We start from the raw sequence: 56,956 nt of genomic DNA on the forward strand, positions 1-56,956 counted from the left end.
GCGGGAACGCCTCAGCATGAGCGATCGGGAAGCGGTAGCCCTTGAGTGCCATGTCAATCTCCTTGGGTCATCGAGTGTCGTAGTGAGGGCTTACCCTCATGTCCTCCGGTCCTCTTTGGACTGATCTGAGTATGGCCACGGTCGCATGCGCTCGTCAAGTCCCCATGGGGACTGATTTAGACTCGATGTGCGACCAGACAAGGAGGCGGCGATGGTGGCGAAGTATGAGCGGGTGGCCGAGAGCATCCGTCACAAGATCAGAACCAAGCAGCTACCAGCGGGTGAACGGCTCCCCGCCGAGACTGCCCTAAGCGAGGAATACAAGGTCAGCGTGCCCACCATCCGCCAGGCGATGGGCGTACTCCGAGCGGAAGGGTTGATTGAGTCCCGGCAGGGAATCGGCACATATGTTCGTGCACCCCGTCAAAAGGTCCGCCGCGACTCGGCCCGTCACCAATGGGAAAAGGACCGTGCACGTTCGGCTGAGACGGAGCGGCGAGCCACGGGAGCAACGGAACGCGACACCGGCCTTGCGATTGATGACCTCCAGTTCACGGCCTGGTATGACAGGGTGGAGGCTGACGAACGACTCGCGGCCGTGTTTGAAATTCCTGTTGGCACAACGCTTCTGCAACGCAATTACCGAACCAAGTTGCGGAATGAGCCAGCACCGTTGAACCTCAGTACCTCGTACATGGTGTACGACGTAGCTGCCGCGAATCCGGAGCTCGTTGACGACACTAACGAGCCGTGGCCGGGCGGCACTCACCACCAGCTCTACACCCTCGGCATCGAGGTCGACCGAGTTGTGGAGACGGTATCGACCCGCCCGCCGACCACAGCGGAAGTGGAGGAGCTCGATATCACGCCCACCGTCTCGGTATTTGTTGTTCGTAAGAGGATGATTGACACGTCCGGCCACACCGTCGAGTACTCCGACGTAATCTTGCCCGGCGACCGAACCGAGATGACTTTCGAAACCAAGCTCACGAGGTGGGACCGCCGATGAACAACAAACTGATCTCCGTCATTACGCCGGTATACCGTCCTGTCCCTGAATTCCTCAGTGCAGCTTACGAATCGCTGACCGCGCAGGAGCTTCCCGAGGGTTGGGAATGGGAATGGCTGGTGCAAGAGGACGGCCTAACGGGTGATGTTGCTCGCCTGTTGCCCCAGGACCCGCGAATCAGCTTCGGGATGGGTCGGCACGGGGGGCCGGGAGTGTGCCGATCGCTCGCCCTGGCGCGAGCAGAGGGCAGCCTTGTCAAAGTGCTCGACGCGGACGACCAGTTGACTCCCGGAACCCTGCTGCGCGATATCACGGCCCTGAGTCAGCCCGGGATCGGCTGGGCGACATCCAAGGTTCTCGACCTGCTTGAGGACGGCACGACGGTCGGGTTCGAATACGATCCTGACGGCGGTCGGCTTCAATCGCAACAAGTCGTTCAGCACTGGCGCACCCACAATTACCGGGCTCCGGTGCACCCGGCGACCCTGTGCATCCGCCGCGATCTGCTGTTGGCGCTGGGTGGTTGGATGGCTCTGCCAGCGTCCGAAGATACCGGGCTACTACTCGCGGCCGATGCTGTCGCGGACGGCTGGTTTTCGTCGGAGCCGGGCTTGCTCTACCGGAAGTGGCACGGCCAGGTGACCGCGCACCCTGCACACACCGAAGCTGACGAGATCGCCGCCCGGATGGCACTAATCGCAGCTCGGGCCGAAGTCTTGCACGAAACCACCCGATTCAAACCCAGCAACACGGTGACCGCCTAGTTAGATTCCGTGCGTCGAAGGCCGATCGCTGCGCAGCGGTCGGCCTTCTTCGTGCCCACACCTAGACAACTTGTTGCCGAATTTCGCCATACAGGATCAAGAGCGCCCGCGGCGGCGCATACGCGCCGCCGCCGCGCTACGACGCGCGGCGCTGGCTGATAAGGCGTCGCCCGCGGCGCGTCGGCGCGTCGGCGGCACGTTTGCGCCGTGGCAGGACGGTCCGTGTTCCTGTCTGGCCGCCTTCTCCAACAACCGGGCGGTGCTGGGCACGACGAGTGCCCTACCGGACTTGCCTCCCGCAGCCGAGCACGAATCGGCCGGCATGCGCCCGGTCGACTGGCTGTGGTCGCCTCCCACGCATCACCAGAGCACAGAGCACCTGGCACACAGAGCACCTGGCAGTAGCCCCCGGACCATCAGCAACCCGACAGCAGTTCCAGGACAATTGCCGGACAAGCCCGCGTCCTTGCGCGTCCTCCGGCCGCGTGGCCCTGATGGTGGTCGGCCTGCATTGTGATCCCGCGCCCCTCACGCCTCAAGGGCGCCTTCGGCGTCACTGCGTGATGGCTATCGCCACCCTTGACCCGTGAGCCTCCGCGCGTGACGGGCAGGCCGTAGGGGCAGGCGGTGAGCCAGCCCCCGAGGTGTGCAGGCCGACCACCATCAGGGCCAAGCCCGTGCACTCTACGTGCAACATCTCACAGTCTTCGGCGGTCAGCCACGGACAACGCCGAGTGAGAACCCCACCGGGGTACTGACATGAAAAATCCCCCCGACCTGGTGATATGCCGGGGGGATGTGGTGGCCAGGGCCGGGATCGAACCGGCGACCTTCCGCTTTTCAGGCGGACGCTCGTACCAACTGAGCTACCTGGCCGCAGGCACCCGTTCCGGGCTACTGCGCGAAACGCTGCCATACGCGAAGCGCCGGATTGCTCCGGCGCTTACTTGCGACCCTGACGGGACTCGAACCCGCGACCTCCGCCGTGACAGGGCGGCGCGCTAACCAACTGCGCCACAGGGCCATGCTCTGCTACCAACGATCCGTGGACCGTACCCCCTACGGGATTCGAACCCGCGCTACCGCCTTGAAAGGGCGGCGTCCTAGGCCGCTAGACGAAGGGGGCTCGTCCCGGATTTCTCCGGACCGGCTTTCAACGGCTGTCCGTTGGGAGCTCGCATAGCTTATGACAGCTTCGCCGAGATTCCCAAATCGGCTGGTCAGAGGCCCAGTCCGAGCTCTTCCAGCCGTGCCGAGGCACCCCACCCGTCCACCGCGAACTTCTCGCACCACTCGGGCGTCGCCATCGACGCCACGACGACCTCGAGCGCCTCCTGGAACCGGCTGCGCAGATCGGACGCGCCGCCGAGCAGGTCCACCAGGTAGCGCTGGCCGGCCAGCGCCGCGGTGAGCGTGCGGGTGAACCGGTCCGGGTCGGCGTCCTCGCGCAGCTGACCGTGGTCGATCGCGCGGACCGCCAGCGAGCGGGTGGCGCGGGTGAGGATGCGCCCACCACCGACCTGCACGTCGCGATAGAAGTCGGGCTCGATGATGAGCCGGTACTCCGCCTGCACGATGATGTCGTGCTCGAGCCGCAGCGCGAGCTCGTCGATCATGCCGTGCAGTACGTCGAGTGGACCGAGATCCGTTCTGGCCAGCCATCTCTCGGCCGAGGAACGGTAGCGTTCGACCGCGGTCTCCAGCACCGCCCTTGCCAGGTCCTCCTTGGAGTCGAAGTGGAAGTACATCGCACCCTTGGTCGCGCGCGATCCTTCCAGGATCCGGTTCAGCGATGCCGCGGCATAGCCGCTCTTCCCGAATTCGACGGCGGCGGACCTGATAATCGCCGCCCGTGTCCGGCGGGCCCGCTCTTGCTGCCGTGCCATGCTCGAAACGCCTCCGAAGCTACTCACCGCCAATCGAAGCCCCCCGTAGGACTGGACCCCTGGCGCACAGTTAATAAAGGTAAATACTTGAAGCCCGGTTTCTCGCGGAAATTCGGACCTGAGGTACGAAAACTCGAGAATTCCGTTAAACACACCAGCTGGTATAATTTCTCTGCCCGGGTGCGCCGCAGGGGGTGCGCACCCGGGCGTACCTACGTCTCGGACCTGTCTCGGATCAGCCTCCTGCGGCATAGACTCCTTGATTGCCACAACCGGACCGGCCGGTCGCAACACCTGCGGGCACCACGATGACGAGTCGAATTCCGACCGCCCCGGGTGGCACGGCGATTCTTCCGGAATTCACCAGAGCGTCACCGTACCCGCAATCGCGTTCCGACACGCGGCAAACCGGCGAGTCAGATAGCCGACCGCGCGGATAACTGTGACAGCTAACATTGCGCAATCGAAAATGATTGTCCGGGGCGGATTTCCAATTCACCACGGATGCCGACATCCCGGCACCACGCGACCGCGCCCGGCGCCGCCGCCGATCGTCCGCGCCGACCCGCATCCGCCGGCCCTCGCCGCAGCGGCGCCGGATGACCTACCGACTGCGAAACCAAACTGATTGGTAGGCAACACGATTCGATAGTATCCGCGCCCGGCCGAAATGAACAAAGCTCGGCCCCAACCGGATACCGCGACCAGCACCCCCGGCCCCCACGCCCAGCCCACCGCTGCCGTCACCACGGCCGCGCCGTTACCATGCCGCCCCGCGGCTCCGCTCCCCCGGTTTCCCCAACCCCGCCCGAGCCCATTACACTTGCCCCTCGCGCCCCTATAGCTCAGTTGGTAGAGCTACGGACTTTTAATCCGCAGGTCCCAGGTTCGAGCCCTGGTGGGGGCACCAGGCGGCAGGCGCCCGGGGTCGCCCGGGCGCCTGTGTCGTTCCCAGGGGTCGTTCCCAGGGGATCCACCGCCGGCACACAGGGCGGTCCCAGCGGCCACAGCAACCATGAATGTCGGCATCACGACCGGGGTTTCCTTTACTGTGAGGCCGTCCCCGGCACATCGGGGGCATCCTTCGAGACAGGCGGAGCCGATGACTTCCTTCGACGAATTGCTCTCCAACGTTCCGATCAGCCAGATCGCCGAGAAGCTCGGCGTGGACGAGTCCACCGCGCGCACCGCCGTGCAGGCCGCGCTGCCGACGCTGCTCGGCGGGTTGCAGGCCAACGCCGCCGAGCCCGCGGGCGCGACCGCGCTGGTCGGCGCGCTGGACAAGCACGATCCCGGCCTGGTCGAGGGCCAGGGCGCGGTCGACATCGCCCAGGTGGACGTGGCGGACGGCGCCAAGATCGTCGACAAGGTGTTCGGCGCGGAGAAGAACACGGTCATCAGCGCGCTCGGCTCGACCGCGGGAACCGGCGGCAACGACTTGGTGGCCCAGCTGCTGCCGATCCTGGCCCCGATCGTGCTCGCCTACCTGGCCAAGCAGCTCACCGGTGGTGCCGCGGCACCCCAGGCGCCCGCACCCGCGCCCACGCCCACGCCTTCCGCCGGCGGCGCGATCGGCGACATCCTCGGTGGCCTGCTCGGTGGCGGCAAGGGCGGCATCGGTGGCGCCATCGGCGAAGCCATCGCCAAGAACGCGGGTGGCGCCCTCGGCAACGTGCTCGGCGGCCTGCTCGGCGGGAAGCGCTGAATCCGGCGATCCGGCGTAACGGCGGCGCGGGCGCGGCGATAGATCGGTGATTGTCGGGGACCGAACGAGCGAGCAAGGAGCCCACTCGGCGACCGCCTGCGCCTACACTCGGGGGAGGTCGGGCCGGGTTTCGCCGCTGAAACCGGGACCTTCGTCCCAACCGACGGGGCCTTCGGTCGTGACTTCCCCCTGTCACCGCCCGATGCGTTTCGCCTCACACCTACGGTGCCGTAAGGTATGGCCGCATCGGGCACGGTCTACTCCGGAAATACGACCTGCAAGCGTGCACGCAGACAATGAAGGGCTGATACATGGCAAGGGATCTGACTCAACTCGAACTGCTCACGGAGTTGGAGCCGGTTGCCGAGGAAAACGTCAACCGTCACCTCTCCCTGGCTAAGGAATGGCATCCGCACGACTACGTCCCGTGGGACGAGGGCCGCAACTTCGCGGCACTCGGCGGCGTGGACTGGGATCCGGAACAGTCCAAGTTGAGCGAGGTCGCCAAGGCGGCCATGATCACCAACCTGCTCACCGAGGACAACCTGCCCTCCTACCACCGCGAGATCGCGGAGAACTTCTCCCAGGACGGGGCCTGGGGCACCTGGGTCGGTCGCTGGACCGCCGAGGAGAACCGGCACGGCATCGTGATGCGCGACTACCTGGTGGTCACCCGCGGTGTGGATCCGGTCGCGCTCGAGCAGGCCCGCATGATCCACATGACCAACGGCTTCGCCTCGCCCGCCGAAGCCGACGCGGGCTTCCTGCACTCGGTCGCCTACGTCACCTTCCAGGAACTCGCCACCCGCGTGAGCCACCGCAACACCGGCAAGGTCTGCGACGACCCGATCGCCGACCGCATGCTGCAGCGCGTAGCCGCGGACGAGAACCTGCACATGATCTTCTACCGCAACATGTGCGGTGCGGCCCTGGACCTGGTGCCCGACCAGGCCATCGAGGCGATCACGCTGATCCTGGAGCACTTCCAGATGCCGGGCGCGGGCATGCCCAACTTCCGCCGCAACGGCGTGCTGATGGCCAAGCACGGCATCTACGACCTGCGCCAGCACCTGGAAGAGGTCGTCCAGCCGGTGCTGAAGAAGTGGAACGTCTTCGACCGCACCGACTTCACCGCGCGCGGTGAGCAGACCCGCGAGCGGCTGGCCGCCTTCCTGGACAAGCTGTCCAAGGACGTGGTGAAGTTCGAGGAGCAGCGCGACCGCATGCTGGCTCGCGAGGCCAAGAAGCGCGAGATGGCGGACGCCGCCGCGAGCTGACGCCACAGCTCGACCCGGACAGCGCCCCATTCCCGAACAGCGCGTCGTTCCCGAACAGCGCGTCGTTCCCGAACAGCGCGTCGTTCCTGAACAGCACAGCGCCGCCGCCGAATCGCTCGGCGGCGGCGCTGTCGTGTCGGGTCACTTGATCGGCAGCGCGCCGTCCACCCCGCCGACGTCGGTGATCTTCCAGTCGGCGTTCTTGTCGAGTGTCACGGTGTAGGTGACGGTGGTCTGCGCGCCCTCGGGGCTCTGCGCGTTGGTGGAGGTGACGTTGACGAAGACGTTCACCTTGTAGGTGCCGTCGGCCTCGGAGGCGACCTCGGCGGCGATCGGCGACGCGGTGGAGGTCCACTTGAGCGGCACCAGGATCTGCTCGAGCTTGGGCGCGGTGGCGTCGAACTTGGTCGCCAGCTGCGGGGTGGTGTTGGCCTTCAGCTTGCCGACCCAGGCGGTGACGTCCTGGTAGTTCACCGTGGCCGCGCCGACGGCGTAATCGGTGGCGACCTGCTCGGCGCGGCGCTCGTCGGCCGCGCGGGCGTCGCGCTCGTCCAGGTCGCCCCGGGCCGACCACCACAGTGCGCCGAACACCACGGCGAGCACGGTGGCCACGGCGAGCGCCACCGACCATCCGATCGTCGACAGCGGGATCGACACGGTGGCGCCCTTCGGACGGGCGGGCGCGGACTCGGCCGCCTCGCGCGGCTGGCCCGGTTCGATGTCCTCGGCTGGCATGGGGAACTCCGATGTCGTCGTGCAGGCGTCCAGATGAATGCGTTACGCCCGGTATCGCTAATTGTGGGTGGTCACAGACTAGGGGGTCGCGCTCGGGCGCTTACCAGCCGGTAGTGCCCTGATGAGACACTGGAGGGCGTGACGATGACTACCGAGGCGACCTCGACGCTGCGGATCGGCCCGTATCCGGTCGATCCGCCGGTCGTGCTCGCGCCGATGGCGGGCATCACCAATCTCGCGTTCCGCAAGCTGTGCCGGGAGTTCGGCAGCGCCACCTCGATCTACGTGTGCGAGATGATCACCGCCCGCGCGGTCGTGGAGCGCAACGAGAAGACCCTGCACATGATGTCCTTCGACGCCGACGAGCATCCGCGGTCGATGCAGCTCTACGGCGTGGACCCGCAGACGCTCGGCGAGGCCGTGCGCATCATCGTCGGCGAGGGCTGGGCCGACCACATCGACATGAACCTCGGCTGCCCGGTGCCCAAGGTCACCCGGCTCGGCGGCGGTGCCGCGCTGCCCTACAAGCGCGCGCTGTTCGCGCGGATCGTGCGCGCGATGGTCGCCGCCGCGGAACCGGCGGGCGTGCCGGTGACGGTGAAGTTCCGTATCGGCATCGACGACGATCACCACACCTACCTCGACACCGGCCGCATCGCCGAGGCCGAGGGCGCCCGCGCGGTGTCGCTGCATGCCCGCACGGCCGCGCAGCGCTACTCCGGCCAGGCCGACTGGTCGGCGATCGCCCGGCTCAAGGAGGCCGTCACCACCATCCCCGTGCTCGGCAACGGTGACATCTTCGCCGCCGAGGACGCGGTGCGGATGATGGCCGAGACCGGCTGCGACGGCGTGGTGGTCGGCCGCGGCTGCCTGGGGCGGCCCTGGCTGTTCGCCGAGTTGCAGGCGGCGTTGCGCGGTCAGCCGCTGCCGGAGCCGCCCAACCTGGGCCGGGTGGGCGAAGTGCTGTACCGGCACGGTGCGCTGCTGTCCGAACACCTCGGCGAGGACAAGGCCATGCGCGATCTGCGCAAGCACATGGCCTGGTACCTGATGGGCTTCCCGGTCGGCGCGGACCTGCGCCGGTCCTTCGCGACGGTGTCGAGCCTGGCCCAGTTGCGTGACCTGATCGGCCGGCTCGATCCGACCGCGCCGTTCCCCAAGGACGCCGAGGGCCCGCGCGGGCGCCAGGGCTCCCCGGGCAAGGTGGCGCTGCCGCACGGCTGGCTCGACGACCCGGACGATCCCGCCGTGCCCACCGCGGCCGACGTCATGCACAGCGGGGGCTGATCTGCGGAAACGGTGTGACGGCACAGCCGGATTCGCACCAGAGTGGCTCACCGTGGCGGAATCGTTATCATTGGCGCAATCGTGTCATGCCGGTCGAGCTCGGCCCGGGCGACAGCAAAGAAGTAAAGCGAGGTTCGTTGGTGGGTGACGATCGGCACGGGCATGCCCAGCGGCCCGGAGGTCGCGCCCCGTGGGAGCGCTATCCCGCGGCGGAGACGCCCGATCGTGAGGGCTCGCGCACGTCGCGGCGGTCCCGGCACCTCGACGCCCCCGACGAGGGCACCCCGCTGACCGTTCAGGACCTCGTCGAGAAGGTCGACAGCGAGCGGGTCGCCCGGCGCCGCCGCGCCGCCGATCCGCGCGCCACGTCAGCGGCCACCCCACCCCGCTCGGCCGACCCCCGCGCCGCTTCACCCGCGACCCCTCCGCGGTCAGCCGACCCCCGCGCCGCATCACCCACCACCCCACCGCGGTCAGCCGACCCCCGCGCCGCATCACCCACCACCCCACCGCGGTCAGCCGACCCCCGCATCGCACCGCCGGCCACGGCACCGGGCGCGACCGACCCGCGCACGGCCGCACCTGCCACACCATCGCGCGCGACCGACCCGCGCGCCGCGTCGCCCGCCGCTCCGCGCCAGGAAGCCCCGTCCGCGCGCCGCCCAGCCCAGCCCCCCACGGCCCGGCCCGAGCCGGGCCGCCGGTCGAAGTCCTCCCCGATCGTCGACGACATCACCGGCGGCCAGGCCGCCGCACCCAAGCCGACGAGCGGCCGTAGGCACGCCGAGCCCGTGGCGCCGCCGGAGGACGCCGAAGAGGTCACCGACATCATCCCGCCGGTCGCCGAGCGGGAGCCCGCCCGCAACGCGATGGGCTGGCCCACCACCGACGACGTGGCGGACGAGCCGGACAAGCCCGCCGAGCCGAAGGCCGTGCCGAGCCCGCCGCTGTCGCGGCTGGCCGCGAGCAGGCAGCGCCGCACCCGGCGCGCCAAGGCCTTCGGCCGCTCGGCCGCGGCGCTGTCCGCCGTGCTTGCCCTGCTGATCACCGGCGGTGGCTGGAGCTACCTGCGCTCCACCGGCAACGACTTCACCCAGGTGTCGGCGCTGGACGAGAACTCCGAGGACATCGTCGATTCCGACGCACAACTCGGTGACGAGAACTACCTGCTCGTGGGCACCGACACCCGTGCGGGCGCCAACGGGCAACTGGGCGCAGGCACCCTGGACGACGCCGAGGGTTCTCGCGCCGACACCACCATGCTCGTGCACATTCCGAAGGCGCGGAACCGGGTCGTCATCGTGTCCTTCCCGCGTGATCTCGACGTGACCAGGCCGAAGTGCAACGGCTGGGATGGCGACAAGACCTACACCAAGGAGACCTTCCCGCCCGCCATCGGCGACAAGCTCAACGCTGTCTATGCCCTCGGTGGCCCGCAGTGCCTGGTTTCCACGATCCAGCGCCTCACCGGCGCCTCGATCAATCACTTCATCGCCATCGACTTCGCCGGCTTCGAAGCGATGGTCGACAAGATCGACGGGGTCGAGGTCTGCGCGACCAAGCCACTCGTCGACGATGTGCTCGGCACCATCCTGGAGAAACCGGGCAAGCAACGCATCAACGGCGAGACAGCTCTGAAGTACGTGCGCGCCAGGCACGTCTACGGCGAGGAGCGCAGCGACTACGACCGGATCAACCGCCAGCAACGGTTCCTCGCCTCGTTGCTGCGCGGCGCCCTGTCGAGCAATGTGTTCCTCGATCTGGGCAAGCTGAACGGTTTCATCAAGGAATTCACCGCTCATACGATGGTCGACGAAACGACCAAGCCCGAGGATCTGCTGACGCTCGGCCGCTCGTTGCAAAAACTCGACGCCGGTACGGTGACCTTCCTCACCGTGCCGACCGCAGGCACCACCGCCTACGGCAACGAGATCCCTCGCGAATCGGACATCAAGGCGATTTTCAAGGCGATCCGAGACGACCAGCCACTGCCCGGCGAGAAGCCGACGACCCCGGCCGACGCGCCGGCCCCGGCCCCGGCCGCGCCGACCCCGTCGACGTATACGGCGGTGGACCCCTCCACGGTCTCGCTGCTGGTCTCGAACGGCTCCGGCTACGACGGCCTGGCCCGCACCGCGGCCACCAAGCTCGACAACCACGGCTTCACGATCTACAACGTCAGCAACTACGCCAACGGCACATCGGCAACAACCAAGGTTCGCTACGGCGCGGGGCTCGAAGCCGAGGCCGCCACGGTGGCCTCGGCGGTCCCCGGCGCGACCATCGAGGCCGCCGACGACCTCGGCGGCATCGTCGAGGTGGTCGTCGGAACCGACTCCGCCAACGGCGTTACCGTGCAGGCTCCGACCCCGGTCGGTGATGTGATCAGCAACGTCGCGACGAGCACGTCGGTCGAGTCGGCTCCGGCCGTCCTCCCCGCGGATCTGGAACACGTCAACGCGGCCGACGAGATCTGCAAGTAGACGGTCCGTCAGCTGTGCCTTGCATTCCGAAAATATGCTCGGCAGCAGGCGAAATCGCGGGACTCCCACCTCGCCCGCAGTACTCGACGGTGTTCGACTTCGAGAAGGGGGTTTTAGTGGTACGAAAGCTGATCTTCGTGGCAGGTGTGGCGGTTCTACGTCTACAGCTGATCGAACCCGGTGGGCGCGGCCGTGACCTGCGAGTGACCTCGGCGGACGCGCCCACCTCCGGTTAACCCGGTGTTGGTGACTTGGTCGCCGCATCGCACTAATGTCAGCGTTCATGCGTGTCATCTACAACGAGCAAATGACCGATCTCGCCCGCCTGCTGGGCGAGATGGCCGACCTGGCCGGCTCGGCGATGGATCGGGCCACCCAGTCGCTGCTCCAGGCCGACCTGGCCCTGGCCGAGCAGGTGATCAGCGAGGGCGACCGGATCGCCGAGATGATCTCCGATGCCGAGGAGCGGGCGTTTGCTCTGCTGGCGCTGCAGGCGCCCGTCGCGGGCGACCTGCGCCAGGTGGTGAGCGCCATCCAGATCGTCAACGACGTCAACCGGATGGGCGCGTTGGCACTGCACGTGGCCAAGGTCACCCGCAGACGCCACCCCAACCACGCCTTACCGGAGGCGGTGAACGGCTACTTCGCCGAGATGGGCCGGATCGCGGTGAGCATGGGCCAGGGCGCCAAGGAGGTGCTCGAGACCCGCGACCCGCAGCGCGCCGCGCAGCTCAACGAGGACGACGAGGCGATGGACGACCTCCACCGCCATCTGTTCACGCTGCTGATGGACCGGGAGTGGAAGTACGGCGTCGCCGCCGCGGTCGATGTCACGCTGCTGGGGCGCTACTACGAGCGCTTCGCCGACCACGCGGTGGAGATCGGCCGCCGGGTCATCTTCCTGGTCACCGGCACCCTGCCGCCCGACCCCGACGTCGAGAACTGAGACCGGACGCTCGGCCCGGGTCACGCCCGGGCAGAGCGTCGAAAGACGGGAAAGGCCCGCGCGATTCGCGCGGGCCTTTCCGGTATCCGGGGTCGATCAGCCGAAGCGGCCCGAGATGTAGTCCTCGGTCGCCTTCTGGCCGGGGTTGGAGAAGATCTTCTCGGTGTCGTCGATCTCGATCAGCTTGCCGGGCTTGCCCTGGGCCTCCAGGTTGAAGAAGCCGGTCTGATCGCTCACGCGCGCCGCCTGCTGCATGTTGTGCGTGACGATGACGATCGTGTAGTCCTTCTTCAGTTCGGTGATCAGGTCCTCGATCGCCAGGGTGGAGATCGGGTCCAGCGCCGAACAGGGCTCGTCCATCAGCAGCACGTCGGGCGAGACCGCGATCGCGCGGGCGATGCACAGGCGCTGCTGCTGACCGCCGGACAGGCCGCCGCCCGGCTTGTCGAGGCGGTCCTTCACCTCGTTCCACAGGTTCGCTCCGCGCAGCGAGCGCTCGGCGACCTCGTCGAGCTCGCTCTTGTTGCGCACGCCCTGCAAGCGCAGGCCGGCCACCACGTTGTCGCGAATCGACATGGTGGGGAACGGGTTCGGGCGCTGGAACACCATGCCGATGGTGCGGCGCACGCCGACCGGGTCGACGTTCTCGCCGTAGATGTCCTCGCCGTCGAGGGCGACAACGCCCTCGACGCGGGCGTTGGGGGTCACCTCGTGCATGCGGTTGAGCGAACGCAGCACGGTGGACTTACCGCAGCCGGAGGGACCGATGAAGGCGGTCACACTGCGCGGCAGCACGGTCAGCGAGACATCGGCCACGGCGTGGAACTTGCCGTAGTAGATGTTGAGGTCTTTGACGTCGATCCGCTTGGCCATGTGAGTTTCCGTTCGCTTCTATCGGTTCCGCGTGAGCAGCTTGTTGACGACCGCGGCCGCCGCGTACAGCAGGGCGATGAGCAGGATCAGCGTCAGCGCCGCACCCCACACCCGCTCCCGGCCCGCGGCCTCGGGGTTGGCCAGCTCCTGGTAGATCAGCAGCGGCAGCGAGGCCATGTTGCCGTCGAAGAGGTTGGTGTTGATGGATTTGGCGTAGCCGACCAGCACCAGCACCGGCGCGGTCTCGCCCATCACTCGGGCCAGCGACAGCAGGATGCCGCTGATCATGCCGGGCAGCGCCGTCGGGACGACGATGCGCACGATGGTCTTCCACTTGGGGATGCCGAGCGCGTAGGAAGCCTCGCGCAGCTCGTCGGGCACGAGCTTGAGCATCTCCTCGGTGCTGCGCACCACGACCGGCAGCATCAGCAGCACCAGGGCCAGCGACACCGCGAAGGCGCTCTGCGGGAACCCGAGGGTCGCGATCCACAGCGCGAAGATGAACAGCGCGGCGACGATCGAGGGCACACCGGCGAGGATGTCGACCATGAAGGTGGTCACCTTGGCCAGCCGGCCGCGGCCGTATTCGACCAGGTAGACCGCCGCCATGATGCCCAGCGGCACCGCGATGATCGCGGCCACCGCCGACTGGATGATGGTGCCGTAGATCGCGTGGTACACACCGCCGCCGGACTGGTCCGGCAGGATGCCCTTCTGGGAGTTCATCCACCAGGTGGAGGAGAGCACCGCGCCGATGCCCTCGCTGACCACCATCCACAGCACCCAGCCCAGCGGGATCAGCGCGACGGCGAAGCAGATGCTCACCACGGCGGTGGCGATGTGGTTCTTGACCTTGCGGGAGGTGCTGATGTCCCGGAAGGTCGGTGCCTTGACCGGCTGGTCGAACTTGGTCAGCGTCGTCATCAGCCGTTCACCTTTCCGCCTGCCGCGAGCCGGGCCAGCGCGTTGACCACGAAGGTCAGCGCGAAGAGCACGAAGCCCGCCGCGATGTAGGCACCGGTCGGCAGCGGCGAGCTGAACTCCGATGCCGCCGAAGCGATCTTGGAGGCGAAGGTGTAGCCGCCGTCGAACAGCGACCAGCTCCCCGCCTGTGCCGAGGTCCGCAGCACGACGAGCACGGCGATGGTCTCACCGAGCGCGCGGCCGAGACCGAGCATGGAGCCGGCGATGACACCGCTGCGCCCGTAGGGCAGCACGGTCATCCGGACGACCTCCCACTTGGTCGCGCCGAGGGCCTGGGCGGCCTCGATGTGCGCGACCGGGGTCAGGTTGAACACCTCGCGCGAGACCGAGGTGATGATCGGCAGGATCATCACCGCGAGCACGATGCCCGCGGTGAAGATGGTGCCGCCGCCGGAGATCGAGACGTTGCCGTCGGAGAACAGGAAGAACCAGCCCAGGTTCTCGTTCAGGAAACGCTGCACCGGCTCGATCTTCGGCGCGAGCACGAGGAAGCCCCACAGACCGAACACGATCGAGGGCACCGCCGCCAGCAGGTCGACCAGGGTCGCGAACGGCCTGGCCAGCGCCTTGGGCGCGTAGTGGGTGAGGAACAGGGCGATGCCGACACCGATCGGCACCGCGATCACCAGCGCGAACACCGAGCTCAACACGGTGACCATGAACAGGTCGCGGATGCCGAACCGCAGGTTGTCCGGGTCGCTGGTGCTGAACTCGGTGCTGGTGAAGAAGTTCACCGTGTCGGCCCTGAGCGAAGGCACCGCGCGGATCAGCAGGAACAGCGCGATCAGCGCGATGGCGGCGACGATGACGGCGCCGGCGGCGGTGGCCAGCGACCGGAAGATCGTCTCCGCGCGCCCGCTGTGCGGCGTCCTGGTCTTCGTGGGGGCCGATTCGGTGTTCGGTTCACTCGGCATGTGCGCAGTATCTCCAGCCGCGGAGGGGCCCGTCGAATCCGACGAGCCCGTCGCGGCCACCTCAGGGTGCACGGTCATGGCTGGCTCAGGAGATGGCGTTGATCGCCGTGGTCAGCCGGGTCTTGAACTGCTCGGGGATCGGGATGTACCCGTTGTCCTCCAGGCCGTTCTGCCCGTTGGTCACCGCCGAGGTCAGGAACGCCTTGACGGCCTGGCCGGTGGCGGCATCGGCGTACTTCGAGCACACGATCTCGTAGGTCGCCATCATGATCGGGTAGGAGCCCGCCACGGTCGGCTGGTAGAACGAGCTGGTGTCGAGGACCAGGTCGTTGCCCTCGCCCTTGATCTTCACGCCGTCGATGGCCTTGCCCGCGGTCTCGACCGAGAGCTTCACCGGCTCCGGCCCGGCCGAGGTGACGATCTGGGCGACCGAGAGGTTCTGCGACTTGGCGAAGGACCACTCGTTGTAGGTGATCGAGTTCTTGGTGTTCTTGATCGCGGCCGAGGTGCCCTCGTTGCCCTTGGCGCCCTCACCGACACCGCCGTTGAAGGTCTTGCCGCCGCCCTTGCCCCAGGCGCCGCCCGAGGCCGCGTCCAGGTAGAGCTGGAAGTTGTCGGTGGTACCCGACTCGTCGGAGCGGAAGATCACCGCGATCGGCGCGGCGGGCAGCTGCGCGTTCGGGTTCAGCGCCTTGATCTCGGGGGCGTCCCAGGTCTTGATGGTGCCGTTGAAGATCTTCGCCGCGGTCGGGCCGTCCAGCACGAGGTCGGTCACGCCGTCGATGTTGTAGGTGATGGCGATGGGGCCGAACACGGTCGGCAGGTTCCAGGCCGGGGCGCCGCAGCGTTCCTGGGCCTTGGCAGGCTCGCCCTTGGACTGGCTGAGCGGGGAGTCCGAGCCACCGAAGTCGGTCTGGCCGCCGAGGAACTCGTTGACGCCCGCGCCGGAGCCGCTGGAGGTGTAGTTGAGGGTGTAGCCGTCGCAGTTGGCTTCGTAGGCGGCGATGAAGCGCTCCATCGCGTTCTTCTGGGAGGAGGCGCCGCTGGCCTTCAGCGACTCCTTGCCGCCGCAGGCGACGCTGCTGTTGGCCGCGTTGCTGGTGTCACCGCTGGTGTTGTCGTCACTGCCACAGGCGGCGAGAGGCATGGCGACGACGGCCAGAGCACCCACCAGGGCGCTGCTGCGCTTGAAATTCACTATTCCTCCGGGAATCGCGTCCGACACGCCCGGTCCCTCACCGGCCCGGGCGGGTGGTTGTGGTGGCCGTTCACGGGGAACTTGCGCACCGGGCAACGGCCTGCTGCCCACAAATAACGTAGAGTCGCCCGGTTGACAGTTGGACGAGCCGGAGTGAACGCGAGGTGAACAGGGCCGTCCGATTGCGTCCGAATTGCGTGATATTTGCCGCATTTTTACCTGCGGACACTCCCGCGCCACCTCGCGTTCCGTGATCGACCCCCGGTCAGGCCCCGTTCGCGGCGTACGCCACGTCCACGTGCGCGGGCGCGAACCCGAGCTTGGTGTAGGTGTTCACCGCGGCGGTGTTGTCGGCCTCGGTATACAGCAGCACCCCGCCCAGCCCGCGCTCGCGCAGGTGGTGCAGACCCGCCAGGGTGAGCAGTCGGCCCAGGCCACGCCCCTGCGCCGCCGGATCGATCCCCACGACGTAGACCTCGCCCACCGGCGGCTGCTCGTCGGCGTGCACCTTCGTCCAGTGGAAGCCGAGGACGCGGTCGGGCGCGGCGGTGTCGGTGGCCAGGAACAGGCCGGCCGGATCGAACCAGGACTCGGCCCGGCGCACCGCGATGTCGCGCTCGGTCCAGCCGCCCTGTTCGGGATGCCAGTCGAACGCCGCATTGTTGACGCGGAGCAGTTCGGCGTCGTCGGCCGGACCCGCGTAGGTACGGAGGACGATCCCGTCCGGAACCACCAACTCCGGTAACTGCGGCGTTGCCAGGCTGCGGCGCATCTGCCACAACTCGCGGGCGGTGCGCAGCCCGAGCCGGGCGGCGACCGCCTTGGCCGCGGGCCGGTCACCGTGCGCCCACACCCGCGCGTCCGCACCGCCCGCCGCCAGCGCCTCGCGTACCAACGCGGTGCCGATGCCACGGCCGCGCCGCGCCGGCGCCACGGCGGCCTCCGCCATGGCGGGGTGATCTCCATGTGCCGGAACGAGATTCGCGTAGCCGGCCAGTTCGCCGTCGTGTTCGGCCAGCAGGTGCCTGGCCGCACCGGGCTCGCCCAGGGAGAGCACCGCCTGTTCGGAGACGGGCGCGACGCCGTCGGCCGCGCTCGCGGCGGCGAGGAGTTCGCGCACCGCGTCGGCGGTCTCGCCGTCCAGCCGCTGCGCCCAGCGCACGGTGATGTCGCCCATGGATTACTGCGCCGATCCGTTGACGGGGGCGAACGAATCGTCGCCTTCGCTGTCGTCCTCGGGGAAGGACACCGCCTCACCCTTGGCCGGGGTGCGCGCCGGGCGCACCGCCTTGTATCCGACGTTGCGCACGGTGCCGATCAGCGATTCGTACTCGCTGCCGAGCTTGGCGCGCAGGCGCCGCACGTGCACGTCGACGGTGCGGGTGCCGCCGAAGAAGTCGTAGCCCCAGACCTCCTGCAGCAGCTGGGCGCGGGTGAACACCCGGCCCGCGTGCTGGGCGAGGTACTTCAGCAGCTCGAACTCCTTGTAGGTGAGATCGAGCGGGCGGCCGCGCAGCCGGGCGGTGTAGGTGCCCTCGTCGATCACCAGCTCACCCAGGGTGATCTTGCCGGTGTTCTCGGGGCTGGCCACCCCGCCGTTGCGGCCGACGAGCAGGCGCAGACGCGCGTCCAGTTCGGCCGGGCCGGTGCCGGGCAGCAGGATGTCGTCCAGGCCCCAGTCGGCGTTGACCGCGACCAGGCCGCCTTCGGTGAGTACCGCGACGACGGGAACCGACGAACCGGTGCTGCCGAGCAGTCGGCACAGGCCGCGAGCCGCGGCCAGGTCGGTGCGGGCATCGACCAGGGCGACATCCGCGGTCCCCGCCTCGAGCAGCGAGGCCACCTCGGTGGGCGCCGGTCGCACGGTGTGCGCGAGCAGCGCGAGCGAGGGCAACACCGACTCGGGGTTGGGGTCGGAGGTCAGCAGGAGCAGCTCCACAAGCCCTCCTCCCATCTCATAGCACGGGCAACAGCAGCACCGCCGAAAGCCACATTGCTGATACAGGTGATCGGAGCAAGATTAGCGCGTAGAGCCCGATGACCTCGCACTCCGGCCACCATCGGGCACCGTCGCCGCCACCGTGCCCTTCCCGCATTAGTGTGCAGGGCATGCGCAAGCTGATCATCGGCCTGCTGTGCCTGGCGGGCGTGGCCGTGCTCGTGGACTTCGCCGCGGCCGCCTACTCGGAGTACCGCGTCTCGCGGACGCTGCGCGAGGGAGCCGATCTCAGCGCCGACCCCGAGGTCACCATCCACGGGTTCCCCTTCCTCGCCCAGGCGCTGGACGGCCGGTACCAGAGTGTGGTCATCCGCGCGGCGGTCAAGCGGCCGGACATCCCCGGCGAGATCTCCGTCGACGCCACCCTCACCGGCGTGCAACTGAGCCTGAGCGAGCTCAACGACGGCGGCGGCAGGCGGGTGCCGGTCGAGCGGGTCGAGGCGGCGATGCGCATCGAGCCCACCGAGCTGGGCAGGTTGTTCAACATCCCGGATCTGCAAGTGCATTCGCGTCCGGCGGACAAATCGGACGGCACCGGCGGATCGGGCGGTTCCGGCATGACCACCGAGGGCGCGCTGGTGCTCACCGGCACCCTGCCCGGCACCGGCACGCAGCCGGGCAAGGCGGCGGGCCAGGGCGGGGAGAAGGTCGCGGTCGACGCCGAACTCGTGCTCGACGGCGACCAGATCCGGATCACCGCCACCGAGTTGCACCGCAGCAGCGACAGCGACCTGAGCACCACCGCGGTGGTGCCCGAGGCCGAGCAGCCCGCCGTGCTGGCCCGCTTCACGCGCACCATCGATACGAAGGATCTGCCGTTCGGCGTGCACCCCACCAAGGTGATCGCGCTCGGCGGCCAGATCGTGGTCGACGGCAGAGGAGACAACGTGACCATCGATCTCGACCAGTTGCAGCGGCCATGACCGAAATCACAATTCTGATCGTCGTGCTGGTGCTGGCGGTGTTGATCGGGCTGCTGATCCGGCGCCGCGAGGGCCGCGCGCGCCCGGCGGCGCCCGCGAGCACCAACCCCGAGCGGGCCGGGCTGCTCGCCGCCGCGGGCGTCACCGGTACCGGCCCGGCGGTACTGCACTTCTCCGCGGAATGGTGTGGCCCGTGCGCGGCCGTGCGCCGCGTCGTCGCCGGTGTCACAGCGGATTTGGCGGCCGAGCCGCACCCGCCGCAGGACATCGAGATCGACATCGACGCCGAGCCCGCGCTGGCCCGCGAACTCAATGTGCTGTCGCTGCCGACGACCTTCGTCTTCGATGCCGCGGGCCGCGAGCGGTTCCGGATCTCCGGCGTGCCCAAGGCCGGCGATCTGCGTTCCGCGCTGGCCCCCTTGACGGCCGCGGACCAGGGCTGAGAACACCGGCCGCGCACCCCCGGTCCAATTTCCCGCGCCGATTGGGTAAACTGCCTCACGTGCAAGCCAACCACGAGCTGATGCTCACCCGACGCCGCACAGTGGATCTGTGTCGGCTCGGTGGTTGTTGCTGCCTGTGCCGCTGATCGGTCGGCCGTCCTCTCGTCTCTCCGACGCCGACCGCTGCCCGCCGTGCGAGTGATCTCACGATCCCCCGGCGATCTGGCAATCCCGCCATCGAAGCAATCAGCGCAGGAGTACGCACCATGTCCACCACCTCCACCACCACCGAAGCCGACGGCGCCCTCGACCGGGTCGACGTGCGCGGGCCGCGGTTCGTCGCCTGGATCACCACCGCCGTGCTGGTGCTGGTCCTGCTGGCCGCCGCCGTCTCCCCCGGGCTCGCCGCCGTCCTGATCGCCGTGCAGGCGGTCGTGTTCGCGATCGGCGCGCTGGCCGGGCCGCGCAAGCACCCCTACGGACTGGTCTTCGCCGCCCTGGTCGCACCGCGACTCGGGCCGGTGCGCGAGACCGAGCCGACCCCGCCGCTGCGCTTCGCCCAACTGCTCGGCTTCGTCTTCGCGGCCGTGTCACTGCTGGGCTTCGTGCTCGGCTCCACCGTCGTCGGCGCCGTGTTCGCCGGCTTCGCGCTGTTCGCGGCGTTCCTGAACGCCGCGTTCGGCCTCTGCCTGGGCTGCCGGATCTATCCGCTGGTCGCCCGCTTCCGCCCCGCCGGGTCCCCGGCATCGAACTGACCCTGCTCGTCATCGCTGAAAGGAACACAATGGCTCGCTCCGATGTCCTGGTCTCCGTGGACTGGGCCGAAGAGAACCTCAACACCCCCGGCGTGGTTTTCGTCGAGGTCGACGAGGACACCTCCGCCTACGACAACGGCCACATCGAGGGTGCCGTCCGCCTCGACTGGAAGAACGACCTGCAGGATCCGGTTCGCCGGGACTTCGTCAACCAGCAGCAGTTCTCCGACCTGCTCTCGGCGCGCGGCATCTCCAACGACGACGAGGTGATCCTCTACGGCGGCAACAACAACTGGTTCGCCGCCTACGCCTACTGGTACTTCAAGCTCTACGGCCACAACAACGTCAAGCTGCTCGACGGCGGCCGCAAGAAGTGGGAACTGGACGGCCGCCCGCTGTCCACCGAGCCGGTCAACCGCCCGGCCACCCAGTACAAGGCCTCCGCGCCGGATCTGTCGATCCGCGCCTTCCGTGACGAGGTCATCGCGGCCATCGGCACCAAGAACCTCGTCGACGTGCGTTCGCCCGACGAGTTCTCCGGCAAGATCCTCGCCCCCGCGCACCTGCCGCAGGAGCAGAGCCAGCGTCCCGGCCACATCCCCGGCGCGATCAACGTGCCGTGGAGCAAGGCGGCCAACGAGGACGGCACCTTCAAGTCCGACGAGGAACTCACCGAGATCTACAAGGAAGCGGGCCTGGATCCGGAGAAGGAGACCATCGCCTACTGCCGCATCGGTGAGCGGTCCTCGCACACCTGGTTCGTCCTGCAGGAGCTGCTGGGCCACCAGAACGTCAAGAACTACGACGGGAGCTGGACGGAGTACGGCTCCCTCGTCGGTGCACCGATCGAGTTGGGAGCGTAATCAGCATGTGTGCAGCACCTACCCAGGGACAGGCCATTCCGGCAGGCGTCGACGTGGAGAAGGAGACGGTCATCACCGGCCGCGTCCTTGCCTCCGACGGGCAGCCGGTGGGCGGCGCGTTCGTCCGCCTGCTCGACGGCAACGGTGACTTCACCGCCGAGGTCGTCGCCTCCGGCACCGGTGACTTCCGCTTCTTCGCGGCGCCGGGCACGTGGACCGTGCGCGCGCTGTCCTCGGCGGGCAACGGCTCGGCCGAGGTGCGCCCCGAGGGCGCGGGCATCCACACCGTGGACGTCGCGGTCGCCAAGTAAGAACAGCAGGGCACGACGGCCCCGCGGCTCCCGCCGGTTCTACCGGTGGGTTGCCGCGGGGCCGTTTCGTTGCCGGGGACCGAGGTGGATAGACTCGGTTGCGTGGTCCTCTTCTTCGAGATTCTGCTGGTCCTGGTGTCGCTGCTGATCGGCTGGTTCGGCCTGTACGTCTTCTACCGGCTGTTCACCGAGTCATGAGCGATCTCGCGAGCGAAGGTTCCGATCCGGCCGAGCGCGCGAGTGAACACAGCAACGGCAACGCGCCGGCCGACCGGCCCGCGCGGCGCAGCGGCGACCAGGCCGTAGCCGACGCCGCCGAGCGCGCCAAGGCCACCGGCAGCCGGAACATTCCGGTGCTGCCGGATCTTCCGCTGCCCGAGGACACCGCGAATCTGCGCCTCGGCCCCGATCTCAGCCCCGCCATGCTGGCGCTGCTGCCGATGGTCGGCGTGTGGCGCGGCGAGGGCGAGGGCAACGATCCCGCCCGCGGTGACTACCGCTTCGGCCAGCAGATCATCGTCTCCCACGACGGCGGCGACTACCTGTCCTGGGAGTCGCGCAGCTGGTTCATCGAAGCCGACGGCAGCTACGGCGGCCCCGACCTGCGCGAGACCGGGTTCTGGCGGGTCGGTGTGGACGGCGACGACGAGGTCATCGAACTGCTGCTCACGCACAGCTCCGGCATCGTCGAACTCTTCTACGGCACCGCGCTCACCCAGTCGTCCTGGGAGCTGGCCACCGACGTGGTGATCCGCAGCCAGTCCGGCGTCGTCGTGGGCGGCGCCAAGCGCCTGTACGGCATCGTCGAGGGCGGCGACCTCGCCTACGTCGAAGAACGCGTCGTCGCCGACGGCCCCCTGGAACCGCGCCTCTCGGCCCGCCTCCAGCGCTACATCGGCTGAACCACCCGCAGCACCGGTTCAGCCGCGACGACCGAGGGCCTCGAGGTCGATGTCGACAGGGAAGGGGACCGGCAGCTTCAGCCGGTCGTGGAAGATGCCGATCGGCACGTACCGGGCGGAGACGCGGTCGAGCTCGTAGGCGTAGACCACCACTCGATCGTCGCTGCCCCGCTCGACCCGCCAGAAATGCGGGATCCCGGCGTTGGCGTATTTCAGCGGCTTGGTTTCCCGGTCACGTTCCTCGGAGTCCGGGGACACCGCTTCGACGGCGAGGACCAGGTCCCGAAGACCAGACCCCCGTCGATCAGTTCGGTGTGTTTCGGAAGACCACGCAGCTTCAGGAACGCGTCGACGGTGTAGCCGCCCGCAGGAGGGATCACCCAGTCGGGTAGCGGCTCGACGGTCATTGCCCCAGCGTAGCGCCCGTGGGGCGGACCTGGTCGGGAAAGGGAACGGCCCCCGAGCCGTACCGGTGCGGCGGGTGCCTGCACGGGTCCCGGTCGGACAGACCGGGGGCTCGGGGGCCGGGTGACTGCCTGGTATTCGCTCAGCGCTCGCGCGGGCGGATACCACCTGCAGCGGTGGCGCTAGCGGACAGCCACCTCACGTGTCCTAGAACTATCCATTCTTCGAACCACCTCCTTCCTCGTGTACGCCCGAAGGTAGTCGGCCGTCAGGAGGTCGGCAACGTATTTTCGCGGGGGGCGGAATCCGGGGCCGACCGGGGCGAACGCTCGACGGCGACCTGCCAGGACGAGTCCACCCGCACGACGACGTCGGCGCGGTGGTCGGCGGGCAGCTGGTGGGTGACCACGACCACCACGCGGTCCGGTTCGACCAGTCCGGAGTCGGCGTCGAGCAGCGCGCGCAGCAGGTCGGCGCCCGCCCCGGCCTCCAGGTGTTCGGTGGGTTCGTCGAGCAGCAGCACCCGGGCCGGGGAGACCAGCGCGCGGGCGAGCAGGATGCGGCGGCGTTGCCCGCCGGAGACGGCCGCGGCGCCGCCCACCAGATCGGTGGACAGCCCGTCGGGAAGGGCGTCGAGCCAGTCGCCCAGACCGACCGAACGCAACGCGCGCTCGGCCTCCGCCTCGGTGACGTCGCCCCGCGCGACCCGCAGGTTCTCCAGCACGCTCGTGCCGAACAGGTGGGCGTCCTCGGCGAAGAACGTGACGTCGGGCCGGGGCGTGTCGAACAAGCCCGCCCAGAACATGAGCAGCGTCGTCTTGCCGGCACCGCTGGGACCGACGACGGCGATGCGGCGGCCCGGTGGCAGATCGGGCCGGACCGGCGCCGCGTCGCCGTCCGTCGCGACTGCGGCGCGGGTGGCGCCCTCGATGCGGTGCAGTGCGGCACGGGCGGTGGTGAGCGACTGGGCGGCGGCGGGCAGGGCCGCGGTGGCTTCGAAGGCCGACAGCGGCAGCAGCACCAGGATGGTCAGGGCCATCGGGGTCATGCCGCCGGGCAGTCCGCCGCCGGGTCCGTAGGCGACGACGCCGATGAGCAGCGCACCGAGGACGCTGGCACCCAGCGCCAGCGGCGTGGCGGCCGCGGACCAGGCGGTGCGGGCGGCGGCGCTGTCCTCCGCGGCGACCGAGCGACGGCCCGCGTCACGCGCCGCGGTGACGGTACCGGCCAAGCGGCCCGCCACCCGCAGTTCGGCGGCGTGGTCGAGGACGGTCAGCGCCCGTGCGGTGAACTCGGCGCGGTCGGCGCGCACCGCGACTTCCGCCGACCGGGCGGCGCGGGCCGACAGCCACGGCGCGAGCACGCCCGCCACCGCCAGCGAGGCGGCCAGGATCATCGCGGCGGGCACCGAAATGGTGGCGATCAATCCCACCGCGGCCAGCGCGAGCACCGCGGCCACCGCGATCGGCACGAGGGCGCGCACGATCACCGCGCCGAGGTCGTCGATGTCGCTGCCGATCCGCACGAGCAGATCGCCGCGGCGGAGCCGGGCGGCGCTGTCGGCGGCCGCGCCGGAGCCGGAGCGCCGGTCGCGGCGCAACCAGACGTCCGAGCGGGCCAGCCTCCGGTACACCGCGGCCCGCGCGTTCGTCATCGAGCGCAGTGCGACGTCGTGGGTGGCGAGCCGCTCGAGGTAGCGGGCGAGCCCGCGCGAGATGCCCAGCGCCCGCACCGACACCACCGCGACGCTGAGGTCGAGCACCGGCGGCATCTGCCACGCCCGGGCGATCAGCCAGGCGGCCAGCGCCGCCAGCCCGAGCGCACTACCGAGCGCGACCACACCCCACGTCACGGCCACCGCGACGCGGCCACGCGCGGGCTCCAGCAGTTCCCCCATCCGCCGCAGGTCCGTCCGGACGGCCCTAACCCGCTCCGCCGGTGTCGAATTCACGACGCACCGCCGGATTCCACCGACCGCCCCACCGGCACCGCCGACCGCACCTCGATCACCTGGTCGGCTGCCGCGAGCACGGTCGGCCGGTGCCCCACGACGAGCACCGTCGCCCCCGCCGCCGCACGTTCGCGCAGCGCCGCGAGGACGCCGGCCTCGCTCGCCTCGTCCAGGTGCGCGGTCGGCTCGTCGAGCAGCAGGACCGGCCGGTCGGCGGCGAGCACCCGGGTGAGGGCGAGCCGCTGCCGCTGGCCGAGGCTCAATCCGACTCCGCCCACGCCGACCACGGTGTCCCACCGGTGCGGCAGTTCGTCGAGGACGGCGTCGAATCCCGTTGCCGCACAAGCGCGGTTCAGGTCAACCAGGTCGGCGCCCAGCAGTTCCAGGTTCTCCCGCAGCGTGCCGGGCACGAGCACCGGGCGCTGCGGCAGCCAGGCGAGGCGGCGCCACCACGCGTCCGGGTCCAGCTCGCGCACGTCGATCCCGTCGACGCGCACCCGGCCCGCGTCCGCGTCCACCAGCCCGAGAATCGCGGCCAGCGCCGTGGACTTGCCGCTGCCGTTCGGTCCGGCCAGCACTGTCAGGGCCCCGGGCCGGATCACCGCGCACAAGTCCGCCGGAGCCCATCCGTCCCTGGCCCGCACACCCAGACCGGCCAACTCGACCAGCGCCGGACCCCGACCATCCACCGCCGGGCCACCCCGCCCATCCACCGCCAGGTCACCCGGCCCACCCAGCGCCGGGCCACCCCGTCCACCCACCGCCAGACCGCCCCGCTCATCCACTGCCGGGCGGTCCGTCGCCCCGACGAGCGTCCGGTCATCGATCCGACCCCGCCGCACCCCCTCAGGCTCCAACACGGCAAATGCCTTGTCGGCCGCCGCCATCCCGTCCTGCGCGGCGTGGAACCTCTCCCCCACCATCCGCAGCGGCAGGTACACCTCCGGCGCCAGGATGAGCGCGACGAGCCCGTCGTAGAGGTCCATGCCGCCGTACACCAGCCGCAGGCCGATGGACACGGCGATGAGCGCGACGCTGAGCGTGGCGAGCAGTTCCAGCACCATCGAGGACAGGAAGGCGATGCGCAGGGCGCGCATGGTGCGCACCCGCAGGGCGTCGCCGAGGGCGCGCACCCGATGCTCCATGGTGCGGGCCGCCGGGCCGCCGTCGGCGTGTTCGCGACCGAGTGCGCGCAGGGTCGGCATGCCCGCGAAGAGGTCGAGCAGCTGGTCCGACAGGCGGGTGGTCGCCGCCAGGGTGGCGGCGGCGCGGCCCTGGGTGAGCAGCCCGATCAGGACCATGAAGATCGGGATCAGCGGCAGGGTCACCACGGCGATGCCCGCGGAGACCGGGTCGTGGGCCAGGATCACCGCAAGCACCACGGGGGGCACCAGCACCGCGAGCAGCAGGGCAGGCAGATAGCCGGTGAGGTAGGCGCGCAGGCCGCTCAGCCCGGTTCCGACGACGACCGCGAGTTCGGTTCGGCGCCGGTCGAGTTCACGTGGCGGCAGGGCCGCGCCCGCCGCCAGCACAGCGGTCTCCAGTTCGGCGACCACGCTCGCTCCGGCCCGGTGCGCGATCCGCGCCTGCCACCAGCTCGCCACCGCGCGCCCGGCCAGGGCGACGGCGAGGACCACGAGTTCTGCGGTCCAGTCGGTGATCCGCCGCCGCGTGGGGTCGGTGATGACGCCGGCCAGCACCCGCCCGAGCGCGGTCGCGGCGACCACGATGCAGACGGTGGTCACCAACGACAGTCCCACGCTGTAGCCGAGGTAGCGGCGCGCCGAGCGAGCGTGCCGCCACAGGCGCGGGTCGACGGGCGGGCGGGCCACGGTGTCAGTCCTTGTCCGGACGCGGGGTGAGCCCCACGGGGGCGGGAATGTGCTCGACCGAGATGCGCTTGCGGAACACCCAGTAGGTCCACGCCTGGTAGCCGAGCACGACGGGGGTCACCACCACGGCCGCCCAGCTCATCACCTTCAGGGTGTAGGGCGTGGAGGAGGCGTTGTCGACGGTCAGCGAGAACGCCTCGCCGAGGGTGGAGGGCAGCACGTTCGGGAACAGCGAGCCGAACAGCAGCACAGTGGCGGCGGCGACGGTCAGCGCGGTGCCCGCGAAGGCCCACCCGTCGCGGTCGGCGAAGACCGCGGCCGCGGCGCCCACCAGCCCGATCACCGCCACCCCCAACGGAATCCAGGTCCAGTCCGCGCCATACGCGAGCTGGGTCCACAGGCCGAACCCGCCGACGACGAGCGCGGCCGGACCGAGCAGCAGCTTCGCCACCCGCACCGCGTCGGCGCGGACGTCACCACCGGTCTTCAGGCCCAGGAAGATCGCCCCGTGCAGGGCGAACAGCAGGCCGGTGGCCAGCGCGCCGAGCAGCGCGTACGGGCTGAACAGGTCACCGATGGAACCGACCAGCTGCTTGTCGGCGTCCAGCGGCACCCCGCGCACGATGTTGGCGAACACCCAGCCCCAGGCGAACGCGGGGACCCAGGAGCCGATGCCGATCCCGATGTCGCAGCGGGCCCGCCAGCGCGGGTCGTCGATCTTGCCGCGGTACTCGATGGCACAGATCCGCAGGATCAACGCGACCAGCACCAGCAGCAGTGCGAGGTAGAAGCCGGAGAACATGCTGGCATACCACTCGGGGAACGCGGCGAACAGCGCGCCGCCCGCGGTGATCAGCCACACCTCGTTGCCGTCCCACACCGGGCCGATGGTGTTGAGCACCGCCCGGCGCCGCGCGTCACTGCCCTTGCCAAGCACCGGCATCAGCATGCCGACGCCGAAGTCGAAGCCCTCCAGCACGAAGTAGCCGGTGAACAGGACGCCGATCAGGACGAACCAGAACTCTGCGAGACTCATCGTCGGGCTCCTCAGTAGGCGAACGAAAGCTGTTCGACGGCAGGCTCTTCGGCCGCACCGGACGTCCTGCCGGGGCCACCGCTGTCGTCGGGGCGGTCCGGCTTCGGCGGCGCGGCCGGTTCCGGTCCCTCGATCACGTAGCGCCGGATCAGGTAGAACCACACCACCGCGAGCGCGCCGTAGAGCAGGGTGAACACCACCAGCGAGATGAGCACCGTGCTGAACGAGTGGTCGGAGACGCCCTGCTGAACTGTCATGCGCAGGGCGGGATCACCGGTCGGGTTGGGCACCACCACCCAGGGCTGCCTGCCCATCTCGGTGAACACCCAGCCCGCGCTGTTGGCCAGGAACGGCGTCGGGATGGCCAGCAGGCTCAGCCACGAGTACCAGCGCTGATCGGGCACCCGCCCGCGCCGGGTCAGCCACAGCCCGGCCAGCACCAGCAGCACCGAACCGGCCGACAGGCCGATCATCGCGCGGAACGACCAGTAGGTGACGAACAGGTTGGGCCGGTAGTCGCCGGGACCGAATTTCTCGATGTAGGCCTGCTGCAGGTCCTTCACACCGTCGAGGGTGACGCCCTCGAATTTGCCTTCGGCCAGATACGGCAGCACGTAGGGCACCTCGATGAGGTGGGTGACGCTGTCACAGTTGTTGTGCGTGCCGACCGTGAGCACCGAGAAATCGGGGTCGGTCTGGGTGTGGCACAACGATTCCGCCGAGGCCATCTTCATCGGCTGCTGCTCGAACATCAGCTTGCCCTGGATGTCGCCGGTGAGCACCACGGCGACCATCGACACCAGGATCACGTACATTCCCGCGCGTCCGGCGGGCCGCCACATGGTGCGGGCCTCTTCGCGCCGCACCGGATCGGCGCTGCGCGCGTTGCGCACCATCCACCAGCCGGCGATGCCCGCCACGAAGGTGCCGGCGACCAGGAAGGAACCGGCGATGACGTGCGGGAACGCCGCCAGGGTCGTGTTGTTGGTGAGCACTTCCCAGATGCTGGTGAGCTCGGCGCGGCCGCGCTCGGGGTTGTAGCGGGCGCCGACGGGATGCTGCATGAAGGAGTTGGCGGCGACGATGAAGTACGCCGAGGCGTTCACACCGATCGCGACCAGCCAGATCGTGGCCAGGTGCACCAATTTCGGCAGCCGCGACCAGCCGAAGATCCACAGGCCGATGAAGGTCGACTCCAGGAAGAACGCGACCAGTGCCTCGAGTGCGAGCGGTGCGCCGAAGACGTCACCGACGAAGCGGGAGTATTCGCTCCAGTTCATGCCGAACTGGAATTCCTGCACGATGCCGGTCGCGACACCGAGCGCGAAGTTGATCAGGAACAGCTTGCCGAAGAACTTGGTCAAGCGGTACCAGCGTTCGTTGCCGGTGATCACCCAGGCGGTCTGCATGCCCGCGACGAACGGGGCAAGGCCGATGGTGAGCGGCACGAACAGGAAGTGGTAGACGGTGGTGATTCCGAACTGCCACCGGGAGATGTCCAGAACGCTCATCCGGCCTCCAACCCCTTACTACGACGTGTCGTAGTAAAGATAACTCCGGCGGAGACCTTTCCCTAGGAGGCGCGCATCACTATGACGCGCGACAACACACCGATGACCAGCGGTTTTCCGCCCTGCGCGAGGTCGGCGCCGCCCGGGAGTGCGCAGGGTCACGCCCGGGCGGTGGCGCGCACCACGGCCGCAGCGCTCACCAGTCGCCGATCGCGCCCCCGCGCTGCACGCCGCGGTCGACGAGTTCGATGATCTCCTCGGCGTTGTCCGGCGCCGACATGCGAAGGCCGTCCAGGGAATTCACCCGAGCGGCCAGCGTGACGCTCGACAGCATCCAGATGCTGTCGCAGGTGAGCAGGTCGGCGGTGAAGAGCGGGGCGTAACGGCACTCCCAGCCCGCCTTCTTCGCTTCGGTGAACAGCGCGCGCTGGGTCACGCCCGGCAGCACACCGTTCTTGGCGGGCGGGGTGATCAGCTCCTTGTCCCTGGCGATCACCACGGTCGAGCGCGGGCCTTCCAGCACCCGGTTCTCGGTGCTGGTGAAGATCACGTCGTCGGCGCCCATCCGGTGCGCGAACCGCAGCGCCGCCATGTTCGTCGCGTAGGACAGCGTCTTGGCGCCGAGCAACTGCCACGGCGCGGCCTGGGCCAGGTCGATCGAGATGCCGCGGGCCAGGGTCACCACCGAGACACCCTCGGCGCGCGCCTTGGCGACGCGCTCGGGCACCGGCACCACCAGGACATACGCGGTCGGCACCGGCACCGCGGCGGCGAGATCGCCGGAGGTGACACTGGACGGGGCGCCCAGCTCGGTGTCGCGGCCGCGGGTGAGCACCAGGCGCATCATGCCCTCGCGCTCGCTGCCCCACTCCTTGGCCGCGGTCTGCACCGCCTCGCGCCAACGCGACAGTTCCGGCTCGGGTAGATCGAGCGCCTGCGCCGAGCGACGCAACCGGCCCAGGTGGAATTCGATCGCACACGCGTCACCGTCACGCACCAGCACCGTTTCGAAGACACCGTCACCGCGCAGCACCCCGATGTCGTCGGCGAACAACAACGGCTCGTCCGCGTCGCGGACCACACCGTCGAGTGTGACAAGAACTCGATCTACCATGCGACGAGCGTAGGCGGAATGCGCTGCCCGTGCCTATGTCAACGCAGAGTTCGTTTTGCCGGATTCGGCGCGCCCACGCGGGAATCGCCGAGCCGACCGGGAGGGGGAAACTCGGACGCACCGCGAGGCCGCCGCACGCAGGTGCGGCGAGGACCGCCTAGAGTGGACGTGTGTCCGTGCTCGATGCACCCAGCCCCCTCCTCTCCGTCGCGGGCGCTGTCGCGGGTCCGCCCGGTTCGCCGGACGCCACGGTGGCCTGGCACTACGGCAATCCGTTCGGTGAGCAGCGCGCCGCGGTCGAGCGGGTCGCGATCGTGGATCGTTCCCATCGGTTCGTGCTGCGCATCACCGGCGGTGAACGGCTGAGCTGGCTGCACACCATCTCCAGTCAGCACGTCGCGAACCTCGGCGACCGGCAGTCGGCGGAGAACCTCGACCTCGACCTGAACGGCCGCATCCAGCACCATTTCGTGCTCAGCGACCTCGATGGCACCGTCTGGGTCGACACCGAAGCCGACCGCGGGCCCGCCCTGCTGGACTTCCTGACGAAGATGGTCTTCTGGGCCGACGCCAAGCCCGCCGAGGCCACCGACCATGCCGTGCTGAGCCTGCTCGGCCCCGAGGTCGCCCGGTTGCGCGAGGCCCTCGGCATCACCGAACTGCCGGAGATCTACGCGGTGACGCCGCTGCCGGACGGCGGCTTCCTGCGCCGGATGCCCTGGCCGACGGCCGACTCCTACGATCTCGTCGTCCCGCGCGAGCGGCTCGGCGCCTGGTGGAGGACCCTCACCGAGGCGGGCGCCGAACCCGCGGGCATGTGGGCCTTCGAGGCGCTGCGCGTCGCGGCGCTGCGGCCGCGGATCGGCCTGGACACCGATGAGCGCACCATCCCGCACGAGGTGCGCTGGATCGGCGGCCCGGCCGAACACGGCGCGGTGCACCTGGACAAGGGCTGCTATCGCGGCCAGGAGACCGTCGCCCGCGTGCACAACCTCGGCAAGCCGCCCCGGCAACTGGTGCTGCTGCACCTGGACGGCTCCGCCGACGAGCGGCCGCAGCCGGGTGCGGATGTCACCGCGGGTGGCCGCACGGTGGGCCGCCTCGGCTCGGTGGTCGACCACTACGAGCTGGGGCCGATCGCGCTGGCGCTGGTCAAACGCGCGGTCCCGGCCGATGCGCAACTCACCACCGGTCCGAGCGCGGCCGCGATCGACCCGGATTCGGTGCCCGTCGACGACACCCCGCAGGCGGGCCGGCTCGCGGTCGACCGGCTGCGCGGCCGGTGACGGGGCGCGTGCCGCAGCACGGCGGGCCGGCGGACCGGCCGCGACAGGGAGGGGAAACGATGACGTCCGAGGACGCCCGGGTACTGGCGGTGTGCGTGGTGCACGCCGATCTCACCGTGCCGACCCGCGTGGGGCGCACCGCGATCGACAAGCGCCCGGTGCCGGGCCGCGTCGCGGTCGGCACGCTCGGCCTGGCCGGCGACCACGTCTGCGACACCAAGCATCACGGCGGCGTCGACCAGGCCGTGTACGCCTATGCCGAGGAGGACGCGCGACGCTGGAGCGAGGAACTCGGCCGGGATCTGCCCGCGGGCTGGTTCGGGGAGAACCTGCGCATCGCCGGGCTCGACGTCAGCGACGCCGTGGTCGGTGCCCGGTGGTCGATCGGCGACACCCTGCTCGAGGTGAGCGCGCCCCGAGTACCGTGCGCCACGTTCGGGCACTGGTCCGGCGAGGCGCAGTGGGTCAAACGGTTCACCCTGCGCAGCGACACCGGCACGTATCTGCGGGTGCTGCGGGCGGGCAGCATCGGCGCGGGCGATCCGGTGCGGGTCGAATACACCCCCGCGCACGGCATCACCGTGCGCGACGTGTTCACCGGTGCCGATCTGGACCGCCTGGTCACCCTGCTCACCGTCGAGCCGACCGTCACCGACACCGTGCGGATGCAGATCGAACGGCACGCCCGCAGGCACGGCCGGCCACTACCGGAAATCGGCGACGACCTGGCGGAGGAGGCCGTGTCGTGAGCGTGGAACTGGTCGAGGTGGTGCGCTCCGGGTTCCGTGAATGCGTGCACCGGGGGTCACTGGTCGTGCTCGATCCGGCCGGGGAGCCGGTCGTCGCGCTCGGCGAGGTGCACCTGCCGATCTTTCCCCGCTCCACCAACAAGCCGATGCAGGCGGTGGCCCTGCTGCGAAACGGCTTCGAGCCGCTCGACGACCCCGAGCTGGCCATCGCCACCGCCTCGCACTACGGCGAGGCCGACCAGGTCCGGCTGGTCGAGCGGCTGCTCGCGCGGTTCGGCTTCGACGAACGCGCCCTCGCGTGCCCGCCCGAGCTGCCCATCGAGGAGCGGGCGCGCGCGGCGGCGTTGGCGGGCGGGCCGCGGCCGATCTACATGAACTGCTCGGGCAAGCACGCCGCGATGCTGGCCACCTGCGCGGTCAACGGTTGGTCGGTGCAGGACTACCTCGACGAGAAGCACCCGCTGCAGCAGGCGGTGGCCGACACCGTGGTCGAGCTGACCGGTGAACCCGAAACCGACCTCGGCATCGACGGCTGCGGGCTGCCCATCATCCCGGTCTCGCTGGTGAACCTGGCCCGCGCCTACGCCCGGCTGGCCACCGCGGCGCCCGGCACGCCCGAACGGCGAATCGCCGATGCGATCCGCGCGCATCCGCGAGTGATTTCGGGCACGAACGCGCCCGATCTACAGATCATGACCGCGACCCCCGGACTGGTGTGCAAGATCGGCGCCGACGGTGTGCACGCCGGTGCGCTGCCCGACGGAACCGCCTTCGCCTACAAGATCGACGACGGCGGCGACCGGGCGCGGATGCCCCTGACGCTGGCGATTCTGCACCGGATGGGCGTCGAGTGGACGACCACGCACGCCGAGCTGGCGGCCCAGCCGGTGCTCGGCGGCGGCGCCCGGGTGGGAGTGATCCGGGCGATTCCCGGCGTACTCTGAGCGACACGACATACGGCGAAGCCCCGGCAAACGGAACCCCTGGTAGCGGCACTTCCCCGACTCATGGAGGCGCGACCGCCGGACACACGCTAAAGTGTCTGTCAGGAAGAGTATTAATTCGAACGGGGCCGCCAACAAACCCCAGGCCGCCCCGCTGTGACGCGAGGGGGTCAGCCATGGGCCGTGGCCGGGCTAAGGCAAAGCAGACCAAGGTCGCACGAGAGCTGAAGTACAGCTCGCCGACGACCGACTTCGCGAGCCTTCAGCGCGAGCTCTCGGGACACCCCACCAAGCGCAGTGGTGGTGTGCTGTCCGATGAGCACGACTCGGACGACTCCTTGTCCCGCTGGGACGAGGACGACTACGACGACTGGCGCCGCTGACTCGGATACAACGTCAAGAAGGGGGAGGCCGACCGGGCCTCCCCTTTCCACGTTGCCGGGACCGCGGCCTCCGTCGAGAAGGCTTGCCATGACATGTCGGCGGCCGGCAGCCGGATAGGTTGCCGGACAACGACTCTCACCGGGTACTCCCCAGGCGCGTCTCTCGCGACGCCCCGATCCGGAGCAACCCGCCCCCGGCGGTCCGCCGACCCCGTTCGGCCGCCCCGTCGGCAACATCCCAGCTAGCACCGCTGCGATGCGGCGAGCGCACGGGGCCTCGGCACCCGTCCGATCACCGTTTCCGATCGCTCGCCGATTCGGCAGCAGCGGGCGGAACGAACCGGCTCGGTGAGTCGTCACCGTCGGCTGGGCTCCCTGGTTCTCGCCGAGCCTGGACACCGTACGACCCCGCCCGAACCTGGACGCGGTCCACATCGCGCCGTCGGCGGAGCCGAACGTGGGTCACCGCACCCCGGGGCTCGCCGTTGAACGCGGTCCGCACCGCGCCGCAGGCGGAGCCGAACTCGGTCACACACCCGACCTCGGGCGCGGTCGCACACCGCGCCGTCGTCAGCGTCGGGAATCGAATCAGTGCGGGGCATGCCCCGGCGGCAGGCCCCCGACCGGCTGGGAACGGACGCCGCTCAGAACCGCGGGTGCTCGCCCAGCAGTTCCGCGCGCGGCGCGTCGGCGTCCTTGGCCTTCTTCACGGTGCCCAGCGTCCAGCACTCGATGTGCCTGGCGGTCAGCACCGCGAGCGCGCGGTCCACGTCCTCGGGCGCGACCACGGCGACCATGCCGACGCCCATGTTGAACGTCTTCTCCATCTCGGCGCGCTCGACGCGGCCGCGCTGGGCGATCATCTTGAACACCGGGGCGGGATTCCAGGTGCCGCGGTCGAGTTCGGCGACCAGCCCGGCGGGGATCACGCGCGCCAGGTTCGCGGCCAGGCCACCGCCGGTGACGTGGGCGAAGGTGCGCACGTCGGTCTCGGCGATCAGCGCCAGGCAGTCCTTGGCGTAGATGCGGGTCGGCTCGAGCAGTTCCTCACCGAGGGTGCGGCCGAACTCCTCCACGTGGCCGGTCAGCGACATGCGGTCGATGTCGAGCAGCACCTTGCGGGCGAGGCTGTAGCCGTTGGAGTGCAGGCCCGACGAGCCCATCGCGATGACGACATCGCCCGGGCGCACCCGGTCGGGGCCGAGCACGGCGTCGGCTTCCACCACACCCACGCCGGTCGCGGACAGGTCGTAGTCGTCGGGATCCATCAGGCCCGGGTGTTCGGCGGTCTCCCCGCCCAGCAGCGCGCACCCGGCGCGCACACAACCCTCGGCGATACCCGAGACCAGTTCGGCGACCTTCTCCGGGACGACCTTGCCGATGGCGATGTAGTCCTGCAGGAACAGCGGTTCCGCGCCGCAGACGACGAGGTCGTCGACCACCATCGCGACGAGGTCGAGCCCGACGGTGTCGTGCTTGTCCATCGCCTGGGCGACCGCGATCTTGGTGCCCACGCCGTCGGTGGAGGCGGCGAGCAGCGGCTCGCGGTAGCCACCCTTGAGCGCGAAGAGACCGGCGAATCCGCCGAGGCCGCCCTGGACTTCGGGGCGGGTGGCCTTCTTCGCCAATGGCCCGAACAACTCGACTGCGCGGTCACCGGCTTCGATGTCCACGCCGGCCGCGGCGTACGAAGCGCCACCGGTGGGGGTCTGTTCAGTCATCTTCGGGGAAAGCTCCAAACCGGTTCGGCGGATACATGCCTGCTCACGCTACCCGAACCGGATCTCGGGCACGCATGGTGTCCACCGGCCGGTCAGGGGCGGCTCAACGCGCTGGCGTTGGCGTTGTCGCCGAGCAGCACCGATTCCGGCTGCCCGGTGAGCATCCCCTCGAGCAGGTTCTTCCCGATCGAGGCCTCGGTGGGCAGCGGGATCGGGTACTGGCCGTCGAAGCACGCGCTGCACAGCCGGGTCCGCGGCTGTTCGGTCGCGGCGATCATGCCCTCGGTGGAGATGTAACCGAGGGTGTCGGCGCCGATCGAGCGCCGCACGGCTTCGACCATGTCGTCGTAGCTGTCGTCGGCGCCGCCACCGTTGGCGATCAGCTCCGCCCGGGAGGCGAAGTCGATGCCGTAGAAGCAGGGCCACTTGACCGGCGGCGAGGCGATGCGGACGTGGATCTCCACCGCGCCCGCCTCCCGCAGCATCCGCACCAGCGCGCGCTGGGTGTTGCCGCGCACGATGGAGTCGTCGACCACGATCAACCGCTTGCCGCGGATCACCTCGCGCAGCGGGTTGAGCTTGAGCCGGATGCCGAGCTGGCGGATCGTCTGGCTCGGCTGGATGAAGGTGCGCCCCACGTAGGCGTTCTTCATCAGACCCTGGCCGTAGGGCACACCCGAGCCCTGGGCGTAGCCGACCGCGGCCGGGGTGCCGGATTCGGGCACCGGGATGACCAGATCGGCCTCGACCGGATGCTCCTTGGCCAGCCGCCTGCCGATCTCGACGCGGGTGGCGTGCACCGAGCGCCCGGCGATGGTGGAGTCGGGGCGGGCCAGGTAGACGTATTCGAAGACGCAACCCTTGGGTTCGGGGTTGGCGAAGCGCATCGACCGCACGCCTTCGGCGTCGATCGCCAGCAGTTCGCCGGGTTCGATCTCACGGACGAAGGCGGCGCCGACGATGTCGAGCGCGGCGGTCTCGCTGGCCACCACCCAGCCGCGGTCGAGCCTGCCCAGGCACAGCGGCCGCACCCCGTGCGGGTCGCGGGCGGCGTAGAGGGTGTGCTCGTCCATGAAGGTGAGGCAGAACGCGCCGCGCAGCTGCGGCAGCAGTTCCATCGCGGCCTGCTCGATGCTCGAGTCGGCCGCGGCGTGCGCCAGCAGGGCGGTCATCACGTCGGAGTCGGAGGTCGCGCCCACCGGCTGCGGCCGGCCGCCGGACACGGGGGTGCCGATGAGCCCGAGTTCGCGTGCGCGCCCGGCCAGTTCGGCGGTGTTGACGAGATTGCCGTTGTGGCCCAGCGCCAGGCCGGAGCCGACCGCGGTGGTGCGGAAGATCGGCTGGGCGTTCTCCCAGGTCACGCCGCCCGTGGTGGAGTAGCGACAGTGGCCGACGGCGATGTGGCCGGGCATGGCGGCCAGCGTCTGCTCGTCGAACACCTGGCTGACCAAGCCCAGATCCTTGAACACCAGGATCTGCTGACCGTCGGAGACCGCGATGCCCGCCGCCTCCTGGCCGCGATGCTGCAGCGCGTAGAGGCCGTAGTACGTGAGCTTGGCCACGTCCTCGCTCGGCGCCCAGACACCGAACACACCACACTCCTCGCGTGGTTCGTTCTCGTCCTGATCGGAGGCGGATGCGAGGCTGTCGACCGAAGATTCGGCGTTGGTCACCGTGTGCTCCCTGTTCGGGCGGGCTGGGGGCTTTCGCCATTCTACGGGTGCAACACGCCTCGGCGATCACCGCTTCCGCATACCGACGGCAATCACACGTGTCTTCCGTCGAAACGCCGTCCGCGCGGCGGTACGGTTCGACCGTGACGAGCGAGAAGGACACTCCGACGGCCCGCGGCCCCCTGCAACCCCCGGTCACCCATCCCGTGCTCCGCATCGTGGTGTTCCCGGTGGTGGTGCTCGCCCTGCTCACGACGTTGCTCGGCTACATGTACCTGGCCTACGTCGCGGATCCGCAGGAGAACCTGCACGACTTCCCGATCGCGTTGGTGAACCTGGACGTGGGTGAGACGCTCGGCACGCCCGAGCAGCCCCGGCAGGTGAATTTCGGCACACAGGTGGCCGACGGCATCCGCGAGGCCGTGCCGAAGGACCAGATCGATCTGCGCGTGCTCGGTATCAACGAGGCCCAGCAGCAGATGCGTACCGGCCAGGTGTACGGCGCGATCATCATCCCCGGCGACTTCAGCAAGCGGCTGGGCATTCTCGGGGTGGGCAGCGTGATTCCCGGCGAGATCGAGCAGCCGATCCTCACGGTGCAGACCAATCCGCGCGTCGGCCCCTACGCCACCGCGATCGTCACCCGCATGGCGGATCAGATGTTCCCGCAGGTGAACGAGCAGGTCGGCAAGCAGCTCACCGAGCAGGTCCAGGCGCAGCTCACCCCGCCCGAGGGTGGGCAGCCGACCGAGCTGAGCGGGGCGACGCGGCTGTCGCTGGACAGCCCGCTGCGGCTGGTGGTCGAGGAGTTCCGGCCGCTGCCCAGCGGCACCGGCCAGGGCCTCACGGCCTTCTTCTACGCGCTGTTGCTGCTGCTCGTCGGCGTGGTCGGCGCGATGACGATCCACACCATGGTCGACGCGGCGCTCGGTTTCGTGCCCACCGAGTACGGCCCGTGGTACGTGCACTATCCGCCGACGCCGATCTCCCGGTTCCGCACCCTGCTGATCAAGTGGGGCGTGTTCGCCCTCATGGCGGCCATCGTCGCCGGGATCTTCCTGCTGGTGGCGAAGGCCCTCGACATGCCGTTGGAGCACCCGCTCGCGCTGTATCTCTACAGCGCGTTCGCGATGATCGCGGTCGGCGTGACCGGCCTGTCCACCCTCGCGGCGATCGGCTCGGCCGGTCTGCTGGTGAACCTGATCCTGTTCGTCGTCCTCGGCCTGCCCTCCTCGGGCGGCACCGTGCCGATCGAGGCGACCCCGCACTACTTCGGCTGGCTCGCCACCTTCGAGCCGATGCACCAGGTGTTCCTGGCGGTACGGGCGATCCTCTACTTCAACGCCGACTTCTCCGCAGGCCTCACCCGCGGCCTGCTGATGACGATTCTCGGACTGGTCATCGGACTCGTCTTCGGCGTGGTGATCACCCGGTACTACGACTACAAGGGACTGCACCGGGGCGCGAACAACGGCGCCGCCTGAGCGGTCAGGGCATCTCGACGGTCTCGGCGCGCGCGATCTCGCCCAGGGCGCGGCGGATGTAGTCGCGCACCGGGACCCGGGCCAGGTCGGCCAGGTGCGCGGTCAACAGCACCGCCGCGGGCGGCACCGCCGCGGGCGCGGTGGTGTCCTCCGGATCGGCGACACCCAGCGCACCGGTGAGCGCGGCCACCACCGCGCCGGTGTCCACCTCCGGCAACCACGCCGCCGCGCCGCGCACCACCTGCTCGAGCACCGCACGCGCGTCGTCGCCGGTGAGCCCGTCCGGGTGCGCGGTCTCCAGCAGTTCCCGCACGATCGCGGCGAGCACCAGCCCGACCTGCTCGCCGGGAAGTTCGGCCAGTTCCCCGGTCGCCTCCCGGAACGCGGCGGCATCACCCGCCCGTGCCGCCGCCACCGCGGCGTCCACGGCGGTCGCGATCTCGCGCGGTTCCCGAGGCCAGTCCGACGGCCACACGATGGGTTCTCCTCTCGGCGGGAATGTCCCCGGCACTGTCTCACAGGGAACCGACGCCTCCGATGACGCCGACCGTCGCGGCGCGTTCACCCGCTCACTCGACCCGAACCACCGGCAGCCAGCGCGCGATCTCCCCCGCCCGGCTCCCCGACGCGGTCACCTCCCCCGCCGCCACCGCCTCGTCGAAATCGCGCAAACCGGTAGCCAGCAGCAACCACGTCCGCGGATCGGTCTCCACCACATTCGGGGGCGTCCCCCGCGTATGCCGCGGCCCCTCCACACACTGCACCGCCACGAACGGCGGCACCCGCACCTCCACCGAATGCCCCGGCGCCGACCCGGCCAACGCCCGCGCGGTCGCCCGCACCGCCGCCCCCACCTCCTTCCGCCCCGGCTCCCCGCCCCCGCCTCGACCAACCACCCCCGCACAGCGCCGACCGCCGCCCGCAACTCCCCCGCATCCACACTCCGACGTCCCACCCGGCCGAGATTACCGTCGGATACCGACGCCGAATCGCAGCGGCAAGGGCCGGTCGTCTCACGCCTGTGCCGGCGACTTCGTCAGCAGAGCGACACCATCGGCCGCCGCCGCAGAGTTCCGACAGTGCCCCGGCTTCGGTATACGCCGGCGAAGACACGGAGGCCGAGCCCATGAAGCTCGTCGATAGCACTGGAGCACAGCGGATTTCGCCATGGTTCTGCAGGCTCGCGGCTATTCTCGCGTTGTGCCCTACAGCCCATCACCCGCGCTGCAGAGATGGCGCACCGACCGTGCGGCCGCACTCGGCAGCCTCGTCGCCGTACACGCCAAGGTCGTGGACGGCCGACGCGGCCGCCAATACGCTACCGAACGCCTCAACCAGGCTCTGTTCATCGCACTCGCAAGCGAATTCCAGGGCTACTGCCGAGATTTGCACGACATCGCAGTCCTCGCCGCAACCGATGGGCTCGCCTCGTCGGGCGATCCACGACTGGTCTGGGCACGTTCCGCACTCATCCGCAACCGGAAGCTGAGCACCGGCAATGCAAGCCCCGGCGCCCTCGGCAACGATTTCAAGTTCTTCGGCATGGACTTCTGGCCCTCGGTGCAGGCGATGTATCCGGCCAAGACCAGCGACTGGGTCAAGTTTCTGACCAAGATGAACGACACGCGCAATGCCATCGCCCACCGCGATGACACCAAGTTGGCGGCTGTCACGGACCCTCTCACCCTGCGTACCTTCAAGAGATGGCGGGCCACGCTCAATTCCCTCGCTTCTGGAATCGACCGGGTTGTAGAGGCATACTTGCAGGACACGATTGGTAAGAGCTGGTAGAGGAGGTGACCCCGATGGCAACAGCCGAGCACAAGCGGGCACCCGCGCTCCTGAAGGCGAAGAAGGCGAAGAAGGCGAAGTCCCAGCCGGACCCTGCGAAGCCGCCGAAGGTGAAGACGAGCCGCTTCAAGGTGGGTGACCGTGTGCGGTTCACCTACGGTCAGCGAGAGGTCGAGGGCGTGGTCACCAGTGCGTCCGGCGACCGAGTCCACGTCGATATGCACTTCTCCAGCGAGTCAGCGGTGCCCGGCCTGTTCCGCGAAGACGAGCTGCGAACCGCTTAGCATCCGCCGGTGCGAGGCGGCTCCGGCACCGCCCCGGCCGAGTGTATGTGCCGGAGGTCGAAGGTGAGGGGCTGATGAGCAGGCGATCAGCTGCTAGCACGTCACGAAGGCGCCCACCGCGTCTACGCGGACGCATCCGCTCGGCAGATGACCGACGGCATGTGCCCGGAGCGCAGATCAGCCCAAGGCACAAGCACTGGCTGCTCTGCGTCTTCGCAGCGTGCCCTCGGAAGTTCAGTCCTCAGGGCCGGCGACCAGGTATTCCTTCAGGAGGACAGCACCGGGCTCGAGAGCAGGGAACTCCAGGTCGACGGGACCGCTGAGGAACCGGATCTTGATGTAGGCATCAGGATCGACATCGGCGAAGGGGGCCAGGGAGAACCGCTGTTTGTTCCGGAACTTGTCGAGCAGTTCGATTTCGAGGTTGTCGCTGCCTTCCACCCCGTGCTTGCGGATGAGGGTGGCCAGGGTGGGGCGTTCGGGGACCCGGTCGAGCAACGGCTGGAAGTGCTGGACCGACTCCTCGTCACTCACTTCGCCGATGATCTGAACTTTGGTAATCATCATCGAGCCTCTCATCAGTGTGCCTCGCACTACCCGTGACCGATCATCCGGTGGGTAGGAGCACCCCGCATCACACCGCAGCTTGTTCTCATTCATGCTGTGGCCCCACATTTTTCGATTCTTCCCCCGGCACCGCACCCGGACTGGTTTGCAGATCGTCTGGCGTTGGATCGGATGTACTCGACCACAGATCTGCGACCCCGTGCTGTCCCCCCGAGCACCAGCGACGGGTCGTTCACCTCCCGCGCCGCGCGCGCTTCCTGGCCGATGTGGTGATCACGGCGCCTGCTGTGTTCAGTGTCAGATGCACCAGGGTGGGGGCGACAGCGCCGGCCGTGCGGCGATACAGGGAGCCGAAGACCACGCCCGCCGCCGTTGTCGCGGCAATGGTCGGCAGGATCGGATCCCCCGCCGCACGGGCCGAGTGGATGTGCCAGAGGCCGAAGGTCAGTGGGCCGATCACGAGGGCGGGGCGGGGGCCGAGGGCGGTGGTGAGGAGGGGGTCGAGGGTGGCGCGGAAGATGAGTTCTTCGGGGAGGGCGGTGCCGAGGGGGATGTGGACGGTAATCCATTCGGCGGTGCGGACTTCGGGGGTGCGGTCGGGGGCGGCGGCGAGGGCGGCGCGGGTGCGCGGGCAGGTCAGGGCGGCGGCGGAACCGGCGGCGACGACGGCGCTGATGAGCAGGCCGGCGCGGAAGCCGCGGGGCGACAGCCAGTTCGGGCGGGCGCCCAACGCCGTGGCGTAGCCGAGGGCGAAGGTCAGGTGGGCGGCGGTGCGGCCGCGGATGCCGAGGCCGAGGGCGGGCAGGAGCCGGTTGTTCCAGGCGAGGGGAAGCAGCACGGCCGCAGCGGCTTTCGCGTGCCTGCCGGAACGCCGCACGCTCACTTCACCACTCGTTCGAACTCCTCGGCCGCCTCCAGTTGGAAGCGCACCTGTTCGGCGAGTTCCGGTGTCCAGCCGGGGGGTTGGGCGATGGCGGCCCAGGCGTCCAGGACCAGGCTGCCGTAGCGGTGGCCGTGGCCGTCGGCGACGCCCTGGGCGTTGGTGAGGTCGGCGGTCACCTGCCAGAACGTCACGAACGGCGCCCAGCGCATCTGCGAGGACACATCCGAGCCGCGCGGCTCGGACAACCAGTCCGGGCGCGAGAAGATCAGGTCCGTCGACCACCACACGATCGGGTCGGAGGCGTGCTGCAGGTAGGCGATGCGCGGCGAACGCCATTCCGGGCCGGGCACGGCCAGATCGGGTGGGTTGGCGGCGAACCGGACGACGAGCCCGTCGGCGTACACGGGCAGCACCTCCGGCGATCCGGGGTCGCGGCGCGCCACGAACTGCTCCCACAGCCGGTTGGAGTTCGGTGGTCCGACCCAGAGCGCACCGTCGACCTTGGCGCGGAGGTCGGCCAGCCCGTCGAAGGCGGCCTCGGAGCCCTGCGAACCCAGGCTCTCGCCGTAGACGAACAGCTTGGGCCGCTGGTCCGGCGGCCGCTGCGACCAGTGTTCGTGTACGGCGTCGAAGAGCCGTTCGCCGGCCGCGGCCGCCTTGCCGCGGTCGGCGAGGAACGACAGCACGCTGGGCAGATACGAGTACTGCGACGCGACGATCGCGGTGTCGCCGCCGAACATGTACTCGATCGCGCCCGCCGCCAGCGAATTGACCCACCCGGTCCCGGTCGTGGTCACCACGACGATCACCTGACGGTCGAACGCGCCGGTGCGTTCGAGTTCTCGCACCGCGAGTTCGGCCTGGTCCTCGCCGTCCTCGGCCGACTCCAAGCCGACGTAGGCGCGGATCGGTTCACGCGCGGGCCTGCCGGTGACGGCGGCGATCCGGCTCGCCGTCGGCCCGTGCGAGACGAACCACCGGCCCTCGAACCCGAGGGTGTCCCAGGCGGCCAGCGATTCCGGGCTGCCGGACCGCTCGGGCTGCTGCGGCTGCACGGCGTTCGGGGAGGTGTGGTCGTTGCGGACGCTGAACGCGGAGTTGGCGACCGCGAAGAAGGCACGGGAGGCGACCCCGTTGAAGATCGTCACCGCCGCTACCACCAGCACCAGCGCGCCGACCGCGGGTGCCAGTTCCCGCGGCACCCGCACCCAGCGGTTGAGCTGCCTGGCCAGGAACAGGATGATCTCGCGCACGGTCCGGTACCCGGCCACCACGAGCACGCCGACGGCCAGGCTCAGCAGGCCGGTGCGCAGGTAGGCGGGGGTGGTGGTGCCTTCCATCCCCATCAGCGCGGTGATCTCGCGCTGCCAGCGCGCCGACTGCACGAGCATCAGCGCAGCGGTCAGCGCGGCGGTGAGCAGCACGGCCGTCTTGACCGCGTAGCGCACCCAGGTGGGGGCGGGCGGCACTTTCAGCCGCGGCCGCACCCACAACCGGAACAGCCATTCGAGCAGGCAGCCGAGGCCGTAGCCGAGGGCGGCGTTGATACCGCTGATCAAGCCCTGGAACAGCCAGTCGCGTGGCACCAGCGAGGGCGTCACCGACAGCGCGAAGAACACGGTGGCCACGACCAGGCCGACGTAGTTCAGATCGATGACGTCCTCGGTCCGGCGCACCACGACGACGCCGCGCGCACGCAGCCTCGTCAGGGTGTCCGCCTTCTCGAGCACCCGAACAGTATGCGCGGTCACAATCCCCGCCCGTCCGCCGTGGCATCGCACAGCGGGCGTGTGTCCGCTGTGAGAGAGGCCACTGCGGGGGCGGCGGCCCCCGCTCGCTCAGGCGGTTTCGGCGCCGAACAGCTTCGGCAGGGTGCCCTCGAAGGCCGCCCGCAGCTCGGTCAAAGGGATCGAGAAGTGCCCCTGGACCTCCAGCGCATCCGAGCCCTGGTCGACCACGCCGATGCGCACCCACGGCAGCTGCCTGGCCTCGCACATGCGGGTGAAGCGGGTCTCCTCCGAGCGCGGCACCGCCACCAGCACGCGGCCCGCCGACTCGGAGAACAGCGTGACGAACGGGTCGGCGTCCTCGGGCAGCAGGATGCGGCAGCCCGTCTCCCCCGCCAGCGCGGCCTCCACGACGGCCTGCGCCAGGCCGCCCTCGGACAGGTCGTGCGCGGCGCTGATCATGCCGTCGCGCGAGCCGGCGGTGAGCACCTCGGCGAGCAACTGCTCGCGGGCGAAGTCGACCTTCGGGGGCACGCCGCCGAGGTGGTCGTGCACGACCTGCGCCCAGATCGAGCCGCCGAACTCGTCGCGGGTGTCGCCGAGCAGGATCAGCGTCTCGCCGGGTTCGAGGCCGATGCCGGTGGGAATGCGGCGGTGCACGTCGTCGATCACGCCGAGCACACCGACCACGGGCGTCGGCAGGATGGCGTCCTGCCCGGTCTGGTTGTAGAAGCTGACGTTGCCGCCGGTCACCGGAATGCCCAGGGCGACACAGCCGTCGGCGAGGCCGCGCACGGCCTGCTGGAACTGCCACATCACGCCCGGGTCCTCCGGGGAGCCGAAGTTCAGGCAGTTGGTGACGGCCTTGGGGGTGGCACCGGTGCTGGCGACATTGCGGAACGCCTCGGCCAGCGCCAGCTGCGCACCGGCGTAGGGGTCGAGCTTGGTGTAGCGGCCGGAGGCGTCGGTGGCCAGGGCGATCCCGCGGCCGGTCTGCTCGTCGATGCGGATGACCCCGGCGTCGGCGTCCTCGGCGAGGATGGTGTTGCCGCGCACGTAGCGGTCGTACTGCTCGGTGATCCACTTGCGGCTGCACAGCTGCGGGCTGGAGATCATCCGCAGCAGGGTCTCGCGCAGTTCGTCGGCGGTCGCCGGACGGGGCAGCGTGTCGGGGGTGTCGGCGATCAGCGCGTCCTGGTAGTCGGGGCGCTGCACCGGACGCTCGTAGACCGGGCCCTCGTGTGCGACGGTGCGCGGCGGCACGTCCACCACGGTCTCGCCGTGCCAGGTGACCACGAGCCGGTCGCCGTCGGTGACCTCACCGATCACCGTGGCCAGCACGTCCCACTTGCGGCAGACGGCCATGAACGCCTCGACGTTCTCCGGGGTGACCACCGCGCACATGCGCTCCTGCGACTCCGAGGACAGGATCTCGGCGGGGGTCATGTCGGCCGCGCGCAGCGGCACCTTGTCCAGCTCGATGCGCATGCCGCCGTCGCCCGCCGCGGCGAGTTCGGAGGTCGCGCAGGACAGCCCGGCGCCGCCGAGATCCTGGATGCCGACCACCAGCTTGGCCGCGTAGAGCTCGAGACAGCACTCGATGAGCACCTTCTCGGTGAACGGATCGCCCACCTGGACGCTGGGCAGCTTCTTGCGGCCCGCGCCGGACTCGTCACCGGAGAAGGTGTCCGAGGCGAGCACCGACACGCCGCCGATGCCGTCGAGTCCGGTGCGCGCGCCGAACAGGATGATCTTGTTGCCGGTGCCCGAGGCGAACGCCAAGTGCAGGTCCTCGACCCGCATCACGCCCGCGCACAGCGCGTTGACCAGCGGGTTGCCCTGGTAGGAGGCGTCGAACACGGTCTCGCCGCCCACGTTGGGCAGGCCGAGGGAGTTGCCGTAGCCGCCGATGCCGCGCACCACCCCGTCGACGACGCGGCGGGTGTCGGGGTGGTCGGCGGCGCCGAAGCGCAGCTGGTCCATCACCGCGACCGGGCGGGCGCCCATCGCCATGATGTCGCGCACGATGCCGCCGACGCCGGTGGCCGCACCCTGGTACGGCTCCACGTAGGAGGGATGGTTGTGGCTTTCCACCTTGAAGGTGACCGCCCAGCCGTCGCCCACGTCGACCACGCCGGCGTTCTCGCCGATACCGGCGAGCATCGACTTGCGCATCTCCTCGGTGGTGGTCTCACCGAAGTAGCGCAGGTGCACCTTGGACGACTTGTAGGAGCAGTGCTCGCTCCACATCACCGAGTACATCGCCAGTTCGGCGTCGGTGGGCCTGCGGCCGAGGATCTCCTTGATGCGGGCGTACTCGTCGTCCTTGAGGCCCAGCTCTTTGTACGGTTGCGCCACATCGGGGGTTGCTGCGGCTGCGCTGACGGTGTCGACCTGCGGAGTCACGGAGTACCAGGGTCCTTTCGGCCGGGCAAGGTGAAGCGACGAGCGTTGTCACGGGGCGGCGGCGAGATGCCGGGCACCAGTCTACGGGGCACCGGCGGCGGCCCCGCAGGTGAGGGCGGGTGCCCGGGACGGGCGGGGCGACACCGCGACCGGGCGCACACCCGTGCGGGTCGCTGCATTGTTGCCCGGCCGTATGGACCGTCGCGGTCCGGCGAGGTCGGAGCCGGGATCACCGCCGCACGGCCGGGGTTGCGGGCCCGGGACCAGCCCCCGACCGCGGAAACGTACCGGATACTCTGTGCGGGTGAGCGAACGATCGGGGGTGGCCGATTCGGCCGAGCAGCCTGTTGCCACGGAGACCACGCACCCCCGCGTCGCGGGGCCCGCGCCGGATTCGCCCGCGCGCACGCGCCTGCTGCTGGCCGCGCTGGCGTTGTTCGCCGTCTCGGCGCTCGTGTCGTTGCTGGCGCACTGGTGGCACGGGTTCATCGATCTGCAGGTCTATCGCAACGGCGCGCGGGTCTGGCTGGACGGTGGCGAGCTCTACGGCCCGATGCCGCCGGTCTACGGGATCGGTTTGCCGTTCACCTATCCCCCGCTGGCCGCGCTGTTCTTCGCTCCGCTGGCGCTGATGCCGCTGGTCCTGGCCGAGGTCGTGGTGCTGGCGACCTCGCTGGGCTGCCTCGGCCTCACGCTGTGGCTGGTGTTGGCGCGGCTGCGCCCCGGCCTCGACCCGCGCACCATGACGACGCTGGTGATCGCCGCGGTCGCGCTGGCGCTCTATCTCGAACCCGTGCGCCAGACCTTCGGTTTCGGCCAGATCAATCTGGTGCTGATGGCCGCGGTCGCGCTGGACTGCCTGGTGCGCAAGCCGTTCTGGCCGCGCGGGATGCTGATCGGCATCACCGTGTCCATCAAGCTCATCCCGGCCGGGTTCCTGCTGTATTTCCTGCTGCGCCGGGACTGGAAGGCAGCGGGCACCATGGTGGTCTCCGCGATCGGCGCGGTCGGGCTCGGATTCCTGCTGTTCCCTTCGGATTCGGCGGAGTACTGGCTGCGCACCCTCGCCGACACCGGCCGCATCGGCCCGCCGTACTTCGCGGGCAACCAGTCGCTCAAGGGCCTGGCCTTCCGGCTCGGCGTCCCCGATTCGGTCGCGACGCTGATCTGGCTGGGACTCGCGGTGATCGCGGTGGCACTGGCGGCGCTGTGGATGCACCGGCTGATCGAGGCGGGCCAGTCCGTCGCCGCGCTGCTGGTGAACGCCGCCGCGATCCTGCTCGTCTCGCCGGTGTCCTGGTCGCACCACTGGATCTGGGTGGCTCCGGCGCTGCTGGTCGCGGTGGACGCGATCCTGCGCAGGCGCGCGGGCAGGCGACCGGTGCGCCTGCTCACCGCGACCGTGGCCGCCCTCACCGTGCTGTACCTGATCGGCCCGCAGTGGCTGCTGCCGCACTCGAACGACCGGGAGCTGGACTGGGCCTGGTGGCAGCAGATCGTCGGCAGCGGCTACGTGCTCGTCACCTTCGCGGTGCTGGTGGTGGCGGCGCTGACCTATCGTCCCTACCCGTCCGGGGTCAGGAACGCCGCCAGCGCCGCGGCGTAGGCGCCCACGTCGGCCGCGCCCATCAACTCGCGGGCGGAGTGCATCGCCAGCTGCGGCGCGCCGACGTCCACGGTGGGCATCCCGGTGCGCGCGGCGGTCATCGGGCCGATCGTCGAGCCGCACGGCAGATCCGCGCGATGCACGTAGCGCTGCAACGGAACCCCGGCCTGCGCGCAGGCGAGGGCGAACGCGCCCGCGCCGGTGGCGTCGGTGGCGTAGCGCAGGTTCTGGTTCACCTTGAGCACCGGCCCGCCGTTGACCTCGATGCGGTGCGCGGGCTCGTGCCGCTCCGGGTAGTTCGGGTGGGTCGCGTGCGCCATGTCGCCGGAGGCGCACACCGAACCGGCCAGCGCGGCCAGGTATTCGGCGCGGCCACCACCGCGGGCCAGCACGATGCGTTCCAGCACGGCGGGCAGCAGGTCGGATTGGGCTCCGCGGTCGGACTGGCTGCCGACCTCCTCGTGGTCGAACATGGCCAGCACCGGGATCGCCGTGCCCGGCTCGGCCACGGCGGCGAGGAAGGCGCGCAGGCCCGCGTAGCAGGTGCCCTGGTTGTCCAGCCGGGGTGCGCTCACCAGGTCGCGGTCGCGCCCGACCAGGCGGCTGGGCGCCAGGTCGTGGGTCATCAGCTCCCAGCCGAGCACGGCGTCCGGGTCCACCTCGGCGTATTCGGCGACGAAAGCCAGGAACGAGCGCGGTTTCTCGCCGACGCCCCAGACCGCGTTGACGTGCCGCTGCGGGTCCAGGCTCACGCCGCGGCGGTCCTCGGACAGGTGGATCGCCAGCTGCGGCACCCGCAGGATCGGGTCGTCGATGCGAACCAGCCGCGCCCGCACGCTGTTCCCTTCGCGCACGGTGAGCCGGCCGGACAGGCCGAGTTCCCGGTCCAGCCAGGAGTTCAGCCAGGCGCCACCGTAGGGTTCGAGCCCGACCACCTGCCAGCCGGCCGAGGCCAGATCGGGATGCTGCTTGACGCGCAGGTTCGGACTGTCGGTGTGCGCGCCGACCACCCGGAACGGCGCCGAGGGCGAGCCGTCCCGGTCGGCCCAGGCCACCAGGGAGCCGCCGCGCACGACGTAGTACCGGCCCGGCTCCCCGCCCGCCCAGGCGGCCGATTCCGACAGCCGGGTGAATCCGGCGGCCTCGAGTTCACCCGCGACGGTGTGGCAGACGTGGAACGGGGACGGCGAGTCGTCGACGAAGGCGCACAGGCCCGCGGCCGTGGCGTCGGTGGTGGCAACTGGCATACGCCGATCCTAGGCAACGCGCCGCGGGCCGGTCGCGGCACCGATTCTCCGCGTCGGCATATTTCGTTCCCAGGCACTCACCCGACCGGCACTCGCCGGACAATGGCACCCACCGGACAATTCGGACGCCGAATGTCGTTATCCGCCAACGCGTGTGCGGACGAGAATGCGGGGGGGCGCGATCGCACCGCCGCAGCGCGCTATTCGTGAGCACACTGCCCGATCACACAACGATAACGTGGATTACGTTTCGCCTCTTGCGCATTCGCGCGCTCGACGGCGTCGGCTACTGCTCGGCGACGGCGTCGAGCAGGCGCAGCAACTCGGCGTAGCGGCGCGCACCCAACTTCGCGCGCAGCGCCTGCTCGGCCTGTTCCTCGTCGGCGCGGACCGCGGCGACCAGCTCGGCGCCGCGCTTGCTCAGGCCGATCAGAATGCGGCGCCGGTCCTCCTCGGCGGCGACGCGGAAAATGAGGCTCCGTTCGGCCAGGTAGTCGGCGTGCCGGGTGGCCGACGAGGGCGCGAGCTGCGACCGGGCGGCGAGTTCGCTCATCGTGATGCCCGCCTCGGCGGACAGATTGCACAGCATCGACCACTGGTCCGCCGTGAGCTGCCGGGCGCACAGCGCCGCGTCCAGATGCCGCAGCCACCGGCGTTCCGCGGCCCGCAGCGCGCCATGCAGCGTCGCATGGCCGCCTACAATGGTGGTCATCGGTTTTCCCCGCCTGCCAAGAATTTCGCTCGAACGAGAAGAAGAGTACCGAATGGCCGCGTTCGGCGAGACCCCAGAGGGCACTATCGAGATCCTCAACATCGTCCCGATGCGTGGGCCCGGCGGTATCCTCGCGCCGTCGTGCGAGGCGGCCATTTCGCTGGCGGCCGAGGAAATCAACGCGGGCGCGGGAATTCTGGGCCGCGAAATTCGTACCACGAATATCGACGGTGGCCGCGCGCCCGAGCTCGTCGCGACCGAGGTCGCCGCGCTGCTGGCCACCGGCATGGTGGACGCCATCACCGGCTGGCACACCTCCGCCGTCCGCCGGGCGGTGGCCGCGGCCAACGGCGGACGGGTGCCCTATCTGTTCGCGACCAGCCACGAAGGGCTGCCGGACGAACAGCCCGGCGTCCTCATGCTGGGCGAGCACCCGGCCGGGCACACCCTGGCGGCGGTGCGCTGGGCTCGGCGGGAGCTGGGGGTGCGCCGATGGGCGATCATCGGCAACGACTACATCTGGCCGCGCGAGATCGCCAAGGCCGTGCGCCGCATGCTCACCGACCCGGCCGACGTGGTGCTCGAGCAGTTCGTACCGCACGGCCTGCCCGACCACACCGATTTCCTCACCCACCCCGCGCTGGACCGGGCCGACGGCGTGCTGATCCTCATGGTCGGCGCCGAAGTGGCCGCCTTCAACCGGCAGTTCGCCGCCACCGGACGCGCCGACCGGCAGATGCGGCTCAGCCCCGCCGCCGACGAGAACGTGCTGCTGGCCGCCGGGCCCGCCGCGCACCGCAATCTGTTCGTGCCGTCCAGCTTCTTCCTCGGCGACCGCTGCCCCGACGGCACCGCCCGGCGGGCCCGCTACCGCCGCCGCTACGGCGCTTTCGCCCCGGCGCTGACCACCTTCAGCAACGCCGCCTACGAGGCGCTGCACACGCTGGCCGGGCTGGCCGGGGCCGTGGGCTCGCTCGAGGTACCGCGACTGCACCGGGCGTTGCTCGACGGCGTCCGATACCAGACCCCCGGCGGAACCCGGGGATTCCGCGGCAATCAGGCGGTGCAGACCGGATACCTGGCCAGGGTGAACGGCGTCGACTTCGAGATCGTCGACCGCATCTGGTAGAGACCACCGCCTCCGGCCGCTGACCCGGTCAGGCTGTCTCCGATGCGCCCGCCCGGGGCGGCCTGCGTGGTGACGCTCCGCTACCGCCTCCGGCCGCTGACCCGGTCAGGCGGTGCCATTTGCGCCCGACCGGGGCGGCCTGCGTGGTGACGCTCCGCTACCGCCTCCGGCCGCTGACCCGGTCAGGCGGTATCCGATGCGCCCGACCGGGGCGGCCTGCGTGGTGACGCTCCGCTACCGCCTCCGGCCGCTGACCCGGTCAGGCGGTGACGAGCGTGTCCAGGACCGAGAGGAACAGCCCGAGCCCGTCGTCGCTGGGGCCGGTGAGGGCCTCGGTGGCGTGTTCGGGGTGCGGCATCAGGCCGACGACGCGGCCGTTCGCCGAGGAGATGCCCGCGATGCCGCGCTGCGAGCCGTTCGGGTTGTCGCCGGAGTAGCGGAACACGACCCGGCCCTCGCCCTCGAGTTCGTCGAGGACGGCGGGGGCGGCCTGGTAGCGGCCCTCACCGGACTTCAGCGGGATCAGGATCTGCGCGCCCGGCTCGTAGCGGGAGGTCCACGCGGTGGACACCGACTCGACGGTCAGCCACTGGTCTCGGCAGATGAAGTGCAGGCCCTCGTTGCGGGTGAGAGCACCGGGCAGCAGCCCGGCCTCGCACAGCACCTGGAAGCCGTTGCAGATGCCGAGCACCGGCATGCCCTGCTCGGCCGCGCGCACGACCTCCCCCATCACCGGCGCGAACCGGGCGATGGCGCCCGCGCGCAGGTAGTCGCCGTAGGAGAAGCCGCCGGGCACGATCACGGCGTCGACCTGCTTGAGATCGGCGTCGGCGTGCCAGAGGTTCACCGCCTCGGCGCCGGCCAGCCGCACCGCCCGCACGGCGTCCACGTCGTCGAGGGTGCCGGGGAAGGTGATGACACCGATGCGCGCGCTCACGAGAGCCGGACCACCTTCCACTCCTCGATGACCGTGTTGGCCAGCAGGCTCTCGGCGATCTGCTCGAGCTCGGCGTCGCTGACGCTGTCGTCCACGTCGAGTTCGAATCGCTTGCCCTGCCGCACATCCGAGATGCCGGCGAAACCCAGGCGCGGGAGTGCGCCGACGATGGCCTGCCCCTGGGGATCCAGGATCTCGGCCTTCGGCATCACCTCGACCACGACTCGTGCCACGCGTTGCTCCTAGGGGTGGTGGTTGCGCGGAGTCCGGGCAGGCGCCCGGCCGCAGCGCTGGAGTGGGGGGATTACCTGGGTAGCCTAGTCGTCCGGCCGCGCCGCGCGCGCTCCGGGGTAGGGTGACAATCCGCCGCCGACCAATAGCATGGCGGCATGCGCATAGCCCACTTCGGTCACTCCTGTATCCTCGTCGAGCTGCACGGCAAGAAGATCCTGTTCGATCCGGGCACGTTCTCGCACGGCTTCGAGGGCATCACCGGTCTGGACGCGATCGCGGTCACCCACCAGCACCCCGACCACATCGATCCCGAGCGCATAGACGCGCTGGTCGAGGCCAATCCCGGCGCGCGCCTGCTCTCGGACCCGCAGACCGCCGCCCAGCGCGGCGGCCGCTGGGAAGCGGTGCACGCCGGCGCCGTGCTCGACCTCGACGCGCTGCGGATCACCGGTGGCGGCGGCAGGCACGCCGTGATCCACCCGGAGATTCCCGTGATCGATAACACGGTCTTCCAGCTCGGCACCGCCGACGATCCGGCGCAGCTCGTGCACCCCGGCGATTCGCTGTGGGTGCCGCCGGTGCCGGTCGGCGTGCTGGCCACCCCCGCGGCTGCGCCGTGGATGAAGATCAGCGAGGCGGTGGACTATCTGCGCGCGGTCAATCCGCGCACGGCCATCCCCATTCATTTCGGCGTGGTGGCGCCCGAGGCGAGGGGCATCTACTTCGGCAGGCTCACCGAAATGGGCCCGGACGGTACCGAGTTCACCGTGCTGAACCCGGAGGACAGCCGGGATTTCTCCGCCTGAGCCGCGATTGTTGCGCCGAATCCCGCCCGGCACCGGGGAATCGGCCTGCGACCAGACGAAACCGCCCCGCTCCGGCGGGGGATACCGGGAGCGGGGCGGGGTCGCAAGCCTGGCAGTGCCGGTCAGGTGATCACGTCGTCACCGGCGCTGAGAGTGTCGATCAGTAGCACGATCGCGGCGAGCAAGTCGTCGAACATAGGGCTTTCCTTTCTTTCACTCTCGGATGGGTACTGCACTCATAGGATTTGCTGTTTCGCGGGAGCGCAAACGCCGCCGCCCCGGAATTTCTCGAATTTCTTTCCGGCGCCAGGATTTTCGCGTCACCGGCTCGGCTCGATCCGGAAAGATCCGACCGAAACTCCGAAAATTCGGCGGTCCGGCGGGCATCCGGTGTCGTTTCGCCGGATTCGGTCGAATGTCCGGTCAGCGTGCCGCGTAGTCGCGGAGGAACAGCGCTTCGGCCAACGCCATGCGCTCGATCTCGGCCGGGTCGACGCTCTCGTTCGGTGCGTGGATCAGGCAGCTGGGCTCCTCCACGCCGAGCAGCATGATCTCCGCGGCCGGGTAGGTCTCGGCGAAGACGTTGCACAGCGGGATCGAGCCGCCCTGACCCTGGGTGGTGGTCGGCCTGCCGTAGGCGGCGGTCAGCGCGGCCTCCATCGCGGCACGTGCCGGGCCGCCGATGGAGGACCGGAACGGGGCGCCGAGCCCCTCCAGGTCCACGGTGAGCCGCGCGTGCAGGGGGATGTGCGCGTGCAGGTGGGCCACCAGCGCTCGGTGGGCGTCCTCGGGCTCGACACCGGGCGGAATGCGCAGGTTGAGCCGGGCGCGCGCGACCGCCTGCACGGCCGCGGCCGAACCGACCACCGGGGGTGCGTCGATGCCGAGAATCGTCAGCGCGGGCCGGGCCCACAGCATCTGCGAGACCGTGCCCGAACCGGCGAGCTCGACGCCGTCGAGCACGCCCGCGTCGAGCCGGAACTGCTCGGGCGGGTACTGCACGCCGTCCCAGCCCTGGTCGGCGGCCAGGCCCGCCACGGTGGTGTTGCCGTCGGCGTCGTGCAGGCTGGCCAGCAGGTGCACCAGCGCCGTCATCGCGTCGGGCGCGGCGCCGCCGAACATGCCCGAGTGCATCGGCCCGGCCAGCGTCTCCACGGTGACCACCACGTTGACGTTCCCGCGCAGGGTCTCGGTGAGGGTGGGGACACCGGGGGCGAAGTTGCCGCAGTCGCCGATGACGATGGCGTCGGCGCGCAGCAGCTCGGGGTTGGCCACCACGAACTTCTCCAGGCCGCCGGTGCCCTGCTCCTCCGAGCCCTCCGACACCAGCGTCACGCCCACCGGCAGGTCCGGGCCCAGCGCGCGCAGCGCGGTCAGGTGCATGACGATGTTGCCCTTGCAGTCGGCCGCGCCGCGGCCGTACCAGCGGCCGTCCTCGCGTTCGGTGAGCGTCCACACCGGGGTGCGCCACGCCGCCTCGTCCAGCGGCGGCTGCACGTCGTAGTGGCAGTACAGCAGCACCGTCGGCGCGCCGGGCGGCGCCGGGCGCGCGGCGATCACCGCCTTGGTGCCGTCGGGCGTTTCGTGCAGGCCGACGTCGGTGAGACCGACCGAGGCACACGCGTCGGCCACCCACTGCGCCGCGTCCTCGCACTCCTGCGGCGGGAACTGGCGCGCGTCGGCCACCGACTTGAACGACACCAGCTGGGTGAGATCCTGTTTCGCCTGGCCCATCAGCCCGGCGACCCGCGCGCGCAGTGCGGCGACGTGGGGTTCCTCGGAAGTCATCGTCAGCGCCTCACTTCATGGCTCCACCCGGCCGCGGCGGCGACCGGTGCGGTCACCGTATCGCGCCCGCCGCTGCGCGGGCCGGGTCATCGCCGGGCGTGCCGCACCGGGGGCGCCGCCCGCCGGCTGGGATCGGCGCCGCCGCCGGTTGCTCGCCGGGTCGCCTGCGGCGGCGCCGATCAGCCGCGGCGCACCGCGGCCGCCGAAGGGGGTCAGGCCGCCTGCGCGACCGGACCCGGCTGCCAGCGGTAGACCTCGCTGACCGCGCCGTGATAAAGCGCCAGATCCACCGCGTCGAGCATCGCCTGCCGGGGTCCGGGCCGTTGCAGCTGCGCGCCGGAGATGGCCAGCCGCAGCACCCCGCCGCGGCGTGCGGTGCGGGCGGCGCCCATCACCAGGGCGCGGCACCACCAGGGCTCGGCGCGGAAGCCTTCGCCGATGCCGTACACGCGGGCCCGCTGCACGGTGTCGCGTTCCAGGTCGTGGATGCCGGTGAGGCCGAGCGCGAGCCGGAAGCCGACCTCGGGCAGGGCGGCCAGCGCGCCCGTCGAAGCGTTCCAGCGCGGCGCGGCGAACAGCCGGGTGCGCAGTTCCACCTGCTCCATCACCCGATCGGCGGCGGTGAGCCGCAGCCGGGCCTCGTGCCGGGGCAGCGTGGCGAACTCGGCGCGGCGGCGCTTGGTGGCGGCCTGGTCGTAGCCGTGCAGCACGATGGCGTCGCCGCGGGCACGCCTGCCCCGCAGCCAGGCCTGGGTGGCCGGGTCGTCGGTGAGCCGGTACTTGCCCTTGAGCCGGGGCGCGACCAGCAGCGACAGCCGTACCTGGCGACGGTCCATCTCGGCGGCGAATTCGATCGCCGCGTCCCGCGTGGTGTCCCGGATCCCCGACACGGACACGATCAGCTCGGCGTTCATGCACCAACGGTGCCGGATCGACATGTACGCCCCGTGCAGGGCGGATGACGGGGCGACGAACACCCCGTCACGACCGTTATTCGCCCAGGCCCGCGGTGTCGAGCACCCACGCGTACTCGAACGCCACTTCCTTCCACTTCGCGTAGCGCCCGCTCACCCCGCCGTGCCCGGCGCTCATCTCGGTCTTGAGCAGCAACGGCGCGTCCCCGGTCTTGGTCGCGCGCAGCTTGGCGACCCACTTGGCGGGCTCGACGTAGAGCACCCTGGTGTCGTTGAGGCTGGTGATCGCCAGGATCGCCGGGTAGTCCTTGGCCTCGACGTTCTCGTACGGCGAATAGGACTTCATGTACTCGTAGACATCCTTGTCCGCCAGCGGGTTGCCCCACTCGTCCCATTCGATGACGGTCAGCGGCAGCGAGGGGTCCAGGATCGAGGTGAGCGGGTCGACGAACGGCACGTTGGCGAGAATGCCCGCGAACAGCTCCGGCGCCAGATTCGCCACCGCGCCCATCAGCAGCCCGCCCGCGCTGCCACCGTCGGCCACCAGCCGGTCCGGTGCCGTCACGCCGGTGTCGATGAGGTGCCGGGCGCAGGCCACGAAGTCGGTGAAGGTGTTCTTCTTGGTGAGCGTCTTGCCGTTCTCGTACCAGAGCCTGCCCATCTCGCCGCCGCCACGCACGTGCGCCACCGCGAACACCATGCCGCGGTCCAGCAGCGACAGCCGCGCCACCGAGAACGACGGATCCATGCTGGCCTCGTAGGAGCCGTAGCCGTAGAGCAGCAGCGGCCGGGGCTCGGCGCCCGGGTCGGCGACGCCCGTCTTCCACACCAGCGAGATCGGCACCCGGGTGCCGTCCGCGGCGACCGCCCACTCCCGGCGCTGCCGGTAGTCGCCCGCGTCGTAGCCGCCGAGCACCGGCTGTTCCTTGCGCAGCAGCAGCTCCCCGGTCGCGGGCACGTAGTCGTAGACCCGCATCGGGGTGATGAACGAGGTCAGCCCCAGCCGCAGCGTCGGCTGCGCCCACTCCGGGTTGCCGCCCATGCCGACGGCGAACAGTTCCAGATCGAACTCCAGCTCGCGCAGGTCGCCGTAGCCGGTCTCGGTGAGCGGCCACACCGCCAGCCGGGTCAGCGCCTCGCGCCGGTAGCTGAGCACCAGGTGGTCGGCGAAGGCATCGATGTCCTCCAGCCGCACGTCGTCGCGGTGCCCGATGAGGATCCGCAGGTCGGCGGGGTTGTCCACGGGTGCCTCGGCGAGCACGAAGTTCTGTGCCTTCACCCCGTCGACGACGTCGTTGTGCAGGATCAGGAACCGGTCCTGCCCGCCGATCACCGCGTGCTCGGCGGAGTACTCGACGCCCTCGCGCCGCGGCAGCAGCACGCGGAACTCGCCCTCGGGATCGTCGGATTCGAGCACCCAGCCCTCGGTGGTGATCTTGGACCCGACCCAGATCATCAGGTACTTCTCCGAGCGGGTGGCGCCGATGCTCACCCAGTAGCGCTCGTCGGGCTCGTGGAACACCCGCACGTCGGCGTCGGTACCGGTGCCGAGGCGATGCCGCCACACGGTGTCGGGCCG

The 56,956-nt window shown here is 70.0% G+C and carries 52 protein-coding genes, 4 tRNA genes and 1 pseudogene (2 of these 57 running past the window's edge); 24 read left to right on the forward strand and 33 right to left on the reverse strand.

Annotated elements, in window-relative coordinates; all coding sequences use genetic code 11:
- A protein-coding gene (locus AMO33_RS17570; protein WP_060593624.1) for a hypothetical protein crosses the window boundary here: on the reverse strand, positions 1–52 show its start. It extends 392 nt beyond the left edge of the window; the window shows 52 of its 444 coding nt (coding positions 1–52); it begins with the start codon at positions 50–52; the stop codon falls past the left edge of the window.
- 159 nt (positions 53–211) lie between these two features.
- Between AMO33_RS17570 and AMO33_RS17575 the strand changes: the two genes are divergently transcribed.
- Both AMO33_RS17575 and AMO33_RS17580 read left to right on the forward strand, forming a co-directional pair.
- Positions 212–1,009, forward strand: a complete 798-nt coding sequence (locus AMO33_RS17575) for a GntR family transcriptional regulator (RefSeq protein ID WP_060593625.1) — start codon at positions 212–214, stop codon at positions 1,007–1,009.
- A complete protein-coding gene (locus AMO33_RS17580) occupies positions 1,006–1,773 on the forward strand; it encodes a glycosyltransferase family 2 protein (RefSeq protein ID WP_060593626.1) in 768 nt (255 codons plus the stop codon). Before AMO33_RS17575 ends, AMO33_RS17580 begins: the two co-directional genes overlap by 4 nt.
- Before the next feature lie 799 nt (positions 1,774–2,572).
- Here AMO33_RS17580 and AMO33_RS17585 read toward each other — a convergent pair.
- From AMO33_RS17585 to AMO33_RS17600, 4 genes are all read right to left on the reverse strand, one after another.
- Positions 2,573–2,649 (reverse strand) — tRNA-Phe (locus AMO33_RS17585).
- Positions 2,650–2,723: 74 nt separating this feature from the next.
- Positions 2,724–2,797: transfer RNA gene (locus tag AMO33_RS17590), tRNA-Asp, on the reverse strand.
- A gap of 29 nt (positions 2,798–2,826) precedes the next feature.
- Positions 2,827–2,899, reverse strand: a tRNA-Glu gene (locus AMO33_RS17595).
- 94 nt (positions 2,900–2,993) lie between these two features.
- Complete coding sequence (locus AMO33_RS17600; RefSeq protein ID WP_060593627.1) at positions 2,994–3,659, reverse strand: TetR/AcrR family transcriptional regulator; 666 nt, start codon at positions 3,657–3,659, stop codon at positions 2,994–2,996.
- 834 nt (positions 3,660–4,493) lie between these two features.
- Between AMO33_RS17600 and AMO33_RS17605 the strand changes: the two genes are divergently transcribed.
- From AMO33_RS17605 to AMO33_RS17615, 3 genes are all read left to right on the forward strand, one after another.
- Positions 4,494–4,569, forward strand: a tRNA-Lys gene (locus AMO33_RS17605).
- A gap of 192 nt (positions 4,570–4,761) precedes the next feature.
- The gene (locus AMO33_RS17610; protein ID WP_060593628.1) at positions 4,762–5,364 is read left to right on the forward strand and encodes a DUF937 domain-containing protein; all 603 of its coding nucleotides are present in this window, start codon (positions 4,762–4,764) and stop codon (positions 5,362–5,364) included.
- Positions 5,365–5,675: 311 nt separating this feature from the next.
- Positions 5,676–6,641, forward strand: a complete 966-nt coding sequence (locus AMO33_RS17615; RefSeq protein WP_011207140.1) for an acyl-ACP desaturase — start codon at positions 5,676–5,678, stop codon at positions 6,639–6,641.
- A gap of 141 nt (positions 6,642–6,782) precedes the next feature.
- On the opposite strand, the gene AMO33_RS17620 is transcribed toward AMO33_RS17615, so the two are convergent.
- Positions 6,783–7,376 (reverse strand): hypothetical protein, encoded by a 594-nt coding sequence (locus tag AMO33_RS17620; RefSeq protein WP_011207139.1) that lies wholly within the window; start codon positions 7,374–7,376, stop codon positions 6,783–6,785.
- 144 nt (positions 7,377–7,520) lie between these two features.
- Here AMO33_RS17620 and dusB point away from each other — a divergent pair, with 144 nt between their 5' ends.
- The 3 genes from dusB to phoU all read left to right on the forward strand — a co-directional run bounded on the left by dusB (position 7,521) and on the right by phoU (position 12,092).
- Positions 7,521–8,663 (forward strand): tRNA dihydrouridine synthase DusB, encoded by a 1,143-nt coding sequence (dusB, locus tag AMO33_RS17625; RefSeq protein WP_041559813.1) that lies wholly within the window; start codon positions 7,521–7,523, stop codon positions 8,661–8,663.
- Positions 8,664–8,803: 140 nt separating this feature from the next.
- Positions 8,804–11,146, forward strand: coding sequence for an LCP family protein (locus AMO33_RS17630; protein ID WP_244558092.1), 2,343 nt, complete (start codon positions 8,804–8,806; stop codon positions 11,144–11,146).
- Positions 11,147–11,429: 283 nt separating this feature from the next.
- Positions 11,430–12,092, forward strand: a complete 663-nt coding sequence (phoU, locus tag AMO33_RS17635) for a phosphate signaling complex protein PhoU (RefSeq protein WP_011207136.1) — start codon at positions 11,430–11,432, stop codon at positions 12,090–12,092.
- A 96-nt stretch (positions 12,093–12,188) separates the two neighbouring features.
- On the opposite strand, the gene pstB is transcribed toward phoU, so the two are convergent.
- The 6 genes from pstB to AMO33_RS17665 all read right to left on the reverse strand — a co-directional run bounded on the left by pstB (position 12,189) and on the right by AMO33_RS17665 (position 18,000).
- On the reverse strand, positions 12,189–12,965 hold the full coding sequence (pstB, locus tag AMO33_RS17640) for a phosphate ABC transporter ATP-binding protein PstB (RefSeq protein ID WP_011207135.1): 777 nt from the start codon (positions 12,963–12,965) through the stop codon (positions 12,189–12,191).
- Between the two features lie 18 nt (positions 12,966–12,983).
- Entirely contained in the window at positions 12,984–13,889 is a 906-nt protein-coding gene (gene pstA / locus AMO33_RS17645; protein WP_060593630.1) for a phosphate ABC transporter permease PstA, read from the reverse strand.
- Positions 13,889–14,863 carry a phosphate ABC transporter permease subunit PstC gene (gene pstC, locus AMO33_RS17650; protein ID WP_011207133.1) on the reverse strand — a complete coding sequence of 325 codons (975 nt, stop codon included), beginning with the start codon at positions 14,861–14,863 and terminating at the stop codon, positions 13,889–13,891. The genes pstA and pstC overlap by 1 nt, the downstream gene beginning before the upstream one ends.
- Before the next feature lie 85 nt (positions 14,864–14,948).
- A complete protein-coding gene (pstS, locus tag AMO33_RS17655; RefSeq protein ID WP_011207132.1) occupies positions 14,949–16,061 on the reverse strand; it encodes a phosphate ABC transporter substrate-binding protein PstS in 1,113 nt (370 codons plus the stop codon).
- A gap of 265 nt (positions 16,062–16,326) precedes the next feature.
- Positions 16,327–17,238 (reverse strand): mycothiol synthase, encoded by a 912-nt coding sequence (mshD, locus tag AMO33_RS17660; RefSeq protein WP_060593632.1) that lies wholly within the window; start codon positions 17,236–17,238, stop codon positions 16,327–16,329.
- Positions 17,239–17,241: 3 nt separating this feature from the next.
- Positions 17,242–18,000 (reverse strand): winged helix-turn-helix transcriptional regulator, encoded by a 759-nt coding sequence (locus AMO33_RS17665; RefSeq protein ID WP_011207130.1) that lies wholly within the window; start codon positions 17,998–18,000, stop codon positions 17,242–17,244.
- 170 nt (positions 18,001–18,170) lie between these two features.
- Between AMO33_RS17665 and AMO33_RS17670 the strand changes: the two genes are divergently transcribed.
- The 6 genes from AMO33_RS17670 to AMO33_RS17695 all read left to right on the forward strand — a co-directional run bounded on the left by AMO33_RS17670 (position 18,171) and on the right by AMO33_RS17695 (position 22,257).
- A complete protein-coding gene (locus AMO33_RS17670) occupies positions 18,171–18,983 on the forward strand; it encodes an LmeA family phospholipid-binding protein (protein WP_011207129.1) in 813 nt (270 codons plus the stop codon).
- Entirely contained in the window at positions 18,980–19,426 is a 447-nt protein-coding gene (locus AMO33_RS17675) for a thioredoxin family protein (RefSeq protein WP_011207128.1), read from the forward strand. Before AMO33_RS17670 ends, AMO33_RS17675 begins: the two co-directional genes overlap by 4 nt.
- Before the next feature lie 266 nt (positions 19,427–19,692).
- Positions 19,693–20,181, forward strand: a complete 489-nt coding sequence (locus tag AMO33_RS17680; protein ID WP_060593633.1) for a DUF4395 domain-containing protein — start codon at positions 19,693–19,695, stop codon at positions 20,179–20,181.
- Between the two features lie 29 nt (positions 20,182–20,210).
- Positions 20,211–21,044: a sulfurtransferase gene (locus AMO33_RS17685; RefSeq protein WP_011207126.1), complete on the forward strand. Its 834-nt coding sequence runs from the start codon at positions 20,211–20,213 to the stop codon at positions 21,042–21,044.
- Between the two features lie 5 nt (positions 21,045–21,049).
- The gene (locus AMO33_RS17690) at positions 21,050–21,355 is read left to right on the forward strand and encodes a DUF1416 domain-containing protein (protein WP_011207125.1); all 306 of its coding nucleotides are present in this window, start codon (positions 21,050–21,052) and stop codon (positions 21,353–21,355) included.
- Between the two features lie 194 nt (positions 21,356–21,549).
- On the forward strand, positions 21,550–22,257 hold the full coding sequence (locus AMO33_RS17695; RefSeq protein ID WP_011207123.1) for an FABP family protein: 708 nt from the start codon (positions 21,550–21,552) through the stop codon (positions 22,255–22,257).
- Between the two features lie 18 nt (positions 22,258–22,275).
- On the opposite strand, the gene AMO33_RS17700 is transcribed toward AMO33_RS17695, so the two are convergent.
- From AMO33_RS17700 to AMO33_RS17725, 6 genes are all read right to left on the reverse strand, one after another.
- The gene (locus AMO33_RS17700) at positions 22,276–22,830 is read right to left on the reverse strand and encodes a Uma2 family endonuclease (protein WP_240327548.1); all 555 of its coding nucleotides are present in this window, start codon (positions 22,828–22,830) and stop codon (positions 22,276–22,278) included.
- A 100-nt stretch (positions 22,831–22,930) separates the two neighbouring features.
- Positions 22,931–24,559 (reverse strand): thiol reductant ABC exporter subunit CydC, encoded by a 1,629-nt coding sequence (cydC, locus tag AMO33_RS17705; protein WP_060593635.1) that lies wholly within the window; start codon positions 24,557–24,559, stop codon positions 22,931–22,933.
- Positions 24,560–24,609: 50 nt separating this feature from the next.
- Entirely contained in the window at positions 24,610–26,445 is a 1,836-nt protein-coding gene (cydD, locus tag AMO33_RS17710) for a thiol reductant ABC exporter subunit CydD (protein ID WP_060593636.1), read from the reverse strand.
- A gap of 4 nt (positions 26,446–26,449) precedes the next feature.
- A complete protein-coding gene (cydB, locus tag AMO33_RS17715; RefSeq protein WP_060593637.1) occupies positions 26,450–27,481 on the reverse strand; it encodes a cytochrome d ubiquinol oxidase subunit II in 1,032 nt (343 codons plus the stop codon).
- An 11-nt stretch (positions 27,482–27,492) separates the two neighbouring features.
- Positions 27,493–28,992, reverse strand: coding sequence for a cytochrome ubiquinol oxidase subunit I (locus AMO33_RS17720; RefSeq protein WP_060593638.1), 1,500 nt, complete (start codon positions 28,990–28,992; stop codon positions 27,493–27,495).
- A 196-nt stretch (positions 28,993–29,188) separates the two neighbouring features.
- Positions 29,189–30,106, reverse strand: coding sequence for an aminodeoxychorismate lyase (locus AMO33_RS17725; protein ID WP_011207116.1), 918 nt, complete (start codon positions 30,104–30,106; stop codon positions 29,189–29,191).
- A gap of 170 nt (positions 30,107–30,276) precedes the next feature.
- Between AMO33_RS17725 and ygfZ the strand changes: the two genes are divergently transcribed.
- From ygfZ to AMO33_RS17745, 4 genes are all read left to right on the forward strand, one after another.
- Positions 30,277–31,392: a CAF17-like 4Fe-4S cluster assembly/insertion protein YgfZ gene (gene ygfZ / locus AMO33_RS17730; RefSeq protein WP_107103128.1), complete on the forward strand. Its 1,116-nt coding sequence runs from the start codon at positions 30,277–30,279 to the stop codon at positions 31,390–31,392.
- 59 nt (positions 31,393–31,451) lie between these two features.
- A complete protein-coding gene (locus AMO33_RS17735) occupies positions 31,452–32,141 on the forward strand; it encodes an MOSC domain-containing protein (RefSeq protein WP_060593639.1) in 690 nt (229 codons plus the stop codon).
- A complete protein-coding gene (locus tag AMO33_RS17740) occupies positions 32,138–33,085 on the forward strand; it encodes an asparaginase (protein ID WP_060593640.1) in 948 nt (315 codons plus the stop codon). Before AMO33_RS17735 ends, AMO33_RS17740 begins: the two co-directional genes overlap by 4 nt.
- Before the next feature lie 176 nt (positions 33,086–33,261).
- A complete protein-coding gene (locus tag AMO33_RS17745) occupies positions 33,262–33,468 on the forward strand; it encodes a DUF3073 domain-containing protein (RefSeq protein ID WP_041559809.1) in 207 nt (68 codons plus the stop codon).
- 644 nt (positions 33,469–34,112) lie between these two features.
- On the opposite strand, the gene purM is transcribed toward AMO33_RS17745, so the two are convergent.
- A complete protein-coding gene (gene purM / locus AMO33_RS17750; protein WP_011207112.1) occupies positions 34,113–35,189 on the reverse strand; it encodes a phosphoribosylformylglycinamidine cyclo-ligase in 1,077 nt (358 codons plus the stop codon).
- 92 nt (positions 35,190–35,281) lie between these two features.
- Entirely contained in the window at positions 35,282–36,862 is a 1,581-nt protein-coding gene (gene purF / locus AMO33_RS17755; RefSeq protein ID WP_041559808.1) for an amidophosphoribosyltransferase, read from the reverse strand.
- A gap of 269 nt (positions 36,863–37,131) precedes the next feature.
- Between purF and AMO33_RS17760 the strand changes: the two genes are divergently transcribed.
- A complete protein-coding gene (locus AMO33_RS17760) occupies positions 37,132–38,346 on the forward strand; it encodes a YhgE/Pip domain-containing protein (RefSeq protein ID WP_228791028.1) in 1,215 nt (404 codons plus the stop codon).
- Between the two features lie 4 nt (positions 38,347–38,350).
- Here the strand turns inward: AMO33_RS17760 and AMO33_RS17765 are convergent, their stop codons facing one another.
- Together AMO33_RS17765 and AMO33_RS17770 are read right to left on the reverse strand one after the other, a co-directional pair.
- Positions 38,351–38,821, reverse strand: coding sequence for a hypothetical protein (locus AMO33_RS17765; protein ID WP_041559807.1), 471 nt, complete (start codon positions 38,819–38,821; stop codon positions 38,351–38,353).
- A 94-nt stretch (positions 38,822–38,915) separates the two neighbouring features.
- Positions 38,916–39,301, reverse strand: a pseudogene (locus AMO33_RS17770) (sterol carrier family protein).
- A gap of 212 nt (positions 39,302–39,513) precedes the next feature.
- Here AMO33_RS17770 and AMO33_RS17775 point away from each other — a divergent pair.
- Together AMO33_RS17775 and AMO33_RS17780 are read left to right on the forward strand one after the other, a co-directional pair.
- Complete coding sequence (locus tag AMO33_RS17775) at positions 39,514–40,137, forward strand: hypothetical protein (RefSeq protein ID WP_060593641.1); 624 nt, start codon at positions 39,514–39,516, stop codon at positions 40,135–40,137.
- 14 nt (positions 40,138–40,151) lie between these two features.
- Positions 40,152–40,421, forward strand: coding sequence for a hypothetical protein (locus AMO33_RS17780; protein WP_060593642.1), 270 nt, complete (start codon positions 40,152–40,154; stop codon positions 40,419–40,421).
- A 234-nt stretch (positions 40,422–40,655) separates the two neighbouring features.
- On the opposite strand, the gene AMO33_RS17785 is transcribed toward AMO33_RS17780, so the two are convergent.
- From AMO33_RS17785 to purL, 4 genes are all read right to left on the reverse strand, one after another.
- On the reverse strand, positions 40,656–41,000 hold the full coding sequence (locus tag AMO33_RS17785) for a hypothetical protein (RefSeq protein WP_159033821.1): 345 nt from the start codon (positions 40,998–41,000) through the stop codon (positions 40,656–40,658).
- 220 nt (positions 41,001–41,220) lie between these two features.
- Entirely contained in the window at positions 41,221–41,871 is a 651-nt protein-coding gene (locus tag AMO33_RS17790; protein WP_060593644.1) for a CPBP family intramembrane glutamic endopeptidase, read from the reverse strand.
- Positions 41,868–43,601 (reverse strand): alpha/beta hydrolase, encoded by a 1,734-nt coding sequence (locus AMO33_RS17795; protein WP_041559806.1) that lies wholly within the window; start codon positions 43,599–43,601, stop codon positions 41,868–41,870. The genes AMO33_RS17790 and AMO33_RS17795 overlap by 4 nt, the downstream gene beginning before the upstream one ends.
- Positions 43,602–43,709: 108 nt before the next feature.
- On the reverse strand, positions 43,710–46,004 hold the full coding sequence (gene purL, locus AMO33_RS17800) for a phosphoribosylformylglycinamidine synthase subunit PurL (protein ID WP_060593645.1): 2,295 nt from the start codon (positions 46,002–46,004) through the stop codon (positions 43,710–43,712).
- 304 nt (positions 46,005–46,308) lie between these two features.
- Here purL and AMO33_RS17805 point away from each other — a divergent pair, with 304 nt between their 5' ends.
- The gene (locus AMO33_RS17805; protein ID WP_229434854.1) at positions 46,309–47,610 is read left to right on the forward strand and encodes a glycosyltransferase 87 family protein; all 1,302 of its coding nucleotides are present in this window, start codon (positions 46,309–46,311) and stop codon (positions 47,608–47,610) included.
- On the opposite strand, the gene AMO33_RS17810 is transcribed toward AMO33_RS17805, so the two are convergent.
- Both AMO33_RS17810 and AMO33_RS17815 read right to left on the reverse strand, forming a co-directional pair.
- Positions 47,568–48,857: a M18 family aminopeptidase gene (locus tag AMO33_RS17810; protein ID WP_060593646.1), complete on the reverse strand. Its 1,290-nt coding sequence runs from the start codon at positions 48,855–48,857 to the stop codon at positions 47,568–47,570. The genes AMO33_RS17805 and AMO33_RS17810 overlap by 43 nt on opposite strands.
- 286 nt (positions 48,858–49,143) lie before the next feature.
- On the reverse strand, positions 49,144–49,569 hold the full coding sequence (locus AMO33_RS17815; protein WP_011207102.1) for a MarR family winged helix-turn-helix transcriptional regulator: 426 nt from the start codon (positions 49,567–49,569) through the stop codon (positions 49,144–49,146).
- Positions 49,570–49,621: 52 nt separating this feature from the next.
- Between AMO33_RS17815 and AMO33_RS17820 the strand changes: the two genes are divergently transcribed.
- Entirely contained in the window at positions 49,622–50,698 is a 1,077-nt protein-coding gene (locus AMO33_RS17820; RefSeq protein ID WP_060593647.1) for an ABC transporter substrate-binding protein, read from the forward strand.
- Between the two features lie 259 nt (positions 50,699–50,957).
- Here AMO33_RS17820 and purQ read toward each other — a convergent pair whose 3' ends face one another.
- Together purQ and purS are read right to left on the reverse strand one after the other, a co-directional pair.
- A complete protein-coding gene (gene purQ / locus AMO33_RS17825; protein WP_011207100.1) occupies positions 50,958–51,635 on the reverse strand; it encodes a phosphoribosylformylglycinamidine synthase subunit PurQ in 678 nt (225 codons plus the stop codon).
- Positions 51,632–51,868, reverse strand: coding sequence for a phosphoribosylformylglycinamidine synthase subunit PurS (gene purS, locus AMO33_RS17830; RefSeq protein WP_011207099.1), 237 nt, complete (start codon positions 51,866–51,868; stop codon positions 51,632–51,634). The genes purQ and purS overlap by 4 nt, the downstream gene beginning before the upstream one ends.
- Before the next feature lie 156 nt (positions 51,869–52,024).
- Between purS and AMO33_RS17835 the strand changes: the two genes are divergently transcribed.
- On the forward strand, positions 52,025–52,675 hold the full coding sequence (locus AMO33_RS17835) for an MBL fold metallo-hydrolase (protein ID WP_011207098.1): 651 nt from the start codon (positions 52,025–52,027) through the stop codon (positions 52,673–52,675).
- 423 nt (positions 52,676–53,098) lie between these two features.
- On the opposite strand, the gene AMO33_RS17840 is transcribed toward AMO33_RS17835, so the two are convergent.
- The 3 genes from AMO33_RS17840 to AMO33_RS17850 form a co-directional block, all read right to left on the reverse strand.
- On the reverse strand, positions 53,099–54,463 hold the full coding sequence (locus AMO33_RS17840) for a dipeptidase (RefSeq protein WP_060593648.1): 1,365 nt from the start codon (positions 54,461–54,463) through the stop codon (positions 53,099–53,101).
- A 212-nt stretch (positions 54,464–54,675) separates the two neighbouring features.
- A complete protein-coding gene (locus AMO33_RS17845; protein ID WP_060593649.1) occupies positions 54,676–55,377 on the reverse strand; it encodes a DUF2334 domain-containing protein in 702 nt (233 codons plus the stop codon).
- A gap of 76 nt (positions 55,378–55,453) precedes the next feature.
- Positions 55,454–56,956, reverse strand: partial view of a S9 family peptidase gene (locus AMO33_RS17850; protein WP_060595025.1) — the 3' portion only. The gene runs 648 nt beyond the window's last position; 1,503 of the gene's 2,151 nt are visible here — the last part of the coding sequence; its start codon lies off the right edge, out of view; the stop codon is at positions 55,454–55,456.

It is taken from the genome of Nocardia farcinica (assembly GCF_001182745.1).
Taxonomy (GTDB): Bacteria; Actinomycetota; Actinomycetes; order Mycobacteriales; family Mycobacteriaceae; genus Nocardia; species Nocardia farcinica.

Excerpts from the sequence above, each read along its gene's own strand:
- phoU (WP_011207136.1), top strand. The coding sequence starts at position 11,430 with ATGCGTGTCATCTACAACGAGCAAATGACCGATCTCGCCCGCCTGCTG.
- AMO33_RS17620 (WP_011207139.1), bottom strand. The coding sequence starts at position 7,376 with ATGCCAGCCGAGGACATCGAACCGGGCCAGCCGCGCGAGGCGGCCGAG.
- AMO33_RS17680 (WP_060593633.1), top strand. The coding sequence starts at position 19,693 with ATGTCCACCACCTCCACCACCACCGAAGCCGACGGCGCCCTCGACCGG.
- cydC (WP_060593635.1), bottom strand. The coding sequence starts at position 24,559 with ATGGGGGAACTGCTGGAGCCCGCGCGTGGCCGCGTCGCGGTGGCCGTG.
- cydB (WP_060593637.1), bottom strand. The coding sequence starts at position 27,481 with ATGAGTCTCGCAGAGTTCTGGTTCGTCCTGATCGGCGTCCTGTTCACC.
- purM (WP_011207112.1), bottom strand. The coding sequence starts at position 35,189 with ATGACTGAACAGACCCCCACCGGTGGCGCTTCGTACGCCGCGGCCGGC.
- AMO33_RS17760 (WP_228791028.1), top strand. The coding sequence starts at position 37,132 with ATGTACCTGGCCTACGTCGCGGATCCGCAGGAGAACCTGCACGACTTC.
- mshD (WP_060593632.1), bottom strand. The coding sequence starts at position 17,238 with ATGGGCGACATCACCGTGCGCTGGGCGCAGCGGCTGGACGGCGAGACC.
- AMO33_RS17735 (WP_060593639.1), top strand. The coding sequence starts at position 31,452 with ATGACGTCCGAGGACGCCCGGGTACTGGCGGTGTGCGTGGTGCACGCC.
- AMO33_RS17815 (WP_011207102.1), bottom strand. The coding sequence starts at position 49,569 with ATGACCACCATTGTAGGCGGCCATGCGACGCTGCATGGCGCGCTGCGG.
- AMO33_RS17685 (WP_011207126.1), top strand. The coding sequence starts at position 20,211 with ATGGCTCGCTCCGATGTCCTGGTCTCCGTGGACTGGGCCGAAGAGAAC.
- AMO33_RS17720 (WP_060593638.1), bottom strand. The coding sequence starts at position 28,992 with ATGAGCGTTCTGGACATCTCCCGGTGGCAGTTCGGAATCACCACCGTC.
- pstA (WP_060593630.1), bottom strand. The coding sequence starts at position 13,889 with ATGACGACGCTGACCAAGTTCGACCAGCCGGTCAAGGCACCGACCTTC.
- AMO33_RS17835 (WP_011207098.1), top strand. The coding sequence starts at position 52,025 with ATGCGCATAGCCCACTTCGGTCACTCCTGTATCCTCGTCGAGCTGCAC.
- AMO33_RS17600 (WP_060593627.1), bottom strand. The coding sequence starts at position 3,659 with ATGGCACGGCAGCAAGAGCGGGCCCGCCGGACACGGGCGGCGATTATC.
- dusB (WP_041559813.1), top strand. The coding sequence starts at position 7,521 with ATGACTACCGAGGCGACCTCGACGCTGCGGATCGGCCCGTATCCGGTC.
- AMO33_RS17610 (WP_060593628.1), top strand. The coding sequence starts at position 4,762 with ATGACTTCCTTCGACGAATTGCTCTCCAACGTTCCGATCAGCCAGATC.
- AMO33_RS17775 (WP_060593641.1), top strand. The coding sequence starts at position 39,514 with ATGGTTCTGCAGGCTCGCGGCTATTCTCGCGTTGTGCCCTACAGCCCA.
- AMO33_RS17745 (WP_041559809.1), top strand. The coding sequence starts at position 33,262 with ATGGGCCGTGGCCGGGCTAAGGCAAAGCAGACCAAGGTCGCACGAGAG.
- AMO33_RS17810 (WP_060593646.1), bottom strand. The coding sequence starts at position 48,857 with ATGCCAGTTGCCACCACCGACGCCACGGCCGCGGGCCTGTGCGCCTTC.
- pstB (WP_011207135.1), bottom strand. The coding sequence starts at position 12,965 with ATGGCCAAGCGGATCGACGTCAAAGACCTCAACATCTACTACGGCAAG.
- AMO33_RS17820 (WP_060593647.1), top strand. The coding sequence starts at position 49,622 with ATGGCCGCGTTCGGCGAGACCCCAGAGGGCACTATCGAGATCCTCAAC.
- pstC (WP_011207133.1), bottom strand. The coding sequence starts at position 14,863 with ATGCCGAGTGAACCGAACACCGAATCGGCCCCCACGAAGACCAGGACG.
- AMO33_RS17615 (WP_011207140.1), top strand. The coding sequence starts at position 5,676 with ATGGCAAGGGATCTGACTCAACTCGAACTGCTCACGGAGTTGGAGCCG.
- AMO33_RS17670 (WP_011207129.1), top strand. The coding sequence starts at position 18,171 with ATGCGCAAGCTGATCATCGGCCTGCTGTGCCTGGCGGGCGTGGCCGTG.
- AMO33_RS17580 (WP_060593626.1), top strand. The coding sequence starts at position 1,006 with ATGAACAACAAACTGATCTCCGTCATTACGCCGGTATACCGTCCTGTC.
- AMO33_RS17785 (WP_159033821.1), bottom strand. The coding sequence starts at position 41,000 with ATGAGAGGCTCGATGATGATTACCAAAGTTCAGATCATCGGCGAAGTG.
- AMO33_RS17675 (WP_011207128.1), top strand. The coding sequence starts at position 18,980 with ATGACCGAAATCACAATTCTGATCGTCGTGCTGGTGCTGGCGGTGTTG.
- AMO33_RS17725 (WP_011207116.1), bottom strand. The coding sequence starts at position 30,106 with ATGGTAGATCGAGTTCTTGTCACACTCGACGGTGTGGTCCGCGACGCG.
- AMO33_RS17695 (WP_011207123.1), top strand. The coding sequence starts at position 21,550 with ATGAGCGATCTCGCGAGCGAAGGTTCCGATCCGGCCGAGCGCGCGAGT.
- AMO33_RS17690 (WP_011207125.1), top strand. The coding sequence starts at position 21,050 with ATGTGTGCAGCACCTACCCAGGGACAGGCCATTCCGGCAGGCGTCGAC.
- AMO33_RS17780 (WP_060593642.1), top strand. The coding sequence starts at position 40,152 with ATGGCAACAGCCGAGCACAAGCGGGCACCCGCGCTCCTGAAGGCGAAG.
- AMO33_RS17840 (WP_060593648.1), bottom strand. The coding sequence starts at position 54,463 with ATGACTTCCGAGGAACCCCACGTCGCCGCACTGCGCGCGCGGGTCGCC.
- AMO33_RS17845 (WP_060593649.1), bottom strand. The coding sequence starts at position 55,377 with ATGAACGCCGAGCTGATCGTGTCCGTGTCGGGGATCCGGGACACCACG.
- AMO33_RS17575 (WP_060593625.1), top strand. The coding sequence starts at position 212 with ATGGTGGCGAAGTATGAGCGGGTGGCCGAGAGCATCCGTCACAAGATC.